Origin of the sequence: Maribacter sp. (genome assembly GCF_049667165.1) — a bacterium.
In the GTDB taxonomy this organism is placed as follows: Bacteria; Bacteroidota; Bacteroidia; order Flavobacteriales; family Flavobacteriaceae; genus Maribacter_A.
On sequence record NZ_JBATHS010000168.1, the window covers coordinates 1 to 42,061 of the forward strand.

40 protein-coding genes, 1 tRNA gene and 1 riboswitch are annotated in these 42,061 nt (G+C 41.3%); of the genes, 21 read left to right on the top strand and 20 right to left on the bottom strand.

From position 1 onward, the window contains the following. The 3 genes from WBM98_RS08650 to WBM98_RS08660 form a co-directional block, all read right to left on the bottom strand. A partial coding sequence (locus tag WBM98_RS08650; RefSeq protein WP_424365622.1) for a LytR/AlgR family response regulator transcription factor occupies positions 1-761 on the bottom strand: 761 nt, incomplete at its 3' end. Beyond that, positions 758-1,792: a sensor histidine kinase gene (locus tag WBM98_RS08655; protein ID WP_424365623.1), complete on the bottom strand. Its 1,035-nt coding sequence runs from the start codon at positions 1,790-1,792 to the stop codon at positions 758-760. The genes WBM98_RS08650 and WBM98_RS08655, both read right to left, overlap by 4 nt. 135 nt (positions 1,793-1,927) lie before the next feature. Then, a complete protein-coding gene (locus WBM98_RS08660) occupies positions 1,928-2,434 on the bottom strand; it encodes a hypothetical protein (protein ID WP_424365624.1) in 507 nt (168 codons plus the stop codon). 379 nt (positions 2,435-2,813) lie between these two features. Here WBM98_RS08660 and WBM98_RS08665 point away from each other — a divergent pair, with 379 nt between their 5' ends. Further along, positions 2,814-3,098 (top strand): hypothetical protein, encoded by a 285-nt coding sequence (locus WBM98_RS08665; protein WP_424365625.1) that lies wholly within the window; start codon positions 2,814-2,816, stop codon positions 3,096-3,098. Between the two features lie 74 nt (positions 3,099-3,172). Here WBM98_RS08665 and WBM98_RS08670 read toward each other — a convergent pair whose 3' ends face one another. Next, entirely contained in the window at positions 3,173-4,339 is a 1,167-nt protein-coding gene (locus WBM98_RS08670) for an alpha-hydroxy acid oxidase (protein ID WP_424365626.1), read from the bottom strand. Positions 4,340-4,572: 233 nt separating this feature from the next. Here WBM98_RS08670 and WBM98_RS08675 point away from each other — a divergent pair. Further along, positions 4,573-4,647, top strand: a tRNA-Val gene (locus WBM98_RS08675). A 91-nt stretch (positions 4,648-4,738) separates the two neighbouring features. On the opposite strand, the gene WBM98_RS08680 is transcribed toward WBM98_RS08675, so the two are convergent. After that, on the bottom strand, positions 4,739-6,016 hold the full coding sequence (locus tag WBM98_RS08680; RefSeq protein ID WP_424365627.1) for a UDP-N-acetylmuramoyl-tripeptide--D-alanyl-D-alanine ligase: 1,278 nt from the start codon (positions 6,014-6,016) through the stop codon (positions 4,739-4,741). A gap of 64 nt (positions 6,017-6,080) precedes the next feature. After that, entirely contained in the window at positions 6,081-7,751 is a 1,671-nt protein-coding gene (gldJ, locus tag WBM98_RS08685; protein ID WP_424365628.1) for a gliding motility lipoprotein GldJ, read from the bottom strand. Between the two features lie 422 nt (positions 7,752-8,173). Between gldJ and porV the strand changes: the two genes are divergently transcribed. The 6 genes from porV to WBM98_RS08715 all read left to right on the top strand — a co-directional run bounded on the left by porV (position 8,174) and on the right by WBM98_RS08715 (position 14,585). Continuing rightward, positions 8,174-9,340, top strand: coding sequence for a type IX secretion system outer membrane channel protein PorV (gene porV, locus WBM98_RS08690; RefSeq protein ID WP_424365629.1), 1,167 nt, complete (start codon positions 8,174-8,176; stop codon positions 9,338-9,340). A gap of 79 nt (positions 9,341-9,419) precedes the next feature. Beyond that, positions 9,420-9,902, top strand: a complete 483-nt coding sequence (gene cdd / locus WBM98_RS08695) for a cytidine deaminase (protein ID WP_424365630.1) — start codon at positions 9,420-9,422, stop codon at positions 9,900-9,902. Between the two features lie 215 nt (positions 9,903-10,117). Next, on the top strand, positions 10,118-11,113 hold the full coding sequence (pdhA, locus tag WBM98_RS08700; protein ID WP_424365631.1) for a pyruvate dehydrogenase (acetyl-transferring) E1 component subunit alpha: 996 nt from the start codon (positions 10,118-10,120) through the stop codon (positions 11,111-11,113). Between the two features lie 7 nt (positions 11,114-11,120). Beyond that, a complete protein-coding gene (locus tag WBM98_RS08705; RefSeq protein ID WP_424365632.1) occupies positions 11,121-12,761 on the top strand; it encodes a pyruvate dehydrogenase complex dihydrolipoamide acetyltransferase in 1,641 nt (546 codons plus the stop codon). Positions 12,762-12,840: 79 nt separating this feature from the next. Further along, positions 12,841-13,905 (top strand): M28 family metallopeptidase, encoded by a 1,065-nt coding sequence (locus WBM98_RS08710; RefSeq protein ID WP_424365633.1) that lies wholly within the window; start codon positions 12,841-12,843, stop codon positions 13,903-13,905. Then, positions 13,905-14,585 (top strand): SDR family NAD(P)-dependent oxidoreductase, encoded by a 681-nt coding sequence (locus WBM98_RS08715; protein ID WP_424365634.1) that lies wholly within the window; start codon positions 13,905-13,907, stop codon positions 14,583-14,585. The genes WBM98_RS08710 and WBM98_RS08715 overlap by 1 nt, the downstream gene beginning before the upstream one ends. 108 nt (positions 14,586-14,693) lie before the next feature. Here the strand turns inward: WBM98_RS08715 and WBM98_RS08720 are convergent, their stop codons facing one another. Both WBM98_RS08720 and WBM98_RS08725 read right to left on the bottom strand, forming a co-directional pair. Continuing rightward, a complete protein-coding gene (locus WBM98_RS08720; RefSeq protein ID WP_424365635.1) occupies positions 14,694-14,903 on the bottom strand; it encodes a YgaP family membrane protein in 210 nt (69 codons plus the stop codon). A 96-nt stretch (positions 14,904-14,999) separates the two neighbouring features. Beyond that, positions 15,000-15,350, bottom strand: coding sequence for a GIY-YIG nuclease family protein (locus tag WBM98_RS08725; RefSeq protein ID WP_424365636.1), 351 nt, complete (start codon positions 15,348-15,350; stop codon positions 15,000-15,002). Positions 15,351-15,475: 125 nt separating this feature from the next. On the opposite strand from WBM98_RS08725, the gene WBM98_RS08730 reads away from it, so the two are divergent. The 3 genes from WBM98_RS08730 to WBM98_RS08740 are packed head-to-tail and all read left to right on the top strand — an operon-like array spanning position 15,476 to position 18,630. Continuing rightward, positions 15,476-16,078, top strand: coding sequence for a SprT-like domain-containing protein (locus tag WBM98_RS08730; RefSeq protein ID WP_424365637.1), 603 nt, complete (start codon positions 15,476-15,478; stop codon positions 16,076-16,078). 3 nt (positions 16,079-16,081) lie between these two features. Beyond that, a complete protein-coding gene (locus tag WBM98_RS08735) occupies positions 16,082-17,161 on the top strand; it encodes a mannose-1-phosphate guanylyltransferase (protein ID WP_424365638.1) in 1,080 nt (359 codons plus the stop codon). A gap of 14 nt (positions 17,162-17,175) precedes the next feature. After that, positions 17,176-18,630, top strand: a complete 1,455-nt coding sequence (locus WBM98_RS08740) for a DUF389 domain-containing protein (RefSeq protein ID WP_424365639.1) — start codon at positions 17,176-17,178, stop codon at positions 18,628-18,630. Here the strand turns inward: WBM98_RS08740 and WBM98_RS08745 are convergent. Then, entirely contained in the window at positions 18,627-19,394 is a 768-nt protein-coding gene (locus WBM98_RS08745) for an ABC transporter ATP-binding protein (RefSeq protein WP_424365640.1), read from the bottom strand. The two genes, WBM98_RS08740 and WBM98_RS08745, sit on opposite strands and share 4 nt — an antisense overlap. Further along, positions 19,394-20,131, bottom strand: coding sequence for an MlaE family ABC transporter permease (locus WBM98_RS08750; RefSeq protein ID WP_424365641.1), 738 nt, complete (start codon positions 20,129-20,131; stop codon positions 19,394-19,396). Before WBM98_RS08750 ends, WBM98_RS08745 begins: the two co-directional genes overlap by 1 nt. 111 nt (positions 20,132-20,242) lie before the next feature. Here WBM98_RS08750 and pafA point away from each other — a divergent pair, with 111 nt between their 5' ends. Further along, positions 20,243-21,925, top strand: coding sequence for an alkaline phosphatase PafA (gene pafA, locus WBM98_RS08755; protein ID WP_424365642.1), 1,683 nt, complete (start codon positions 20,243-20,245; stop codon positions 21,923-21,925). A gap of 20 nt (positions 21,926-21,945) precedes the next feature. Continuing rightward, complete coding sequence (murI, locus tag WBM98_RS08760) at positions 21,946-22,734, top strand: glutamate racemase (RefSeq protein WP_424365643.1); 789 nt, start codon at positions 21,946-21,948, stop codon at positions 22,732-22,734. Positions 22,735-22,739: 5 nt separating this feature from the next. Here murI and WBM98_RS08765 read toward each other — a convergent pair whose 3' ends face one another. Then, positions 22,740-23,219, bottom strand: coding sequence for a dihydrofolate reductase (locus WBM98_RS08765; RefSeq protein WP_424365661.1), 480 nt, complete (start codon positions 23,217-23,219; stop codon positions 22,740-22,742). Positions 23,220-23,233: 14 nt separating this feature from the next. Beyond that, positions 23,234-23,620, bottom strand: a complete 387-nt coding sequence (locus WBM98_RS08770) for a 2TM domain-containing protein (protein ID WP_424365644.1) — start codon at positions 23,618-23,620, stop codon at positions 23,234-23,236. A gap of 58 nt (positions 23,621-23,678) precedes the next feature. Here WBM98_RS08770 and WBM98_RS08775 point away from each other — a divergent pair, with 58 nt between their 5' ends. Then, positions 23,679-24,764: an aminotransferase class V-fold PLP-dependent enzyme gene (locus tag WBM98_RS08775; protein ID WP_424365645.1), complete on the top strand. Its 1,086-nt coding sequence runs from the start codon at positions 23,679-23,681 to the stop codon at positions 24,762-24,764. 151 nt (positions 24,765-24,915) lie between these two features. Next, positions 24,916-25,212, top strand: a complete 297-nt coding sequence (locus WBM98_RS08780) for an isoamylase early set domain-containing protein (protein ID WP_424365646.1) — start codon at positions 24,916-24,918, stop codon at positions 25,210-25,212. Positions 25,213-25,287: 75 nt separating this feature from the next. Here WBM98_RS08780 and WBM98_RS08785 read toward each other — a convergent pair whose 3' ends face one another. From WBM98_RS08785 to WBM98_RS08805, 5 genes are all read right to left on the bottom strand, one after another. After that, on the bottom strand, positions 25,288-26,112 hold the full coding sequence (locus WBM98_RS08785; RefSeq protein WP_424365647.1) for a thymidylate synthase: 825 nt from the start codon (positions 26,110-26,112) through the stop codon (positions 25,288-25,290). Between the two features lie 84 nt (positions 26,113-26,196). Next, on the bottom strand, positions 26,197-27,660 hold the full coding sequence (locus tag WBM98_RS08790) for a NupC/NupG family nucleoside CNT transporter (protein WP_424365648.1): 1,464 nt from the start codon (positions 27,658-27,660) through the stop codon (positions 26,197-26,199). Positions 27,661-27,680: 20 nt separating this feature from the next. Further along, entirely contained in the window at positions 27,681-28,310 is a 630-nt protein-coding gene (locus WBM98_RS08795) for a bifunctional nuclease domain-containing protein (RefSeq protein WP_424365649.1), read from the bottom strand. 88 nt (positions 28,311-28,398) lie between these two features. Next, positions 28,399-29,367 (bottom strand): electron transfer flavoprotein subunit alpha/FixB family protein, encoded by a 969-nt coding sequence (locus WBM98_RS08800; RefSeq protein ID WP_424365650.1) that lies wholly within the window; start codon positions 29,365-29,367, stop codon positions 28,399-28,401. A 98-nt stretch (positions 29,368-29,465) separates the two neighbouring features. Beyond that, positions 29,466-30,212 (bottom strand): electron transfer flavoprotein subunit beta/FixA family protein, encoded by a 747-nt coding sequence (locus WBM98_RS08805; RefSeq protein WP_424365651.1) that lies wholly within the window; start codon positions 30,210-30,212, stop codon positions 29,466-29,468. Positions 30,213-30,394: 182 nt separating this feature from the next. Between WBM98_RS08805 and WBM98_RS08810 the strand changes: the two genes are divergently transcribed. The 4 genes from WBM98_RS08810 (at position 30,395) to WBM98_RS08825 (ending at position 37,112) form a co-directional block, all read left to right on the top strand. Further along, positions 30,395-31,372, top strand: coding sequence for a pyruvate dehydrogenase complex E1 component subunit beta (locus WBM98_RS08810; protein ID WP_424365652.1), 978 nt, complete (start codon positions 30,395-30,397; stop codon positions 31,370-31,372). 113 nt (positions 31,373-31,485) lie between these two features. Beyond that, on the top strand, positions 31,486-33,981 hold the full coding sequence (locus tag WBM98_RS08815; protein WP_424365653.1) for a DUF5686 family protein: 2,496 nt from the start codon (positions 31,486-31,488) through the stop codon (positions 33,979-33,981). Positions 33,982-34,052: 71 nt separating this feature from the next. Beyond that, positions 34,053-34,580, top strand: a complete 528-nt coding sequence (locus WBM98_RS08820; protein ID WP_424365654.1) for an inorganic diphosphatase — start codon at positions 34,053-34,055, stop codon at positions 34,578-34,580. Positions 34,581-34,691: 111 nt separating this feature from the next. Further along, on the top strand, positions 34,692-37,112 hold the full coding sequence (locus tag WBM98_RS08825; protein ID WP_424365655.1) for a sodium-translocating pyrophosphatase: 2,421 nt from the start codon (positions 34,692-34,694) through the stop codon (positions 37,110-37,112). 73 nt (positions 37,113-37,185) lie between these two features. Here WBM98_RS08825 and WBM98_RS08830 read toward each other — a convergent pair whose 3' ends face one another. From WBM98_RS08830 to WBM98_RS08840, 3 genes are all read right to left on the bottom strand, one after another. Then, a complete protein-coding gene (locus tag WBM98_RS08830; protein ID WP_424365656.1) occupies positions 37,186-37,893 on the bottom strand; it encodes an energy transducer TonB in 708 nt (235 codons plus the stop codon). A gap of 265 nt (positions 37,894-38,158) precedes the next feature. Then, complete coding sequence (pepE, locus tag WBM98_RS08835; protein ID WP_424365657.1) at positions 38,159-38,869, bottom strand: dipeptidase PepE; 711 nt, start codon at positions 38,867-38,869, stop codon at positions 38,159-38,161. A 12-nt stretch (positions 38,870-38,881) separates the two neighbouring features. Further along, positions 38,882-39,496: a deoxynucleoside kinase gene (locus tag WBM98_RS08840; protein ID WP_424365658.1), complete on the bottom strand. Its 615-nt coding sequence runs from the start codon at positions 39,494-39,496 to the stop codon at positions 38,882-38,884. A 352-nt stretch (positions 39,497-39,848) separates the two neighbouring features. Between WBM98_RS08840 and metK the strand changes: the two genes are divergently transcribed. Together metK and WBM98_RS08850 are read left to right on the top strand one after the other, a co-directional pair. Further along, entirely contained in the window at positions 39,849-41,105 is a 1,257-nt protein-coding gene (gene metK, locus WBM98_RS08845) for a methionine adenosyltransferase (RefSeq protein ID WP_424365659.1), read from the top strand. Between the two features lie 76 nt (positions 41,106-41,181). Then, a riboswitch (SAM riboswitch) is annotated at positions 41,182-41,318 on the top strand. Positions 41,319-41,444: 126 nt separating this feature from the next. Next, positions 41,445-42,061: PLP-dependent transferase (locus WBM98_RS08850; protein WP_424365660.1), on the top strand; the 617-nt coding region annotated here is incomplete at its 3' end.

Genomic DNA, 42,061 nt, shown 5'->3' on the forward strand with positions numbered 1-42,061 from the left:
GAATTCATCCACTTCTTGAAATCGGTCGCTTTGGCCTTACTGACCATTATGCGTTCGTCACAAATCGGGTTTACGGCAACGATCAATTTTCCGTTGAAGTGGAACTTGATGTTTTCTATGGCGTCCCGGTTAAGGATATACTGTCTGTTGACCCTATAGAAAATTGCGGGATCCAATTCATTTTCCAGATCTTCCAATTTAAGGTCCATAGGGTAGGAGTGATTGTCAAAAGTTATGCTCTTGACAATACCAGTATCTATTTTAAAATAAGCTATTTTTTCTACCTTCAAGGGTGTTAATTGATCCCTTTGGTTCGTTAAAAAGGTGGTTTTATAGGCCTTGGTCTTTGTCTGTATCAGGTTCAGCAATCCTTGGACCTGATGGTCCGAAATTCCTTGTTGTTCTTGGAATTGATCCCTGTACTGGGCAATGGCCTTCGCCAGTTCGTCTTCATCAATTGGTTTTAACAAGTAATCGATACTGTTCACCTTAAACGCTTTTAAGGCATATTGATCATAAGCCGTAGTGAAGATCACGGGGGCGTTGATGCTAACTTGATCGAATATTTCAAAAGACAATCCATCCGCAAGATGGATGTCCATGAACACAAGTTCCATTTCCTGGGGTTGCGAAAAAAAATTTACCGAGGTTCGCACTGAATCCAACACCTTGATAATTTGGGTTCCAGGAGCTATTTTCTGGAGTATATAGGTCAGGTTGTCGCTTGCTGCGAGTTCGTCTTCAACAATAACCACTTTCATGTACTTTGCTTTAAAGGAAGTTCAACCATAAATATATTGTTTTTCTTGTGGATCGAAATTTTGTTCTTTTTCAATAAGGTATACCGTTTCTCGAGATTTTGAAGACCATATCCACTATTTTCCGAAAGGGTTGTACGTGGTTGAATATAGTTTTGTACAAACAAGGAGCCATCCTTAGAATACACTGCTACCTTTAACGGATTGATTTCAGAAATCTCATTGTGTTTTACCGCATTTTCAACCAAAATCTGTAGGGCTAATGGAGGTATTTTTTCATTCAAATACTTTTCATCGATACGAATGTCGATTTGAAATCGGTCCCTATATCGAGTTTGTATCAAATACGTGTAGCTCTCAAGGAATTTTAATTCCTCTTTCAAAGAAACCAAATCACTATCGCCGCTTTGTAGGATATAGCGGTACATGTACGATAGTTTTTTAACAAAGAGGGTGGCTTTCTCGTTTTCGCGGACCAATGATATCAAGGAATTCAAGGAGTTGAATAAAAAATGGGGATCAATTTGGTTTTTTAAGGCACTTAGTTCACTTTGCAGGTTTTGTTGTTTAAGACGTTCGTTCTCGATCCTGCTTTCATTTTGGTCGGTTTGAAGCCTTAAGATCTTAGCAATAAAGAAAAGAACCAGGAGAAGTATGGAATACCTGAAAATTAAGAATCCCATATCTTCCCGTGTCAATGCAGTTTCATCGATAAAGAAGTGAAGAAATTTCCAAAGTTCTATAATTCCGAATAATACACCAACATTGATAATAATGGAGGCAATCAATCGTATTCCTGGTTTCCAGTTGATTTTGGTATATGCAACATTGGCCGTCAATTGTAAATTCATCCAGGAAAATAAAAAGAGGAAACCAAGTCTAAAGAAAAAGTCCGCTACCCAAATTCCTGAGAAATCCATTTTGCCGGCACTGACCATATTGTATAAATGGATATTTCTCGGAAGTGAAACCAATATAGCTAGGAGTAGTGAAATTTTGAGAATTGCAGATGATTTTACCGGTTTTTTGGTCATATCATATATTATTTTTGAATATTAAATGTACGATAAAATGGCAGCTAGCGGTATTCCTAAACAATAAATGGGCCTTCAATTGCCTTGAAAGCCCATGTTGTCAAAGGTACCCCAACTATGTTCAACATTACTCCATTAGAGTACAACGGTTTGCATTTCCTTAAAGGGGTTAAAACCTTTAGGTAGATAGTCTGCCGTGTCGAACCCTAGATCAATTTCATCCTCTGACTCGATATACATAACGTCTTCGACGTTCAAAGCCTCATTAGAATAAGCGTTAAAGTTCTTTGGCAAGTAAGTACTTGTGTTGAAGTTGAGTTCGATTTCCTCCTCCTCTTCAACATAAATGATGTCTTCCAAATCAAATATCATCCCTTGATAAGGATTGAAATCGTAGGGTAGATAATCGGCAGTATCAAAACCGAGGTTTACAATTTCTTCATCCTCGATATACAGCAGCTCTTCGAACTTGACGTTTTCCGTCTGGGCCTGTAAGATTAAATTTTCTTCAAATTGCGGATATAGGTCCGTAATAATTAATGATTCATTGTTTTCCGTATTATCGCATTTATCAGACCCTGTAAAGGATACTATAAAGGTGCTTAAAATTACGATTCCGAATAATAGTTTTACTTTTTTCATTGTATTGTTGTTTTGTTATTTAATTTTATTTTTCTTATTTCTTGAACAAATATAGACCGGTAGTCCTCCTCAAATCGTTAGTTTTTGACTGAAACGACCAAATCGTTAAGTGAAACGTCCAAAAGGAAGAATGAAGTAAGTCTGAGGCTTAAAGAATTTGCGGTTAATAAGTTCTTTCAGATATATTACGCAATAAAATCTGAAGTTGATTCGACGTTTTAGGTTGTAAATCAAGCGATCGCTCAAATATGCATTTAAACCGTATTTAGTAACGATGGGCAGAAATGTTTTGCAGCTTAGAGGTAAAACTCTAACTTTATGGTGGTATTGTGGCTAATTTCCGACGCAACTAATGAAGGTCCTTAATCATAAAAATGATATGAAGACAAGTTCAAAATTTTGGGTGATTGTATTGGCCGTTGTGGTAATGGGCTTTAGTATTGGTATATACCTGCAAGATCTAAAACATCAGGAAAGTACAGAGGCTGCTTGGCGGGCCAACCGTTTCAATTTGGTCAGATTCAATGCGATTAGGGATTATAATTTAAAAATGAACGCGTCGAACTGGAGGATCATGCGCGATAGTATAGAGAAACAATTCGATAGCCTTATGATTTTAAGGTTCAGAAAGGAAATGGATAGTTTGCATGCCAATAATAAATAGGTTCTCTAAATAATGACAAACACGGATCGCTAACATGCTTCCATGTCACCTGCCTATATACAGGAATCACCACTTCACTTTGAAATCAAAAACTTTGGAAAATCCCGGATGTTTTCACAACCTATTTGTTCCATGACCTGTTGCAGTTGTGTCTTTAACAAGGCGATGGTATGATCACCCCCCTGACGTCCCAAGGCGGCAACGCCGTACATAAAACTGCGACCTAAAAATGTAAACTGCGCCCCACTCGCCATGGTTCTGGCAATATCTGGCCCAGAGCGCAGACCGCTATCCATCATTACCTTTATTTGGCTGCCATATTTTTTTGAGATCCTTGTCATTGGTTTTATGGTAGATTCCCCGGCATCCAATTGTCGTCCCCCATGGTTGGAAACTATAATGCCATCCAAACCCAATTGAATTGCTTTTTCGGTATCAGCCTCCGTCGCAACCCCTTTTAGAACAATTTTACCTTTCCATAGATCGCGAATAGGGGCGATTTTTTCCATGTTCATTCTTTTTGAAAATGTTTGGTCCATGAAAATCCCCAATTGCTTTAAATCCAATCCTTTGGGCATATAGGGTTTAAGTACCTCAAAACCCGGTTGCCCATGTTTTAAGGTTTGTAATGCCCAATTGGGTTTTCCGAATATTTGAAGAATGTTGTTCAAACTCATTTTCGGGGGCATTGAAAGTCCGTTCCTTATTTCCTTGGCCCTAAAGCCAAAAGACGGCGAATCACAGAGCAATACCAAAACAGGACATTGCGCAGCCTCGGCCCTTTTCAACATATCGTTCCTCATGCTGTTCTCCACCGGGTGATATAATTGAAACCATGCCCTTCCCTCGGTTATTTCACTGATTCTTTCAATACTACTGGTACTCACTGTACTTAGTACATACGGAATGTTATTTTCAAAAGCGGATTTTGCCAAGATCTCAGCAGCGTTGGGCCACATTAAACCTTGTAGTCCTACCGGGGCTATACCGAAGGGCGCATCATAGACATGACCGAACAATTCTGTTTTTAAACTGGCACCATGATAGGTGTCCAAGTAGTTGGGCCTTAGTTGAACATCGCGAATTTCCGTTGTATTCCGCTTAAGATTAACTTCCTCATTGCATCCTCCATCCAAATACTCAAAAGCAAATTTCGGGATGCGTTTTTTTGCTTTTTGTCTTAAATCGGTGATGGCAGGGTATTTAGCATTGAAATGCTTCGCAATGGTGGTTCTTGACATGGTTCGGATGTTGGTTTTACGAATAAACGGTTTTTATGATGTACTTCCCATAGCCAGGGAAGATATCTAAAAGTACATTAATTTAAAGATAATAATATGGGTTCAAGATCGATTCTGAAACTTTTTTTTGGGTAATAGACGATCAAAATTAAATTATAATACCTCGATCATTCTTGTCGGGTAAGTTTTGGAAATTAAAAATTAGTTCTACCTTAGCGCTCTGAAATTTTATTGGGATATTAGCTCAGTTGGTTTAGAGCGCTGCCTTGACAGGGCAGAGGTCACTGGTTCGAATCCAGTATATCCCACTTCTTTTAAAGTCACTGGTTCTCCCGATACTTCGGGGCAGTATATCCCACTTCTTTCCCCCACAACTTCATTTATGCCTTTATGAAAGGGTCAAAGCAAATCGAGAAGGCGTTCCAGAGCCATACCGCGCGAACCTTTGATCAATAATTTGCAATTTCGCGGGAGTGCGATTTCTTTAAAATTGGAGGCGAGTTCATCATACGATTTGAACTTGCGGAAAGCCGTATCGGTTTTGTAAAAATTTTGCCCTACCAAGAATGCCCCATCAAGGTCTAAGCTTGCCGACAGATCTGCAATATGCTGATGTTCGATCGGTGAGGATTCACCCAATTCGAACATATCCCCTAAAATGGCGATTTTTGATTCCCCTTGCAAATGGCTAAAATTTTCGAGGGCAACCTTCATGCTCGACGGATTGGCATTATAGGCATCAAGGATGATTTGTTTCCCGTTTTTTTCGATGATCTGTGACCTATTGTTTTGTGGCACGTAAGATTCGATGGCCGTTTTAATGGCGGCAATGGGAACGTTGAAATATTTGCCCATAAGAACAGCTGCAGAACAATTTGTGAAGTTGTAGCTTCCTATAAGCTGTGATTGTATGGTAGTGCCTTCAACCCTTAGTGAAACATAGGGGGCGGCCCCTAGGAATTCGATGGTGTAAAACTCCTTTTTGTGCCCGGTAAAACCGTATTTCTTGATATACGATCCCAATTTTTCATATTGAATGGGGTCGTCGGCATTCAAGAATATTTGTCCATTATGGTCCGTTAAATAGTCGTAGAGCTCACTTTTTCCTTTAATAACGCCTTCAACCCCACCAAACCCTTCTAAATGGGCCTTGCCAAAATTGGTGATATACCCAAAATCAGGTTGTACTATAGTGCAAAGGAATTCAATTTCCTTTAAATGATTGGCGCCCATCTCCACGATCGCGATTTCAGTATCCTTGGTAATGGACAACAGTGTGAGGGGTACGCCTATATGGTTGTTGAGGTTGCCTTTGGTGGCAATGGTTTTGTATTTTTGGGATAGCACCGCATTGATCAGTTCTTTGGTGGTTGTTTTCCCATTGCTTCCGGTTAGGGCAATAATCTTTGCATCACAATGATTTCTATGGTACGTGGCCAATTTTTGAAGTGTTTCCAACACATCGTCGACCAAAATCATCGTATCGGAAACAGGATATTTCCCTTCGTCCAAAATAGCGTATGAGGCTCCTTTTTTTAAGGCTTCTTCGGCATAATCATTCCCGTTGAAGTTGTCTCCTTTCAAGGCAAAGAAAATGCAATTGGGGGTAATTTTGCGAGTGTCCGTACAAACCATTGGGTTTTGTAGAAAGATCTTGTGAAGTTGCGCTATTCTCATGGATCAAAGATAAAAAAAAAGCCCCGACGGTACCGTCGGGGCTATATATTTCAATGCGATAAAACTATTTGGCTTTTTTTCCTCTCACAGTCTTGTTCTTGGTTTTTGATTTTGAACCAACCCTTGACATGGCACATCGGAAACCGATATAATCAGTGGCCATATACTGTGGCAAATATCTTCTTTGGGCAGGATCTAACCAATAAGCGCGATCTCTCCATGATCCACCTTTGTAGACCCGTACCTCATCATTGATCAACGTAGTTCTATTGTTCGAATGATCATATTCACGTGTCAGCTTTCCTAACGAGTCCCGCTCCACTTTATGTTTTGGGGAATTGTACATTTTTCTGGCATCGTCTTGGTCTTCTTCATCACTGAAGCGATCAAAAAATCGTGACGAACTTGGGTCACCATCCCTATAACCTCTATTATCACTTGAAGAGAAATTGGTTCTAAGATACGTTTCTTCCTCATCAACAGGAACCATTTTGATTTCTCCAGGGAGGTTCATAGCGATTACTTTACCATTGGGTAATGTATCAAAAACTATGGAATCCCTTAGAATATTTACTTTTCCATCTTCGCCAATGGCGGTTTTCATATAAATGTTACCCCTGAAGTAGTTGAAGTCACTTATTTCATCATCAACTATAGGACGGTAAACATCCGCTACCCATTCGGCAACGTTACCTGCCATGTCATATAGACCAAGGTCATTGGGCTTATAAGACATTACTTCTGCCGTAATATCGGCTCCATCATCTGACCATCCTGCGATTCCGCCGTAATCCCCTTTTCCTTGCTTAAAGTTGGCAAGTTGGTCACCACGACCAACACGTTGGCCATTTCTTGTATAATCACCTTCCCAAGGATATTTTTTTCTACCTCTGTAATTATTGTATTCCCTAGATCCAACTTGTGCGGCAGCAGCATATTCCCATTCCGTTTCTGTCGGCAATCTGTATTCGGGCATGATAATACCGCTACTTCTTTTCGCGTAGGTATTGACACTGTCCTTTTTCATTTTTCCTTGTAGGGAGTCTATTTGTCCATTATATACTGACTCAGGCCTGTTCAGGTAAGCTTCCGTACTAAAGGTTCCCGCAACTTCCCCAGTTGCAGCTTGGTATTTGGCATCTTTTGCCAAATAACCTTCCCTTTCAAGCATCACTTCATTGACACGATCCGTTCTCCATTCGGCAAATTGTGTCGCTTGGATCCAGTTTACACCTACAACAGGATATTCTGCATAAGCAGGATGCCTTAAATAGTTATTGGTCATGGTCTCATTGAAGCCCAATCGGTTTCTCCAAACCAAGGTATCGGGTAAGGCACCTTTATAAATGTTGGCATATTTCGGATTTTCAGGAGGATAAACACTCTTTAAATAATCCAAATACTCTAAATACATCACGTTCGTAACTTCGGTTTCATCCATATAGAATGATTGAACATGCTGGGAGGTAGGCGTATTGTTCCAATCGTGCATAACATCATCTTGCACTTTACCTTTGGTAAACGTTCCCCCTTCCACAAAAACAAGACCTGGTGCCGTTTCTTGCTCCTTAAAGTCTGTATTGTATTGGAAACCACCTTCCTTGGCATTTATTTTCCAACCTGTAGCTCTTGATACATTTTTGGAAGATGAGGATTTTTTGCTACAACTTGTAACACTGCATCCTCCCGCTATTACTGCACAAGAAAGTACAATTTTGATAAACTGTTTTTTCATAATTAGGACTTGAGTTCAAATATTTAAACTACGGTACAAGTAGTTTGGAATTCTTGATTTTGTTTAATTTGGTGTCACTTTCGGCATATTAAACGAGGTTTTGGCCATAATATTTTGTTACTGAAAAATTATTTCCTCCCGAGCTGATTTAAATAGTGCAAAAAGCATTTCCTCAAAAAATATAACGGCATATTTATCATAATAGTATGGATTGAAACAATTCTTTTGTACACTTGGGTTGTGGGATATTTAATGTATGTAAGTCAATAAGGTAGTTTTCCATTTTATGTGCCCCGTCTGTATCATCGTTATGATAATGATTTTAATATTTTCGATGAACGGTATAAGATATTTTTAAAAAGCCCGTTTACAAGTACAAATAGCCTAAGTTCTTTTAAAGCATTACTAACATTTATTATATAATGAAGACAAGCCCAATATATTTTAAAAAAATTGCCTTACTTCTATTTTTGGTCATTGCGGTACGTTTATCGGCCCAGGAAGATAGGGTCATCACCACGGCTGTGCCATTTCTGACTATTGCTGCGGATGCTAGGTCTGCCGGTATGGGCGACATGGGTGTTGCCACCTCAACAGATGCGTATTCACAACAATGGAATGCGGCCAAGTTCGCCTTCGCCGAAAGAAAAATGGGTATAGGCGTTAGTTATACCCCGTACCTGGAAAGTATTATTACCGACATTTCGCTTTTAAATGCCAGCTTTTTCAATAAAATTGATGAGCAAAGTGCTTTTGCCCTTAGTTTGCGTTATTTTACCCTTGGTGAAATTGAACTTAGGCAGTTTGCCAATGACCCGGGTACGCTGGCCAAACCTAATGAATTGGCCTTTGATGGGTCATATTCGCTGAAGTTGAGTCCAACCTTTTCTATGGCCGTTGGTGGTAGGTTTATCAGGTCTAACCTGAAATTACCCCAAAATGGCACCGAAGACTCACAGGCCGCCAGTACCTTCGCAGTTGATGTTTCCGGTTACTATCGTTCCCGTGAGATTGCCTATGATAAGTTCGACGGTAGATGGAGAGCTGGTTTTAATGTTTCCAATCTAGGGGGCAAGATCATGTATGATGAAGGGGGGCAAGAGAATTTCATACCCACCAACTTGAAGTTTGGTGCTGGGTTCGACTTTATTTTAGATCAGGATAATGTAATTGGAATAACCTCGGAATTCAATAAACTTTTGGTGCCTACGCCCAAGGATTTCAATAATGACGGCGTCATTGATGCAACTGATAATGATGAGTACCAACAAATAGGTATTTTAAATGGTATTTTCAATTCATTTGGTGATGCACCAGACGGTTTTGGGGAAGAGTTGAAGGAGTTTACATGGGCATTGGGCGCGGAATATACCTATCAAGATGCTTTTATGATACGTACGGGATATTTTAACGAAAGCGAGGATAAAGGCTCAAGAAAGTTCTTTACCATGGGGGCTGGTTTCAAATTCAAGGCCGCACAAATAGACCTTTCCTACCTGTTCTCAACCTCACAGGTTAAGAATCCTTTGGAAAATACCTTGCGCTTTTCACTTACATTCAACTTGGGAGAAGAGTTCTATAACGATTGATCAACGATTTTAATTGAAACAAAACCTGCCCATTGGGCAGGTTTTGTTATTTTAGACGACCACCAATGGTTGTATTGCTATGAGAAAACGAACAATTTCCTTTGAACTTGAGGTTTTTGATACTTTGGAAGACTTGGATCATCAAGATCAAACACTGATGCGATCCGCAATCGAGGCTAGAAAAAATGCCTATGCCCCGTATTCCAAGTTTTTGGTCGGAGCGGCTGTTTTATTGGAAAATGGAACAGTGGTACTAGGTAGTAACCAAGAGAATGCCTCATATCCCTCTGGTCTATGTGCCGAAAGGGTTGCCGTATTCCATGCAGGATCAAAATACCCTGGTATAAGTATAAAATCAATTGCGATAACTGCCATGTCGCGAAACCACTTGGTCGATACACCCGCAGCCCCTTGTGGTAATTGCAGACAGGCTATTTCAGAATACGAGTTCAAGCAAAAAGAACCTATTTCCATTCTTATGATGGGGGAAAGGGGAGAAGTGCATAAATGTAATGCCTTGGCCGATATCCTTCCATTGGGTTTCAATAATACCTTTTTATAAGTACCCGATAGAATTGAACTTAAAGGTTTCAAATGACATAGAATAGCATGGTTTTGTTATTCTATGGCGATACGCATTAATTTTGTAGTAAGCTTTTAACTATATTTTTTTACCGATTGATTAATATGTGTATTTTTGTTTTTCTCTTTATTGAAGCGGTAGAAGTACAAAGTCACCACTTTATAAACGATTAAATTAAAATTAAAAAGCGATTAATGGAAAAAATCACCAAAGAGACCTATCTGAAGTGGTACGAGGATATGTTGTTCTGGAGAAAGTTCGAGGACAAGCTGGCAGCTGTATACATTCAACAGAAAGTTAGAGGCTTCCTTCATTTGTATAATGGGCAGGAAGCTGTATTGGCAGGGGCATTACATGCCATGGACCTAACCAAAGACAGAATGATAACCGCTTACAGAAACCATGTTCAGCCTATTGGCATGGGGGTGGACCCCAAAAAGGTAATGGCCGAGCTCTATGGTAAGGTCACGGGCACCTCAAAGGGAATGGGTGGTTCTATGCACATATTTTCAAAAGAACATCGATTCTATGGAGGTCACGGCATTGTAGGGGGTCAAATACCCTTAGGGGCTGGTTTGGCGTTTGCCGATAAATATTTTAAAAGAGATGCCGTAACCTTATGTTATATGGGTGATGGAGCCGTAAGGCAAGGTTCCCTTCATGAAAGTTTCAATTTAGCCATGCTTTGGCAATTACCCGTGGTTTTCATTTGTGAGAACAATGGATATGCTATGGGGACTTCCGTTGCCCGTACATCCCATTCCACAGACATCTGGAAATTGGGATTGGGGTATGAAATGCCTTGTGGTCCTGTTGATGGTATGGATCCCGTTACCGTAGCCAAGGAAATGAGTAAGGCGATTGAACGGGCCAGAAGTGGTGGAGGCCCTACCTTTTTGGAAATGAAAACCTATCGGTATAGAGGTCATTCCATGTCGGATGCACAGCACTATAGAACTAAGGATGAGGTTGAAGAGTACAAGAAAATAGATCCGATCTCACAGGTTAAGGAGGTGATTCTAGATAAGAAATATGCATCGGAAGCTGAAATTAAGGAGATTGATAAAAAAATCAAACAATTGGTCGCTGAATGTGAGAAATTTGCAGAGGAATCCGATTATCCTCCTTTAAACCAATTATACGATGTGGTTTATGATCAGGAAGACTACCCATTTGTACAACATAAATAAGATTTAAATGGCAGAAGTGATTAATATGCCTCGTTTGAGTGATACCATGGAAGAAGGTACCGTGGCAAAATGGCTTAAGCAGGTAGGCGATAAGGTTGAAGAAGGCGATATCCTTGCGGAAATAGAGACCGATAAAGCCACTATGGAATTTGAGTCCTTTCATGAAGGAACATTATTGCATATTGGTATTGCTGAAGGTGAAGGCGCTCCCGTAGATACTCTTTTGGCCATTATTGGAGAAGAAGGTGAAGATATTTCTGCGCTGCTTAATGGTGCAAAAACGTCCGATAAGGCGGAGGAAAAAGCTGAAACAAAAACCGACTCCGAAGCAGCAGTTGAAACCGAATCCACTGAAACCGGGGATACGGATATACCCGAAGGTGTTGAAATCGTAAAAATGCCACGTTTGAGTGATACAATGGAAGAAGGTACAGTGGCTTCCTGGTTGAAAAAAGTGGGTGATCAGGTCGAAGAAGGGGATATTCTTGCGGAAATCGAAACCGATAAGGCTACTATGGAGTTTGAATCTTTCTATTCGGGCACCTTATTGTACATCGGAATAAAAGAAGGGGAATCATCACCGGTCGACGCTGTACTAGCCGTAATCGGACCCGAAGGTACCGATGTACAAGCTGTATTGAATACCAAGCCTTCCCCAATTAAAGGTGAAGCGGTCACAAAAGAAGCGATAAAAGAAGAAAAGACGGCCGAGCCAAGTCAGGAAGTCGATACTTCAACCACTACGGATGGACATCGAATATTCGTCTCTCCCTTGGCCAAGAAGATCGCGAAGGAAAAAGGCATTGATTTAAAAGATGTAAAAGGTACTGGCGAACATGGTAGGATCGTCAAAAAAGATATTGAGAGTTATGTACCCTCCCAAAAAGTGGCCCAAGCAGTTGCCACCACACAAGATTCGAAGACTTCAACGAGTACAATCACTCCGATTAACCTGCCTGTTGGTGAGGAAAGTTCCGAAGAAGTGAAGAATTCACAAATGCGCAAAATCATAGCAAAGCGTTTGGCGGAGTCTAAATTCACTGCGCCGCATTACTATTTGATGGTTGAAATCGATATGGATAATGCCATAGCATCCCGTGCACAGATCAATGGTTTGCCAGATACCAAAGTGTCTTTTAATGATATGGTGGTCAAGGCATGTGCCATGGCATTGAAAAAGCATCCCCAAGTGAATACCACATGGCAAGAGGATACGACAAAATACAACCATCATGTTCATATAGGTGTTGCCGTTGCCGTAGAAGACGGCTTGGTAGTCCCCGTGCTTAAGTTCACCGATCAAATGAGCTTGACCCAAATAGGTGCATCGGTCAAAGATCTTGCAGGAAGGGCACGGAACAAAAAATTGACACCAGCGGAAATGGAGGGAAGTACCTTTACGGTTTCCAATCTGGGAATGTTCGGTATCCTCGAATTCACTTCGATAATCAATCAACCAAATTCGGCTATTTTATCCGTAGGTGCCATCGTTGAAAAGCCCGTGGTCAAGAACGGTCAGATTGTGGTAGGGAATACGATGAAGCTTTCCTTGGCGTGTGACCATAGGACCGTTGATGGTGCTACAGGGGCACAATTCTTACAGACATTGACCGCATTTTTAGAGAATCCGGTGACTATGTTGGCATAGGAAGTCCGTAAATAGTATTGAATATATACATCCGCCAGAGGCGGATGTTTTTTTATCTTTAAAACGTAATCCGTATGTCATGAAAAAAATCTATCGATTTATTTTTTTATTTTTTCTTCTAGGTTGTGGTACGCATCAACTGAAACAGACCGATGCCAAGAATATTCCCAACGGTCCGGCTGGGGTGAAAGGAAGTGTCATCACTAAAGAGGAGGTCATTACCACAGAGGAAATAGGACAAAATGCAGTCGAGTCTAAAACCGCAATGTCCTTTGTTAGGTTCTCGGACAGCGATAAAGTTGGTGAAATCATGGGATTTTTAGCCGCAGACGAATTAAATGGTAGGGATACCGGAAGTCCGGGTATAGAAAAGGCAGCCCAGTTTATTGAGGAGCAATTAAGACAGAACGGAATATCCCCCTATTTCACAACGTATAGGGATACCCTTGATAATTTTGAGGAACCTGCTTATAACATCGTTGGTATTTTAGAAGGTACCGATGCAGATTTAAAGAAGGAGTTTGTTATGATAGGTGCCCATTATGACCATATCGGACTGAAAAGTCCGGTGGATGGTGATGCTATTGCCAATGGGGCCAATGACAATGCATCGGGAACTACGACGGTTCTGGAATTGATGCGTTATTTCGGAAAGGCCAGATCAAATAAGCGCAGTCTGGTGTTTGCTTTTTTCAGCGCAGAGGAAAAAGGATTGTTAGGGTCGAAACATTTGGCAAACCGATTAAAGGAAAAAGACTTTGGTCTCTATAGCATGTTGAATTTTGAAATGGTCGGCGTTCCACTGAAAGACAAAGATTATATGGCCTATGTTTCAGGGTACGAGAAATCGAATTTGGCCGAGGTTTGCAATCGTTATGCAAATGGCCATCTTGTTGGGTTTTTGCCTACCGCAAAGGAATTTAATTTATTCATGCGGTCCGATAATTTCCCTTTCCATGCTGAATTCAATGTGCCTTCCCAGACATTTTCCACCTTCGATTTCACCAATTTCGATCATTACCATATGGTAGGTGACGAGGTGTCCGAAATGGATTTTGGGCATATGGCCGTTTTAATCAATAGTTTTATTCCGGTCATTGAAGGGATTTCAAATGCCCCTCAAAAAGAATTAAAATACAACTAATGGCAAATGTAATTATCACGGGTACCAGCAGGGGCATCGGTTTTGAAATGGCACAGCTTTTTGCTAATGAGGGCCATCGGGTATTGGCCCTGTCCCGAAATGAGCGGACTATTGCCCAAATAAAGGATGAAAACATAGATACACTTCCCTTCGATATTACCAAAAATGAAGATTTTTGCCTGGTAGAAGATTATCTCAATACCCATTGGCAGTCCGTAGATATCTTGATTAATAATGCGGGAAAATTATTGAACAAGCCATTTTTGGAAACTGGGGCGGCCGAATTTGAAGCGGTATACCAAGTGAACGTATTCGGAGTGGCCCAGCTTACGAAGTTGGTAGTGCCCTACATGCCGAAAACCGGACATGTGGTTACCATAAGTTCTATGGGGGGTGTACAGGGGAGTATGAAATTTCCTGGACTATCGGCATATAGCTCAAGCAAAGGGGCAGTGATCACACTGACCGAACTTTGGGCCGAAGAATTCAAGGAGACGGGTCCTTCGTTCAATGTATTGGCGTTGGGGGCCGTACAGACCGAAATGTTGGAAGAGGCTTTTCCCGGTTACCGAGCTACGGTCACGGCCTTGGAAATGGCCTTGTATATCAAGGATTTTGCACTAAACGGACATAAATTGTACAATGGTAAGCTTTTGCAGGTGAGCAATAGCACTCCTTAGTTTTATGCCCCACGCATAAAAAAATCGGTAATGATATAGCCGGTACATGAAAAACCTTGAGCGCGATACCACAATCCGTGTTTTTCTTTAGGAGCTTTCCAAGGTTGATTAATTATCTTCTTTTTTACAGGTGGATAGTCCAAAAGGTCCATAAAGTGGACAAAAACTGATAAAACTGGTAAATAAAAATATCCCAGCCAAGACCAATAAAATTAATCCTATCGTACCGGAAATTATATTAGTAAAATATAGAATGGCGATAACAATGGCAATTACCGACCGGACTATTCTATCCATGGAGCCCATATTTTTTTTCATAGGTGTAGTTTGAATTTCGTTTTCAGTATAAAAAGGCACTTGTATAAATTTACCGCATTAATTTCGTATTACAAAATCGGTACTGTTTTCAGGGTACTAATTATACCATACGGCATACCGTTGCCTGCGCAATTCCAAAGCTAGGTTTTCCTCTAATTGAAGGGCTTCGGTCCTAGAGAAAACGGGTTTAATATGATTATATAGGCTGGGCCTAAGGTACATGCCATATTTTTCAACCAGATTCGAGGCCAATTTGTGCCCCTTTTTGTTTCTATACCCAGTTTTATGCTGCTCAAAACGTTCTTTGGGTGTTTTACTGGTCATACCTACATAAAGGCATTGCAACACCCCGTTGAATTGAGGATTGGCCGCCCTGAATCGTGAGTTTTCGGTATACACCCTTTTAGATAGTTCAATGACATAAACATGGTAGATGGTTCTGGCCATTTAAATAAGATATGCAAGTAAGGGTTCGATCCCAAACAACCACCAAAGTACCGATTTCGAACTAAATTTTCGCGAAAGCCAACAGGTAATATTAAGGAAGCACTAAAAATCCTATTTTTGTGGGAATGGATGACATTCTTCTAAAATATTTGCCGGAGAGGGCCGTAGATCCTTGCTTACAATTGATAAAAGAGTCAGAGGTTAATCTTAAGATAGTAAACAAAAGGGTTACTAGGCATGGTGATTATCGAAGATTGCCCAACGGCCTACACCAGATCACCATCAATGCGACATTGAACAAATATCGATTCTTGATTACCTTGGTTCATGAAATAGCACATTTGGCTGCCTTTCAACAATATGGTAGGCATATTAAGCCCCATGGAGCGGAGTGGAAAAAGACCTTCCAATACCTCATGGTGCCCTTTATACGTCCAGAGGTTTTCCCATCGAGACTTCTACCGATTTTGGCGAAACATTTTAGGAACCCCAAAGCGAGTAGTGATACCGATGCGCACTTGTCCATAGCCTTAAAGCAATATGATCCACAACATAAGGATAAAACCTACGTTTTTCAATTGCCCATGGGGAGTGTATTTCGAATTTATAACGGGAAGCTTTTTAAAAAGGGCAACAAGCGTGTAAAACGTTACGAATGCGTTGAAATAGCCACAGGCAAGGTATATTTGTTTCAACCCAATGCAGAAGTAGAATTAATAAGGAACTAAGAAATGAATAAGAACTATTATGCCGTATTGATGGCCGGGGGCGTGGGATCGCGTTTTTGGCCGATAAGCACCACAGAAAACCCCAAACAATTCCATGATATGTTGGGGACGGGGCAAACCTTGATACAGAAGACTTTTCAACGGCTGAACACGTTTGTTCCCACAGAGAATATTTTAATACTTACCAATGCGCGTTACAACGACTTGGTCCTAGAACAACTCCCTTTGGTAAAACAAGAACAAGTAGTTTTGGAACCTGCCATGCGCAATACGGCTCCCTGTATTTTATATGCGGCATTGAAGATCCAAAAAATGAACCCCGATGGCGTTATGATCGTGGCGCCCAGTGATCATTGGATCGAGGATGAAAAAGCATTCGCAAAAGACGTCATTGAATGTTTTGATAAGTGCCAAAATGAAGCTGTGCTTTGTACCTTGGGCATTGTGCCGACATTCCCAAATACAGGGTTCGGTTATATCGAATTTGAGAAAGAAAGCACCACTCCCCTAAAAAAAGTCCATCAATTTCGGGAGAAACCTGATTATGAAACAGCCAAAGAGTTTATAGCCCAAGGCAATTTTCTTTGGAATGCCGGTATATTTATGTGGAGTATCGCTACGATTGTGAAGGCCTTTAAAAATCTTCAGCCCTCCCAATATGAATTGTTCCTTTCGGGAATGGCCGATTATAACACATCAAAGGAGTATGATTTTATAAAAGTCCACTATCCGAAAGCCGAAAATATATCAATAGATTATGCTATATTAGAACAATCGAAATCGATTTTTGTGCGGCCAGCCACCTTTGATTGGAATGATTTGGGAACCTGGGGATCCTTATATGATAAGTTGGATAAGGATGAAGATAACAATGCAGTGGTTAACAGTCTTGTTATTAGTCAGGATGCGCATGGAAACATGATTCGATCCCCCAAGGATAAAATTGTGGTTGTCGATGGACTTGATGATTATATCATTGTAGATAAGGAAGAAGTACTTTTAATTTACCCCAAAACCAAAGAACAGGATATAAAGCAGGTATTGGCTAAGGTTAAGGAGCGATTTGGTGATAAATACGCTTAATTATTGGATAAAATATGAACGAGGATAAGAACATTTCAAATCAGGAATCCAATAGTGGGGAAGAGGTAAAAAAGGATATTAAGGGCCTGTTGGAGAGTACCAAAAAGTTTCTCACCGAACTTTTGGATATTCGGCAAAATACCGATCAGGAAGCTACAAAGGAAGCCATTATCGCCGATATCCCTTTTAAGGGCCATACGTCATGGATTCTAATCTGTTCCATCTTCATTGCTTCGGTCGGGTTGAATGCCAATTCGACGGCAGTGGTTATCGGTGCCATGTTGATATCCCCCCTTATGGGCCCTATTTTGGGAATTGGGCTGTCTTTGGCTGTCAATGATGTAGATACCTTGCGTAGGTCCTTAAAGAACTTTGCCGTTATGGTCGTATTAAGTGTGTTAACGGCCTATCTGTTTTTTGCCATATTTCCTTTACGTGATGAGTCCTCTGAGCTTTTGGCACGTACGGCACCCGACATTCGCGATGTCCTAATTGCCTTTTTTGGTGGTTTGGCACTTGTTATTGCCAGAGCAAAAAAGGGGACCATTGCGTCAGTGATCTTCGGGGTTGCCATTGCCACCGCCTTGATGCCACCCTTGTGTACGGTTGGCTTTGGTTTGGCCATTGGTAATTACGACTATGCAACCGGTGCCATGTATCTATTCAGTATAAATACCATTTTTATTGCTTTGGCCACTTTTTTAGTGTTGAAACTTTTGCGATTCCCGATGGTTCGATATGTGAATTCGAAGAAGAGACGGCTTATTGGTAGAGTAGCTTCTTTAGTCGCGATTCTAGTGATGGTGCCAGCGAGTATAACTTTTTGGGGGGCCCTGCAAGAATCCCTGTTCCGTAAGCAAGCGCAAAAATTCGTTCAGGATAAAATTGCCCCCTATCAATTTGAGGGTTCAGGTAGATTCATGGAAGACTTTACCGATATCGATTTCAATAAGGGTAAGGATTCCTTTATTGAATTGGTTTTCATGGGCAATGAGACCGTTCCTGACAATGTTATTGCCACTTGGAACAAGCAAAAGAACGAAGATGAAAGTTATGCAAGATTGAAGAATACAGAACTGCATATCATACAAGGAGCGAAAAATGAACAAGTGGATCAGCTTAAATATGTAGATCAGCTCTATGAAACCCAAAAAACCGAGTTGGTAGACAAAGATGCAAGGATAAAAGTATTGGAGGACGAATTAGGTAAGTTGGGAAGGTTGTCAATACCTTTTGCCGATGTAAGTGCCGAGGCCAAAACCAACTACGAGAATTTGGAGTCGTTGGGATTTTCGCCGACCATACTGACCGATTTCAAAAAAGTGGATACCATACCCATCTTTGAAGTGAAATGGAAAGGGGATGCCAAAAGGATTCAGACTTTGGAAGACACCAAGAAATTAGAGGCTTGGTTGAAACTTAGGTTAAAGGACAGTACCATTCAATTAAAAGAATTGATTCAGGACTAATTGCGCTCTTCGATATACATTTGGCGCACTTTTTTGAACAGATCCGAGGAATATACGAAATTGGTCACGGCCTCATTATCGGTTTTGAAAATATCATCCTTACTACCTTCCCATTCCTTGATTCCGTTTTTCAGGAAAATAATCTTTTCGCCAATCTCCATGACCGAATTCATATCGTGTGTATTCACCACCGTGGTTATGTCGTATTCTTGGGTTATTTCCTGAATCAGGTTATCGATGATAATGGCAGTCCTTGGGTCTAACCCTGAGTTGGGTTCATCACAAAACAGGTATTTGGGGTTCATGACAATGGCCCTTGCAATGGCCACCCGCTTTTGCATCCCACCTGATAATTCCGATGGATATTTTTTATGGGCATCATCGAGATTTACCCGTTTTAGCACAAAATCGGCCCGATCCCGCATTTCCGATTGCGATTTTTTGGTGAACATTTCCATTGGAAACATTACATTGCCTTCCACCGTCATTGAATCGAAAAGAGCACTTCCTTGGAATACCATACCCATATCCTGACGCAGATTACGCTGCTCTTTGGGCGACAACTGTGCATAAATTTTACCGTCATAGCTAATCGTTCCCTTTTCCGGAATAAAAAGACCTAAAAGGCATTTAATGAACACAGTTTTCCCTGAACCACTTTGACCAATGATCAAGTTGGTCTTCCCCTTTTCAAAAACGGTACTAATGCCCTTTAAGATAGGGGCATCGCCAAATGATTTATATATGTCATTAACTTCGATCATTAACCCAATAATAGTTGTGTTAGAATATAGTTCAAGATTATGATGACCACACTGGTCCAAACGAAAGAGGTCGTTGCTGCCTTGCCCACTTCCAATGCCCCACCCTTCATATAAAACCCATGAAAGGACGGAATGGTCGCAAGGATAAATGCAAACACCAAGGTTTTAATAAACGCATAGGTAACATGAAACGGAATAAAATCCAACTGTACCCCTTCAATAAAATCCGCACTCGTACTAAATCCCCCAAAAACGCCGGCGACCCATCCCCCAAAAATTCCCACATACATCGATATGGCAATAATAAAAGGATAAAGCAACAATGCGATGATCTTCGGGAAAACCAAATAATTCAACGCATTGACCCCCATGACCTCCAAAGCATCAATCTGTTCGGTAACCCGCATTGTGCCAATACTACTGGTAATATACGAACCTACTTTCCCGGCCATGATGATAGAACAAAAAGTAGGCGCAAATTCGAGGATAATCGATTGTCGCGTCGCAAAACCCACTAAATTTTTAGGAATAAGCTCGCTCGTAATGTTCAAGGCCGTTTGTATGGCAACCACGCCGCCAATAAAAAAGGAAATGAAAATTAAAATACCCAAGGAACCATAAATCAACTCGTCTATTTCTTTGAGTATCAATGACTTCATTATGCGCCATTTCGTAGGTTTTCTAAAAACCTCAACGACCATAATTGCATAACTTCCGATTGATGCCAGATACCCCATAGAATGAAATAGAATTGCGATGGTAAAAATAGGAATAATGAATGTCTTTTAACCTTCAATTATTCTTTTAAGGGTTTATTTACATATTTTTGCGTAATAATTTGTTGTTTCATGCTCAAGAATTGCATTCCCCTTATTTTGCTAGTGGTTTTGATGACTTTCACTACGTTTGACGCATTCGGTCAAAGAAAATCGAAAAACGGTAATTCCACTGAAAATGTCGACCGATTAAAGGTTACTCCAAAATTGGTCGTGGGCATTGTAGTCGATCAAATGCGATACGATTATATAACCCGCTTTTGGGATCATTTTGGGGATGATGGTTTTAAAAGGTTGGTTTACGAAGGGTTTAATTGTAAGAACAATCATTTCAATTATGCGCCAACGAGCACGGGTCCGGGGCATACTTCGATTTATACGGGTACAACACCGGCCACACACGGAATTATTGGTAACAACTGGTACGATAAGGAACTGAATGCTGAAGTATATTGCGCTTCGGATGATAAGTACCATTCCGTGGGAACAACATCGGATGCCGGTAAAATGTCGCCCCATAGAATGTTAGTGACCACAGTGACCGACCAGTTGCGATTGCATACCCAGATGAGGGGCAAGACCATTGCCGTCGCCTTAAAGGATCGGGGAGCTGTGCTTCCTGGCGGACATACCGCTAATGCAGCCTATTGGTTTTATGGTAGCACTGAGGGCCATTGGATCACAAGTTCGTTCTATATGGATAAATTGCCGAAGTGGGTCAACGATTTCAATGCATCCAATATCGCTGCAGGTTATAAAAAGCCATGGACTACGTTAAAGGATATAAACACCTATTTGGAAAGTGGTCTGGATAATACCAAATATGAAGGTTTGTTCGATGGGGAGGTCACGCCGACCTTTCCTCATGACCTGCCCAAATTATGGGCTTCGAATGGGGACTACGATATTATCAAGGCAACCCCTTTTGGCAATAGTATTACGGCCGATTTTGCCATTGCAGCTTTGGATGGCGAAAAATTGGGCGCGGATAATATAACCGATTTCTTGGCGGTCAGTTTTTCAAGCACGGACTATGTAGGCCACAATTTCGGTGTGAATTCCAAGGAGGTCCAAGACACCTATATAAGATTGGACCGAGATTTAGCACGCTTCTTAGAGGCCTTGGACAAAAAAGTAGGTGAAAATGACTATACACTTTTCTTGACCGCCGATCATGCTGCGATCCATGTGCCGGCGTATTTGCAGGACCATCATATTCCGGCTGGATATATGGATGGGGGGGAACTTAAAACCAAATTTATGGAGTTTCTTAAGTATAAATATGGAACAACCGATATTGTGAAGAATAGTTCCAATTTACAATTATTCCTAGATCACGATATTATCAAAAATCTGGACTTGAAGATTGGAGAGGTTCAAGAAACCATAGCTCGGGAGTTATTGACCTATAAGGATATAGATCGGGTGTATACAGGTCAGCAAATGTGGGAAAACGAATATACCGAAGGCATCCCATATATACTTCAGAATGGATACAATCAAAAGCGTTCAGGAGATGTACTCATGGTCTTGAAACCGGGAATGGTCAGCTATCCAAAAACAGGGTCTACACATGGTTCCCCACAAATTTATGATACACATGTGCCTTTGTTGTTTTATGGTAAGGGCATTCAAAAAGGGGCCACCACAAAACAAACCGAGATTTCGGATGTCGCCCCAACCATATCGGCATTATTGGGAATAGCCTTCCCCAATGGGAACATAGGCAAGCCCATAACAGAGGTATTGGAATAAATCGCAATTGAAGTAGTACTATGGAAAATCATCCCATTGGCATTTTTGATTCTGGTGTGGGTGGCACATCCATATGGAAAGAAATCAATGCATTGCTTCCCCATGAGCATACGGTGTATTTGGCGGATAGTAAGAATGCACCCTACGGTGAGAAATCAAAGGAAGAAATCGTTGCATTGTCTATAAAGAATACCGAGTTTCTGTTGCAGGAAGGTTGTAAGCTCATTGTAGTGGCCTGTAATACCGCCACCACCAATGCCATTGATTACCTAAGGGCGCGTTATAAAGTGCCTTTTATAGGCATTGAACCCGCCATAAAACCGGCAGCCCTGCAATCCGAATCAAAGAAGGTCGGAATATTGGCAACCAAGGGAACATTATCGAGCATGCTCTTTCATAGTACCTCTGAAAATCATGCCAATGGAATTGAGATTATCGAACAGGTGGGAACAGGGTTGGTTCCTTTGATCGAAAGTGGTAAGGTTGATTCCCCCGAAACAAGGGCTTTATTGGAAAAATATGTAAATCCGATGATCGCAGCAGGTATTGATTATTTGGTATTGGGGTGTACACACTATCCCTACTTACTTCCGGTTTTGAAGACCCTGCTCCCAGCACATGTAAAGATCATTGATTCTGGCGAAGCGGTTGCACGGCAAACAAAGGCCGTACTCGTTAGACATGATCTATTGACCACTTCCAAAGAAAATGGCACGCATCGTTTCATAACGAATGCCAACGTGAAAATTCTAGAGAATTTTTTAAAAGAGTATAAAGACTCCCTTGAACTGCATTATCAGGATTTTTAAATGATTCACTTCCTACTATAGGTTAAAAAGGTGAAATCATACGCATGTTTTTCATCCTTGGAATGAAATTCGGAGGCAATCAATTGCCAGATGGTTTCATCCACTTCAGGAAAGAACGTGTCGGCATCAAAAGTGGCATGTACCTTTGTGAGCTCCATTTTATTGGCAAACGATTCCCCTTGCCGGTAGATTTCGCCTCCTCCAATAATGAAAGTGTTATCATCCCCATGGGCCATTTTTATGGCGTCTTCCAAGGAATGTGTGACGATACAATCTTCGTGGGGTACTTTATACTTTTTATCTCTTGTAACAATAATATGTGTTCTATTGGGCAAAGGTTTTGGAAAACTCTCAAAAGTCTTTCTTCCCATAATGATAGAATGCCCAGTGGTCAGTTGTTTAAAACGTTTGAAATCATCAGGGAGATGCCAGAGAAGATCATTGTCTTTCCCCAGCGCATTGTTTTCGCCCATGGCGGCTATCATCGTTATCGTCTGCACTACAGTTTTTTTTTATTGATTTTTGATAAGGGGAAATCCGTCTCTATCTCTTTTTGTATTTCAGCGATTTTCTGTTTCTGCTTAAAGACCAACTTTTCACGCTGTTGCCTTTCCCATTCCTTGCCCATGAATTTTTGGGTAACGAAAACATTGACCACATGTATTACGAATAAAAAGGCCCAAAAAGTGATGGCCCAAACAAACCAATCATACGCGTCACCAAACTTCAGGATTTTGTTGATCAAGACCAAGAACACACTGCCGATCAAGAAAATGACAAAATGCACATAAAGCTGTTTCTTTTGTTTTAAGCGCGCATGGGCAGTCTCTAGGAGGTCATGTTGTTCCAAATTCAGTTCCGTTTTCTTTTTGGTCTTCGTGAACATGCGAATTATTATCTTTAACCACAAAGATAAAGTATTTGATACATATTGAATTTTAAGTATGATGAATTTTAGGACCGGATTTCCCATTCTTAAAGAGTACCTATATGCCAACACGGCCTCTTCAGGCCTGATTCATGAAAGCACCATAGATTGGCGAAGACGACATGACCTCGAATTTCTTAAAGGGGCCAGTAACATGCGAATGGAAAGCGCCCATATCATCACGGATACTAGGGAGGCAGTGGGAGACTTCTTTGGTTGTGCCTATGAAAATGTAGCTTTGGTGCAGAATTTCTCTTTGGGACTGAATATGCTCTTGGAAGGTTTGGACAAAGGGAACAAAGTGCTGCTCCTTGAGAACGATTATCCGTCGGTCAATTGGTCTTTCGAGAATCGGGGGTTCCCCATTTCATATGGTTCCATAGATGCGAACCTTGAGGAGAATATACATGCAAAGATCAAAACCGATGGGATTTCGATTTTAGCCCTAAGCCTGATCCAATGGGTAAATGGTATTCTGATAGATTTGGATTTTATTTCCAGGTTGAAAAAAGAATTTCCAGCGTTATTGATCATAGCCGATGGCACCCAATTCTGTGGTACTGCGAACTTTGATTTTAAGGCATCGGGTATTGATGTTTTGGGGGCAAGTTCCTATAAATGGTTGTTGTCTGGTTATGGAAATGGATTTTTTATGTTCAAAGACCATGTAAAGGAATTGGTCAATGTTGAGACCATTGGTTTCAATGCCGCCAATGCAGATCCAAGGAATAAGGATAACATTCGTTTCGCCAAACATTTTGAACCTGGACATTTAGACACATTGAACTTTGGTACCCTTAACCATTCCCTTGGCTTATTGACAAAGATCGGTAAAGATGTAATTGCCCAACAGTTAAAAGACCTGTCCATCAAGGCCAAGAATGAATTTTCGGCCTTGGGATTGTTGGAGGATGTTGTTGTAAGCAGAAAAGAGCATAGTACGATTTTCAATGTGAAGGGTAATGATGTCCTGTTTGGGCATCTGACCGATAATAAGGTGGTCTGTTCCCAACGGGGAAAAGGCATTCGATTTAGCTTTCACTTTTATAATAGCACAGATGAAATCGATATCCTTGTAAGAATCCTTAAAGAAAAGCTATAGCTTTTACCTAGATAGTAAATACTTTGGTCGGTTTTTAAGAAGCCGGCCTAAAAGCATGCGATATATTAAGAAAATCATAAAAATGATATGAATCATTGGTAATGAGTGATTTAATACCTTAATTTTGCGCTGAATTTAAAATGTACATGTTATGGGAATTGCAAAACAATATTTAAAAACAAAGCCAGTATGTAAAGTGACCTTTACAGTACCGGCAGAAGATGCTAAAAAAGTGGCCGTAGTTGGTGATTTCAACAATTGGAATCCAAAAGGAAGTACCTTGAAAAAATTGAAGAACGGAACTTTTAAAGGCACATTTGATCTTCCTAAGGAAAACACCTATGAGTTTAAATATTTGGTCGATGGGGAATTTGTGAATGAGACCGAAGCTGATCGTTACCAATGGAATGATTATGCGGGAACTGAAAATGCGGTGCTAGAGCTTTAATCAAAGAAGAAGAGAATTTAAAAGGCCCAAAGGTTTCGACGTTTGGGCCTTTTATTTATTCTTATTTTACCGAAATCATACCGCAACTACCCCTTTTATGTGTGGGTATGGATTATAATCCACTAAGGTAAAGTCCTCGAATTTGAAATCGAAAATATCCGTTACATCAGGATTGATGATCATTTTAGGCAATGGTCTGGGCTCCCGGCTTAATTGTAATTCCACTTGTTCCAAATGGTTATTGTATATATGGGCATCCCCGAAAGTGTGGATGAATTCCCCCGGTTGATAACCACAAACTTGCGCCATCATCAAGGTGAATAGGGCATAGGATGCTATGTTGAAAGGCACCCCTAAAAAGATATCCGCACTACGTTGGTATAGTTGACAGGACAACTTGCCATCTGCCACATAAAATTGGAAGAAGGCATGGCAAGGGGGTAGGGCGGCCTTGCCATTGGCCACATTTTCAGCAAATGATTTGGAGGTGTCAGGAAGTACGCTTGGGTTCCATGCCGAGACCAACATTCTTCGACTATTGGGATTGGTTTTTAAGGCATGTACGATTTCTTTGATCTGGTCAATTCCCTCGCTGTTCCAGTTACGCCATTGATGACCATAAACGGGACCTAGATTTCCATTTTCATCGGCCCATTCGTTCCATATGCGCACCCCGTTTTCCTGAAGGTATGTAATATTGGTATCTCCTTTTAAAAACCATAAAAGTTCATAGATGATAGATTTTAGGTGCAACTTTTTGGTGGTTACCATGGGGAAGCCCTCGGTGAGGTCAAAACGCATTTGATGCCCAAAAACACTTAGGGTTCCTGTCCCGGTGCGATCACCCTTTTGACAGCCAACTTCTAAAACCTGTTTTAATAAATCGTGGTATTGTTTCATAGTGGGGGCAAAGGTAAAAGTTTAAAGGTAAAAGGTTTATAATCTAACCTTTTGAGTTATTATATTTTATTAACGAGGCAGGCATCAACCTAATATCATACCCGCGATGGTTGCGGATAGCAAAGAGGCTATAGATCCACCCAGTACGGCTCGCATGCCAAATTCGGAGAGGGTCTTGCGTTGGCCAGGTGCCAAGGATCCAATACCACCGATCTGTATGCCTATAGAGGCAAAATTGGCAAACCCGCATAACATATAGGTGGCCATAATCACTGATTTATTATAAGTAAAGTGTGTTGCATTGGCAACATCCTTTAGTTCGGCCAATTGAATATAGCCTACAAATTCGCTGGCGGCCAATTTAATGCCCAACAATTGCCCCATTTGCATAATATCAGCTGTCTGTACCCCGGTCAGCCACATCAAAGGCGCGAAGATTGTCCCTAGAATGGACTCCAAGGAGAGTTGATTGTATGCTGAGTTGGCTGCAATCCAGTCATTGAGCGTGGTAAGGTCCCCGGCCCATCCTAGAATGCCATTGATCATGGCGATGAAGGCGACAAATACCAAAAGCATGGCACCCACGTTTACGGCCAATTTCAAACCTTCGGTCGTACCATTGGCAATGGCGTCAAGAAGATTGGCGCCTATTTTCTCTGAAGAAACGGAAACGTCGGTATTTACCGATTCCGTTTGCGGATACAATATTTTTGATATGACGATGGCCCCTGGCGCCGCCATAACGGATGCGGCGATTAAATGTCTTGCGAATTCAAGCCGTAATTGTTGGTCGTTCCCACCTAAAAAACCAATGTATGCCGCCAATACCCCTCCGGCGACGGTAGCCATACCACCGATCATGACCAATAGTATTTCGGACTTGTTCATTTTTTCCAAATAGGCTTTGATCATTAATGGCGATTCGGTCTGGCCCAAAAATATGTTACCTGCAACAGAAAGGCTCTCAGGGCCTGATATACCTAAGGATTTTGTTAATAACCAGGCCAATCCTTTCACTATTTTTTGAATAATACCCAAATAGAAGAGCACCGAGGTCAAAGCGGAAAAAAAGATGATAGTCGGAAGTATTTGAAAAGCAAAAATATAACCTATGTTCGGGTTCTCGAGATTGAGGAGGTTGCCCAAAATGAACTCACTTCCGGCCAAAGTGAAATTGAGCAATTCATTGAAGATCTTGCCCAAAAATTCAAAGAACATACGAATAAAAGATACCTTCAGGATACTAATGGCCAACACTACCTGAATGCTTAGACCAATACCTACGGTCTTCCAATTAATGGCCTTTCTATTGGCACTGAAGAGGTATGAGATCAGTATGAGGGCCAACATACCCAGAATACCCCGCCATAGGCTATTGATCGAAAATCCTGCGTTGGGAATCATCTGGGGTGCGGAAGTAGCACTTTGGGTAGTCGCTACAACAGATTCGGTTACCGAAATTAAAGCATCTTGTGATACGGCAGTTTGTGCAAAGGAAGTTAGGGATAGGAATAGTATGAAAAACAGCACCCAAAAATTAGTCTTCATAGAAAGAATGCTCGTTTAAGTTAATTCCTTTTGGAAATCTCGTCCCTCAATTTAGCCGCCTTTTCATAATCTTCATTGGCTACGGCCTTGTCCAGTTCTTTGTTCAATTCATCAATAGTCAATTCAGTAAACGCATCGGTCGCGCCTTGATCGATTTCCACAGTTTCCCCTTCCTGTAAGATCTCATCGACCATGATACTGTCGTCATTTTCTTTCTTTTCACTATCCTTGGAGGTGAACTTTAAAAATATACCAGCCTTGTCTAGAATTGTCTTGTAGGTAAATATCGGCGCATTGAAACGCAGGGCCAAGGCGATGGCATCACTGGTCCTTGCATCGATAATTTCTTCGATTTTATCCCTTTCGCAGATAATGCTCGAATAAAAAACCCCGTCAACCAATTTATGAATGATGACCTGCTTGATGACAATGTCAAAGCGATCTGCAAAATTCTTGAAAAGATCATGTGTCAACGGTCGTGGAGGTTTTATCTCTTTCTCAAGGGCAATGGCAATGGATTGCGCCTCAAATGCCCCGATGACAATCGGAAGTTTGCGATCACCGTCAACCTCGTTCAAAATAAGGGCATAGGCACCATTTTGGGTTTGGCTATAGGAAATTCCCTTAATTTTTAATCGTACTAAACTCATAGGCCGTTTTAAACCACAAAGGGCTGTTCAAATTAAGAGGCATGACCCATTAATTGAACAGCCCCTTAGAGGCGCAAATTAACAAAAATTAAGCGTTTTGGGCTTTAAATTCCTTTAATTTTTCAATGAGTTTAGGTACTACATCGAAGGCATCGCCTACTATACCGTAATCCGCAGCTTTAAAAAAGGGTGCTTCGGGATCTATATTGATTACCACTTTGGTTTTGGAGGCACTGACCCCAGCCAAATGCTGTATGGCTCCCGATATGCCAATGGCAATGTATAGATTACAGGCCACGGGTTTGCCTGTTTGTCCCACGTGTTCACTATGTGGTCTCCATCCCATATCCGATACGGGTTTCGAACACGCAGTGGCCGCCCCAAGAATGTCTGCCAATTCTTCGATCATACCCCAGTTTTCAGGGCCTTTCAGACCACGACCTCCAGAAACCACAATATCGGCATCTGCAATGGACGTTTTGCCAACGACTTTGTCAACCTCCGTAGATTTCGTTGAGAAATCGGCATCAGTGTATTCAACGGAAAAAGCTTCAATACTTGCCGAAACATTATTTTCAACCAACCCAAAGGAATTGTTTGAAACTCCTATGATCTTAATATCGGTGAGGATTTGGGTATGGGCAAAACCCTTATTGCTGAAAACGCTTCGCTTTACGGTAAATGGGGCTGTACTTTCTGGTGCTGCCATTACATTGGAAACATACCCGGCCCCTAGTTCAGCAGCCACTATTGGAGCTAGGAATTTGGTGTCTGAACTGGAACTGACTATAATCACTTTTGCCCCTTCTTGTTTGGCGGCTGCTATGATGGCTTTGGCATTGGCCTTGGCATTGAACAGTTTCAATTTATCATTTGAAACATGCAAAACCTTCGATATACCATATTGGCCCAAGCTTTCATTTTCATCGGCATTGATTGAAATGGCCGTGGCTGTAGTGCCCAATAATTTGGCAACTTCACTGGCGTAGGACGCAACTTCAAAGGCGTTCTTTTTGAATTTACCATTGTCCGATTCTGTATAGACTAATACTGACATATTTTTTTTAATTTTTTAATATTTACCCTGAATATAATTCAGGAACAGATTATTGGTTTAAGGTTTCCGCGACCGGTTTGGATTGCTTTTGATCATGTTCAAATCACTTTTGCCTCGTTGTGCAAGAGCTGTATCAATTCCTCGACATGGTCTGCATCAACCAGTTTCACCGCGCCTTTAGGTGCAGGTTTATCGAACTTGACATCGGTGGTGGTTACTGTGGCCGCAACTGGCTCAACGACACTCAAAGTCTTTTTCCTGGCCATCATGATGCCTCGCATATTCGGTATGCGCAAATCACTTTCTTGTACCAGTCCTTTTTGACCCCCGATAACCAAAGGTAATGTGGTCTCTATCTTTTCCTTTCCTCCATCAATCTCACGCACAGCTTTCACATTGTTTCCGTCTACCTCGATGTCAATACAGGTGTTCACGAAATTCATGTTCAATAAGGTGGCCAGAATTCCTGGAACCATACCGCCATTGTAGTCAATGGATTCCCTTCCGGCAATGATCAAATCATATCCGCCATCTTTAACCACTGCAGCCAATTGTTGGGCAACAAAAAAACCATCGGTAGGTTCTGTATTTACGCGTATGGCTTCATCTGCACCGATGGCCAGCGCTTTTCGTATGGTAGATTCCGCAGAGGGGCCGCCAACAGAGGCGACGTGCACTGTGGCACCTTGTTTCTCCTTAAACCACATGGCCCGGGTTAGCCCGTATTCATCGTTTGGGTTGATCACAAATTGAACACCATTGGTGTCAAATTTGGAATTGCCATCGGTGAAATTGATTTTCGATGTGGTGTCAGGGACGTTGCTTATACAAACTAATATCTTCATAAACGAACTATTTTCAGGAGTTTAATAGAATCTTGCTAAGATAAGTAATCTTTTTAGAAATTACTATGCGTGCATAGTAATTTTTGTAACTTTTTTTGAATCAATGAACCCCTCGATTGAGATATAATTTGCTATTTTTGCTTTCGTTTTTATCCGAAAGGGATAACTAAAAAAAGCAGTACATGAAGACACTACAGTTTAGGCAAGCCATCGCAGAGGCCATGTCTGAGGAAATGCGAAGGGATGAGTCCATTTATTTAATGGGTGAGGAAGTTGCCGAGTACAATGGAGCCTATAAGGCATCGAAAGGAATGTTGGACGAATTTGGTCCTGAACGTGTTATCGATACCCCGATCTCCGAATTGGGTTTTGCTGGTGTTGGTGTGGGCTCGACCTTGACTGGAAATAGGCCTATCATTGAATTCATGACCTTTAACTTTGCATTGGTCGGTATTGATCAGATCATAAACAATGCGGCAAAAATCAGGCAAATGTCAGGTGGGCAGTTCAATTGCCCCATCGTGTTCCGTGGACCAACAGGTTCTGCGGGTCAATTAGGAGCGACGCATTCACAGGCATTTGAAAGCTGGTTTGCGAACTGTCCAGGTTTAAAAGTAGTGGTACCTTCCAATCCTGCCGATGCAAAAGGATTATTAAAATCTTCCATCAGGGACAATGACCCTGTTATTTTTATGGAATCCGAACAAATGTATGGTGATAAGGGCGAAGTGCCCGAAGGGGATTATACGATTCCTTTAGGTGTGGCCGATATCAGAAGGGAAGGTACTGATGTGACCATAGTTTCTTTTGGTAAGATCATCAAAGAAGCAGATAAAGCCGCTGATGAATTGGCCAAGGAAGGAATTAGTTGTGAGATAATCGATTTACGTACCGTAAAGCCTTTGGATTATGAGGCGATTCTAAATTCAGTAAAGAAAACCAATCGTTTGGTCATTTTGGAGGAAGCATGGCCTTTTGGTAATGTCGCAACCGAAATCACCTACCATGTGCAGCAAAACGCATTTGACTACTTGGATGCACCCATCCAAAAAATAAACACGGCAGATACCCCAGCGCCCTATTCACCAGTATTATTGGCAGAATGGTTGCCTAACCATGAAGATGTGATAAAAGCCGTTAAAAAAGTGTTATATAAATAAGGAGTACCAATTTGTAAAGGTAATTTAGCTTCGCCGACCAAGTGTTGACGAAGCTTTTATTTTTTAACGTCAAGATTCCCTTATCGGAATGGCCCTTTGAACACCAGTCGTAAATGAATAGATTTTTTTTGCCGTTATTTATGCTTTTTACCATGGTTGTTTTTTCACAATCAAAGGTAGGAGGCACCGTCATTGATGAAACTGGTGAGCCAGTCGCATTTGCCAATGTCATTTTTAAAAATTCGACAGAGGGAACGACCACCGATGACAACGGAAACTTTTATATGGAATCGGACACTACATACGATTTCCTTGAAATTTCCTTTATGGGTTTCGATACCCAGGATATTCCATTGAGTTCAAAGGTGAATTACAATATGGAAATCACCTTGTTTGAAAATACAGAGCAGTTGAATGAAGTGATCGTCTTTGGGGGTAAGCAATCCAAAAAGAATAATCCGGCCATTGACATACTTCGTAAAATTTGGGCCAAAAAAAGGGTCAATGGATTAAGGAAATTCAAACAATATCAATATGACAAGTACGAGAAGGTTGAGTTCGACCTGAATACCATTGATAGTGCCTTAATGAAAAGGAAGATTTTCAAGGGATTGGAGTTTGTTTTCCAAGATCTAGATACTTCACGCATAACGGGTAAGACCTATCTGCCCATATTTTTGAACGAAACTTTCTCAAAAGTATATGGAGACAATACGACGAATGTCGAAAAGGAGGATGTATTGGGAAATAAAAATTCAGGATTTGAAAGCAATCAAGCGATAATTGCTTTTGTTGAGGACCTATACCAAGATTACGATATTTATGATAATTATCTGAAATTCTTTGATAAGAGTTTTACCAGCCCTTTGTCTCGAACAGGTATCGATACGTATAATTATGTCTTAAGGGATAGTGCTTTTATCGACAATAAATGGTGCTACAATATCACATATTATCCGAGACGCAAAAACGAATTGACCTTTAAAGGTGATTTTTGGGTCAATGACTCAACCTATGCCATAAAGAATATCAACCTCGAAGTAACCAAGAGTGCCAATATCAATTGGGTAAAGGAGATTTATATAGAGCAGGATTTTGAGGTGGTGAGCGATTCGGTATTTCTATTGAAACGGGATTATATGTTGACCGATTTCAGCTTAAAGAAAAAGGAAGAATCCAAAGGGGTATACGGCAAACGAACTACCGTCTATGATGACTATCGGTTCAATATCGCAAAACCTAGGGAATTCTATAAGACGAAAAGTAACGCATTCGATCCCCTGGTTTTGAATAGGGATAGTATTTTTTGGCAGAACAGTAGATTGGAATCCTTGAACAAGGATGAAAAAGGAATCTATCAATTATTGGATACTCTTAAGACCGTACCCAAGTTCAAAACGTTCTATAATATCGTGAGTATTTTAGGGTCGGGGTATATTGAAATCGACAAATGGAATCTCGACATTGGGGATGTTTATAGCGTGTTCGGGTATAATGATGCCGAGGGTATTCGCTTGCGCGGTGGGGCCAGGACCTATTTTGGACAGAACGACTTATGGCGTTTAGAGGGGTATATGGCCTATGGTTTTATGGATAAAAAAGTGAAACATGGTTTTTCGGCAAAATGGCTGGTCGACAAAGAAAGCAGGTTGATTCTCTCTGGGGGGCATCGGCGCGATGTGGAACAATTGGGCCTCAGTTTAACATCCACGAATGATGTACTTGGCCGCAGTATAGCCTCATCCTCGGTCTTTACCGTAGGTTCCAATGATAGGCTTTCGAATATTGACCTGAGTACGTTCAGTATGGAAATAGAACCATTGACCAATTTCAGGGTGCGTATTGGAAGTTCCTTAAGAACCTTGGGCTCGGCATTGCCTGAAGCATTTAATTTGGATTATATTGATCCCACAGCGCCGAATGGTGTTTCGTCGGAAGTGAAACAGTTCGATGTGAATACGATGGTCGTGTATACACCGGGTAAAAGAACCATTGGGTATGGGGTGGAACGGAGAAATATTAATGACACCTACAGTACCCTGCTCTTGAACTACACCAAAGGGTTCGAAGGCTTTTTAGAAAGCGATTTCGATTACAGCAAGTTACAATTTTCATATAGTCAGCCTTGGCAATTGGGAGGCTATGGTAGGCTTTACAGTACCATTGAGTTGGGTAAGACTTTTGGGGAGGTCCCGTTAAGTCTTTTGAACGTGGTTCCTGGGAATCAGACCCTGTTCACCATATACAATACATTTCCCAATCTTGATTTTTATGAGTTCGTTACGGATACCTATGCATCGGTTCACCTAGAGCATAATTTTAATGGAAGGATATTCTCTAGAATACCATTGATTCGAAAATTGAACCTGAGGGAATTCATAGGTCTACGAGGCGTTTGGGGTGAACTGTCGCCCGGGAATATTGCTTTGAACAGTCCGGCGAACATTCTCTTACAGGCGCCCAATGACAAGATTTATTGGGAATATTCGGTAGGAGTGGGCAATATTTTCAAATTTTTTAGGATAGATTTTAATTTCAGGGGTAATTACCTTGAGAACCCTGATGCAAGACCTTTTAGTATAACCGGAGAATTCGGGTTCCATTTTTAGGGTATTTTAGGAACCGATGAAAAGGGAATCCGATCTTTTCAATATCTTTACGAACCATTAAAAATAAAAATATGAGTAAAAATGCAATCCTCACTTTTGATGTTCTGATTGAAATACCAAAGGGCAGTAGAAATAAATATGAATATGACTTTACCCTACACAAAATTCGATTTGACCGTACCTTGTTTTCATCGATGATGTACCCTGGTGACTATGGGTTCATCCCAGAAACCTTGGCATTGGACAAGGATCCGCTGGATGTTTTGGTTTTGTGTACAGAACCGACATTTCCTATGGTGGTCGTTGAGGTGAAACCCATTGGTGTTTTCCATATGACCGATGAAAAAGGGCCTGACGAGAAAATCATATGCGTGCCCATCTCCGATCCCATTTGGAGCGAAAGGAATGATATTTCGGACATAAATCCACATCGACTTAAGGAAATTGAGCATTTCTTTCAGGTGTACAAGGATTTAGAAAAGAAAAAGGTAGATGTTGGTGGTTGGGGAGATGCGAAAGAAGCCGTCGAAATTTATCATCAAAGTGTTGAACGCTACGAATTAAGTGAGCATAAGAAAAAAAGGACTTTTACAATATAAATAAAATCCCTTAGGGTTTCGAGCGGGTATTTTCAATAAATACCCGCTTTTTTTATCTATATGATTTTACTACATTGCATCTGTTAAAAAAACCTAAAATAACTTATTAAAATGGATTTAATCGTAAAGTTCTTACCGGCCTTTGGTGTATTGGCATTATTATTCGTGTTTATCAAAAACTTGTGGGTCTCAAAACAGGAAGTGGGTGACGCAAAAATGGCTCGAATAGCAAAAAATATTGCCGATGGCGCCATGTCTTTTCTAAAAGCTGAATACAAAATACTTGCAATTTTTGTGCTGGCGGTCGCTATTCTTTTATATTTCAAGGGATCCAATGAAGTAGGTTCAAACGGTATGGTGGCTGTTTCTTTTATCGTTGGGGCCATTTGTTCTGGTTTGGCAGGATTTATTGGTATGAAGGTGGCAACAAAAGCAAATGTTAGAACCACCCAAGCGGCTAGAACTTCTTTAGGTAAAGCCCTTGAAGTTGCCTTTGCAGGTGGGTCGGTAATGGGTTTGGGTGTTGTTGGTTTAGGTGTTTTAGGCCTAAGCAGTCTTTTTATGATCTATCAGAACATTTGGCCAGGGGCAGATAATTTAGGTATGGTATTGAACGTACTTTCAGGATTCTCTTTGGGGGCTTCTTCCATTGCCTTGTTCGCCCGTGTGGGTGGTGGTATTTATACCAAGGCTGCCGATGTGGGTGCTGACTTGGTAGGAAAGGTTGAAGCCGGTATTCCTGAGGACCATCCCTTAAACCCTGCTACCATAGCTGATAACGTAGGTGATAATGTAGGTGATGTTGCCGGTATGGGCGCCGATTTATTCGAGTCATATGTAGGCTCTATTATTGGTACTATGGTTTTGGGGGCATTTATTATCACTCCTGATTTTGCTGGTTTGGGTGCAGTTTATCTTCCGTTGGTCTTGGCTGCGGTCGGTATTATCATGTCTATTATCGGTACATTCTTCGTAAAGGTAAAAGATGGGGGAAATCCACAAACCGCGTTGAATATAGGGGAGTTTGGTTCTGCTGGATTAATGGTAGTAGCCTCATACTTTATTATTACCGCCATGATTCCTGAAGTATGGGAATACACAGGAGTTAATTATACGGCTAATGGTGTTTTTTTTGCAACACTTGCTGGTTTAGTGGCGGGCTTAGGTGTCGGTAAAATAACTGAATATTATACAGGTACTGGCACAAAACCGGTGACCTCAATTGTACGGCAATCCGAAACTGGTGCCGCCACAAACATTATCGCAGGTTTAGGGGTAGGTATGATGTCTACCATGATTCCTATTTTATTAATCGCCGCTGCCATTTTGGTATCACATCATTTTGCCGGTCTTTACGGTATTGCCATTGCGGCTGTAGGTATGTTGGCGAATACGGGGATTCAATTGGCTGTTGATGCCTACGGACCGATTTCAGATAATGCTGGTGGAATTGCTGAAATGGCAGAATTGCCAAGTGAAGTTCGTGAGCGTACCGATAAATTGGATGCGGTAGGTAATACAACTGCAGCCATCGGTAAGGGATTTGCTATCGCTTCTGCGGCATTGACCGCTTTGGCTTTGTTTGCTGCTTTTATGAAAGTTGCGCATGTAACCTCTATCGATGTTTCTAAACCAAACATTATGGCAGGGCTTCTTGTGGGTGCCATGCTTCCTTTCGTATTCTCCGCCCTTTCAATGAACGCTGTGGGTCGGGCGGCAATGGCCATGATTGAAGAAGTAAGACGTCAGTTCAGGGATATACCACAATTGAAAGCGGCATTGGAAGTAATGCGGGCTGTTGATTCGGATATGTCTAAAGCAACGCCAGAGCAACGGGCTATTTTTGATGCAGCTGATGGCTATGCCGAATATGATAAATGTGTCGACATCTCAACCAAAGCATCTATAAGGGAAATGGTTTTGCCAGGCCTTTTGGCGATTGCTGTACCTGTTGCTGTAGGATTTATCGGTGGCGCTGAAATGTTGGGTGGCCTTTTGGCCGGAGTTACTTCTGCTGGGGTATTGATGGCCATCTTCCAATCGAATGCCGGTGGCGCTTGGGACAATGCCAAAAAGATGATCGAATCCGATGGTCGTAAAGGTACTGATGCCCACAAAGCTGCTGTTGTCGGGGATACTGTTGGAGATCCTTTTAAGGATACTTCTGGACCCTCTTTGAATATACTTTTAAAGCTGATGTCTGTTGTGGCCTTGGTGATCGCACCAAGTATCGCCTTGTCAACCGATACCTTATCGGCCTATAACGAACAAAAGATAGTTACGGAAATGGTAGTCCAGGCAGTACAGAAAGAGGTACGGGTCGAAATGAAAAAGAACGACGACGGTACTGTAAATGCGACCGTAACGACCACGATGACCGAAAATGGCGAAAAGTCCGTCAACGAAGAAGTTTTCGCAGGAACTGAGGAAGAAGTGATGGCCAAAGTGGAAGCCTATAAAGGGGATGCTTCTGACGTGAACATCAAAGTAAAGAAAGTGATTGAAAAGGTTGAGGAAGAAGTCGAAAACTAGACGCAGAATTCAAATATTCATAAAACCTGCAAATTCTCATTTGCAGGTTTTGTGTTTTTATAATAGCTATAGCTTACTGCAATTTAAAAGTAATGGGAATGCTAAAGGGTACTTTAACAGGGTTACCCCGTTGTTTTCCCGGTTTCATTCTTGGGAGCAGTTCAATGATCCGTACGGCCTCGGCCTCTAAATATTGGTCTGGCCCCCTTTTTTGAATGTGCCCAATACTTCCATCTTTTTCAATGATGAACTGCATATACACTTTGCCTTGAATACCCATTTCCAAGGGTATTTCGGGATATCTGAAGTTTTTCCTAATGTGATTGTTCATTTGCTCTTGAAAGCAGACCCGCTTATCAATTGCATTTTCACACCCTGGAAAGACAGGGACGTCTTCAATGACAGAAAAAGGTATAGGTATATCTACGGGCTCATCCACCACTGGTATATCGTTGACATCCAAAATAATTCTTTCCTCATTGGATTCTGAAGTTGCGATGACTGTTTCAATTATGGGATCTTCGTTTTTCGCTACTTCAATCACATCCGGTATTGCCGGTTCAGGAGGGGGCGGTGGCACATCAAGTGTGATTATAGGGGGTAATTCTTCAGTCAAGTCAATGTCTGGTGTATTCATTCCGATATAATCATAATAAGTCTTATCATACGTTTTCCACTCAAAGGCCACATAAGTCAATACCATGACCAGGACAAGTCCTATTACAAAATAAAGTCCACTGTTCTTGTTCAAATCCCTTTTAGCATACTTTTTTGGTTTCATCATTTAAAATTTTGGGCCCTTCCAAGGAAAGGCAGGGTTACACATTCGTTTATAATTCGACGATATCGAACTCCGGAATTGATAAAGTCGGTTTTTAGGCAGGTTGAATGTTGGAATGAAGCTACCGTTTTAAGGGCTTTTATAAAACCGGTATTGAGGGAACGGGGCTTTTCAATGCGTGAAACCGATTTCCCGAAGAGGGAGGTATTTTACGATGGCGGTATTGATCTGGTAAAAGGGAATGAAAATAATGATGTATCAGGCGTTATTCCAAAAAGTGTAGCGACGCCCCTTCCGATAATTCGTAGGCTTCCTTCCCGTGTTCGAATATTCGGGCACTAAGATGACCGCCACTTAGGATCATAGTCTGGTTTTTGATTCGAATCCAGCTTCCTTCACGAAGACCAACAACTGCCGTAGTATTGAATGCATGGAATTCCCTGATACGTGTTTCCCGGGTTTCCCCTTTGTGTTTCGACGCTGGGTCAGGATTGACGTAATGGGGGTTAATGCAAAAGGGGACTATGCCCAAAGTGTCATAACTTGGCGGGTAGACAATGGGCATATCATTGGTGGTTTTAATATTTGGTCCGGCGATATTGCTTCCGGCACTGGTACCCAAATATGGGGTTCCTTGAGTGATTACTTCGCGTAATTTCGTTATTAGGCCCTGCTGGTAAAGACTATGTACAAGTACGAACGAATTACCGCCTCCAGTAAAAATGCCCTGCACATTTTCCAAGCTCGTGACGGGGTCATCAAAAGTATGTATGCCTACGATTTTTTTGCCGATATGTTTAAAAGCCTTTTCTGCTATATCGGTATACGCTTCATAGGAAATACCACTGGGCCTGGCATACGGAATGAATAAAATCTCATGGGTATTTTGGTACAATTCCTCTAGGGCATCGAATAAATAATCTAAATACTGGCCCCCATACAATGTTGATGTGCTCGCTAACAGACAATTCATCATTGGGTATCGTCGTTAGAATAATCCATTTATCTCGGCATCGATCTTGTTCAAAATCAAACCAAGGTCCTCGGGATTGTCGACAAAATCCAATTGATCAACATCAACGATCAAGAGCTTTCCTTTCTCATAGCCATGGATCCAAGCCTCATAACGCTCATTCAAACGACTTAGGTAATCAATGGATATCGAATTTTCATATTCCCGTCCACGTTTATGTATTTGATTGACCAGATTTGGAATCGTACTTCTCAAATAGATCAGAAGATCCGGCGGCTGAACCAGACTTTCCATGAGTTCGAAAAGACTTGAATAGTTTTTGAAGTCCCTATTGGTCATCAAACCCATTGCATGTAAATTGGGCGCAAAAATATAGGCATCCTCATAAATTGTACGATCTTGTATGATGTCTATACCACTTTCCCTGAATTTGAGTACTTGTCGATAGCGATGGTTTAGAAAATAAATCTGCAGATTAAAACTCCATCGTTCCATCTGGTTATAAAAATCATCCAAATAGGGATTGTCGACAACATCTTCAAAATGGGCTTCCCACTTGTAGTGTTTTGCCAATAATCTAGTTAGGGTGGTCTTTCCGGCACCTATATTGCCAGCAACTGCAATGTGCATGTGGTCCTGTGTTTTGTGGTTAGGGCAATCTTAAAGTATTGCATGACAATATACAAAGTATATCGAGTTTGAAAAAATATATAGGTTGAAATAGAAAGGTAATATTATGATTCCAAAATTTTTATTTCATGACTAAATACCTATTTTTGCCTCCAATCTTGAGAGGAAAGATTTGACTGATTGCAACCTCGAAGTCCTGAATGTTTTTTAGGACCTGGCTAAAAGAAATGCCAGATGCTGGAATAAGTTCGGTAGTTCAAAAAATGCTAAAGCAGTGTTGGCTGAATTGATTCAGTATATTCACTTTGTTTGCAATCCTTTTTAGATTTTCTTCTCCTTATTTTACGTAAAAATGGCTTATTTATTTACCTCAGAATCCGTGAGTGAAGGGCATCCGGACAAAGTGGCCGATCAGATCAGTGATGCCTTATTGGATAATTTCTTGGCTTTTGACCCCGAAAGCAAGGTGGCTTGTGAGACGTTGGTGACTACGGGACAGGTTGTTTTGGCGGGAGAAGTAAAAAGCCATACCTATTTGGATGTGCAGAATATTGCCCGGGATGTCATCAATGCCATTGGGTATACAAAAGGGGAATACCAATTCAGTGGGGATTCATGCGGCGTCATTTCTTTAATCCATGAACAGTCACAGGATATAAATCAGGGTGTTGACCGAGGTGCCAAGGAAGAACAGGGCGCTGGGGACCAAGGTATGATGTTCGGTTATGCCACTAAGGAAACCGAGAATTATATGCCTTTGGCGCTGGATATTTCACATAGGATTTTAAGGACTTTGGCGACCATAAGAAAGGAGGGGACTGAAATTCCATACCTTAGACCCGATGCCAAAGCCCAGGTTACCATAGAATATTCAGATGAAAACGTACCACAACGAATTGATACCATCGTAGTTTCTACGCAACACGATGCATTTGATGCTGACGATGCTAAAATGCTTGCCAAGATCAAGGAAGATATTATATCAATCTTGATGCCCAGGGTCATCGAGCAATTGCCAAAAAGCGATCGGGCATTGTTCGATGATCAGATTAAATACCATATCAATCCTACCGGGAAATTCGTAATTGGCGGTCCGCATGGGGATACGGGCTTGACAGGTAGAAAGATTATCGTTGATACCTACGGCGGTAAAGGCGCCCATGGCGGCGGGGCTTTTAGTGGTAAAGACCCCAGTAAGGTGGACCGAAGTGCCGCCTATGCCGCCCGTCATATCGCCAAGAATTTGGTGGCAGCCGGAGTCTCCGACGAAATTTTGGTGCAGGTGAGTTATGCCATTGGGGTGGTTGAACCGACATCGATCTTCGTGAATACGTATGGCACTTCAAAAATCGAATATTCAGATAGTGAAATCGCCAAGCGTGTTGCCCAGTTGTTCGATATGCGTCCCTTTGCCATTGAAGAGCGTTTGAAATTGCGAAATCCGATTTATTTGGAAACTGCGGCCTATGGTCATATGGGGAAGGAACCTAAAGTGATTACCAAGGTATTCGAGTCGCCTTACAATGGCAGGATCGAAAAGGAGGTGGAACTCTTTACCTGGGAAAAATTGGATATGGTCGATGCCGTTAAAACGGCCTTTAAAATGTAATTTTTAGATAAATAATTAGGAAAAACCAAAAGCACGGCCTTATATTTGCCGTTCAAAAGTTCAAACACATATTGAATTGTTATCAAGAAAGGTGGAGGGAATAGACCCATTGAAGCCTTAGCAACCCTTTGTGACTTTCCCAAAGAAGGTGCTAAATTCTATCTTGAAGTCGAACTTGATTCGGCACCTGGTTTAGTCAAGTATAGATAACGAAATGAATTACTTTGTTGTAATTGTCCCTTTCTTTTTAACTTTTTGATTATTCAATGTCACAATTTCGTGACATGGAGGTTTGTGTTTAGATTTATTTCAACAACAGCAACTAAAACAAATAAAATCATGGGTAATCAAAAATTTTCTACAAATGCGTTGCATGCCGGTCACGACACAACGAAAACGGAGGGCACACGTGCTGTTCCTATTTATCAGACGTCATCGTATGTCTTCGATAATACGGATCATGCGGCTAATTTATTCTCATTAAAGGAATTGGGTTTCATTTACACACGATTGAACAACCCTACCAATGAAATTTTACAGAATAGATTGGCGGCCATTGAAGGTGGTGTTGGTGCCGTGGTTTTCGCTTCGGGAACTGCCGCTATTGCTACGAGTTTAATGACACTCTTAAAAACGGGTGATCATATTGTCGCTTCGAGCAGTTTATACGGAGGTACGTTTAACTTGTTGAATGTTACCTTACCACGTTTAGGAATTACCACCACGTTTGTCGATGCTTCCGATCCAGAAAATTTCAGAAAGGCGATTCAAGAGAATACACGGGCTATTTTTGTGGAATCCCTAGGGAACCCAAAATTGGATGTATTGAATCTAAAGGCGATAGCAAAGCAGGCAAAAGCGGCGCAAGTACCATTTATTGTTGATAATACGGTGGCTTCACCGGCTTTGTTGAATCCTATAGAATACGGAGCGAATTTGGTGATTCATTCCCTTAC

Coding starts and splice junctions, on each gene's coding strand:
- WBM98_RS08655 (WP_424365623.1), bottom strand. CDS start 1,792: ATGACCAAAAAACCGGTAAAATCATCTGCAATTCTCAAAATTTCACTA.
- WBM98_RS08660 (WP_424365624.1), bottom strand. CDS start 2,434: ATGAAAAAAGTAAAACTATTATTCGGAATCGTAATTTTAAGCACCTTT.
- WBM98_RS08665 (WP_424365625.1), top strand. CDS start 2,814: ATGAAGACAAGTTCAAAATTTTGGGTGATTGTATTGGCCGTTGTGGTA.
- WBM98_RS08670 (WP_424365626.1), bottom strand. CDS start 4,339: ATGTCAAGAACCACCATTGCGAAGCATTTCAATGCTAAATACCCTGCC.
- WBM98_RS08680 (WP_424365627.1), bottom strand. CDS start 6,016: ATGAGAATAGCGCAACTTCACAAGATCTTTCTACAAAACCCAATGGTT.
- gldJ (WP_424365628.1), bottom strand. CDS start 7,751: ATGAAAAAACAGTTTATCAAAATTGTACTTTCTTGTGCAGTAATAGCG.
- porV (WP_424365629.1), top strand. CDS start 8,174: ATGAAGACAAGCCCAATATATTTTAAAAAAATTGCCTTACTTCTATTT.
- cdd (WP_424365630.1), top strand. CDS start 9,420: ATGAGAAAACGAACAATTTCCTTTGAACTTGAGGTTTTTGATACTTTG.
- pdhA (WP_424365631.1), top strand. CDS start 10,118: ATGGAAAAAATCACCAAAGAGACCTATCTGAAGTGGTACGAGGATATG.
- WBM98_RS08705 (WP_424365632.1), top strand. CDS start 11,121: ATGGCAGAAGTGATTAATATGCCTCGTTTGAGTGATACCATGGAAGAA.
- WBM98_RS08710 (WP_424365633.1), top strand. CDS start 12,841: ATGAAAAAAATCTATCGATTTATTTTTTTATTTTTTCTTCTAGGTTGT.
- WBM98_RS08715 (WP_424365634.1), top strand. CDS start 13,905: ATGGCAAATGTAATTATCACGGGTACCAGCAGGGGCATCGGTTTTGAA.
- WBM98_RS08720 (WP_424365635.1), bottom strand. CDS start 14,903: ATGAAAAAAAATATGGGCTCCATGGATAGAATAGTCCGGTCGGTAATT.
- WBM98_RS08725 (WP_424365636.1), bottom strand. CDS start 15,350: ATGGCCAGAACCATCTACCATGTTTATGTCATTGAACTATCTAAAAGG.
- WBM98_RS08730 (WP_424365637.1), top strand. CDS start 15,476: ATGGATGACATTCTTCTAAAATATTTGCCGGAGAGGGCCGTAGATCCT.
- WBM98_RS08735 (WP_424365638.1), top strand. CDS start 16,082: ATGAATAAGAACTATTATGCCGTATTGATGGCCGGGGGCGTGGGATCG.
- WBM98_RS08740 (WP_424365639.1), top strand. CDS start 17,176: ATGAACGAGGATAAGAACATTTCAAATCAGGAATCCAATAGTGGGGAA.
- WBM98_RS08745 (WP_424365640.1), bottom strand. CDS start 19,394: ATGATCGAAGTTAATGACATATATAAATCATTTGGCGATGCCCCTATC.
- WBM98_RS08750 (WP_424365641.1), bottom strand. CDS start 20,131: ATGGGGTATCTGGCATCAATCGGAAGTTATGCAATTATGGTCGTTGAG.
- pafA (WP_424365642.1), top strand. CDS start 20,243: ATGCTCAAGAATTGCATTCCCCTTATTTTGCTAGTGGTTTTGATGACT.
- murI (WP_424365643.1), top strand. CDS start 21,946: ATGGAAAATCATCCCATTGGCATTTTTGATTCTGGTGTGGGTGGCACA.
- WBM98_RS08765 (WP_424365661.1), bottom strand. CDS start 23,219: ATGATAGCCGCCATGGGCGAAAACAATGCGCTGGGGAAAGACAATGAT.
- WBM98_RS08770 (WP_424365644.1), bottom strand. CDS start 23,620: ATGTTCACGAAGACCAAAAAGAAAACGGAACTGAATTTGGAACAACAT.
- WBM98_RS08775 (WP_424365645.1), top strand. CDS start 23,679: ATGATGAATTTTAGGACCGGATTTCCCATTCTTAAAGAGTACCTATAT.
- WBM98_RS08780 (WP_424365646.1), top strand. CDS start 24,916: ATGGGAATTGCAAAACAATATTTAAAAACAAAGCCAGTATGTAAAGTG.
- WBM98_RS08785 (WP_424365647.1), bottom strand. CDS start 26,112: ATGAAACAATACCACGATTTATTAAAACAGGTTTTAGAAGTTGGCTGT.
- WBM98_RS08790 (WP_424365648.1), bottom strand. CDS start 27,660: ATGAAGACTAATTTTTGGGTGCTGTTTTTCATACTATTCCTATCCCTA.
- WBM98_RS08795 (WP_424365649.1), bottom strand. CDS start 28,310: ATGAGTTTAGTACGATTAAAAATTAAGGGAATTTCCTATAGCCAAACC.
- WBM98_RS08800 (WP_424365650.1), bottom strand. CDS start 29,367: ATGTCAGTATTAGTCTATACAGAATCGGACAATGGTAAATTCAAAAAG.
- WBM98_RS08805 (WP_424365651.1), bottom strand. CDS start 30,212: ATGAAGATATTAGTTTGTATAAGCAACGTCCCTGACACCACATCGAAA.
- WBM98_RS08810 (WP_424365652.1), top strand. CDS start 30,395: ATGAAGACACTACAGTTTAGGCAAGCCATCGCAGAGGCCATGTCTGAG.
- WBM98_RS08815 (WP_424365653.1), top strand. CDS start 31,486: ATGAATAGATTTTTTTTGCCGTTATTTATGCTTTTTACCATGGTTGTT.
- WBM98_RS08820 (WP_424365654.1), top strand. CDS start 34,053: ATGAGTAAAAATGCAATCCTCACTTTTGATGTTCTGATTGAAATACCA.
- WBM98_RS08825 (WP_424365655.1), top strand. CDS start 34,692: ATGGATTTAATCGTAAAGTTCTTACCGGCCTTTGGTGTATTGGCATTA.
- WBM98_RS08830 (WP_424365656.1), bottom strand. CDS start 37,893: ATGAAACCAAAAAAGTATGCTAAAAGGGATTTGAACAAGAACAGTGGA.
- pepE (WP_424365657.1), bottom strand. CDS start 38,869: ATGATGAATTGTCTGTTAGCGAGCACATCAACATTGTATGGGGGCCAG.
- WBM98_RS08840 (WP_424365658.1), bottom strand. CDS start 39,496: ATGCACATTGCAGTTGCTGGCAATATAGGTGCCGGAAAGACCACCCTA.
- metK (WP_424365659.1), top strand. CDS start 39,849: ATGGCTTATTTATTTACCTCAGAATCCGTGAGTGAAGGGCATCCGGAC.